45 protein-coding genes, 7 tRNA genes, 2 rRNA genes and 1 pseudogene (1 of these 55 cut by a window edge) are annotated in these 55205 nt (G+C 45.3%); 45 read left to right on the top strand and 10 right to left on the bottom strand.

Annotated elements, in window-relative coordinates:
- The 9 genes from J2T20_RS05285 to J2T20_RS05245 all read left to right on the top strand — a co-directional run.
- Positions 1-685, top strand: a 23S ribosomal RNA gene (locus tag J2T20_RS05285); the annotation flags it as partial.
- 122 nt (positions 686-807) lie between these two features.
- Positions 808-924 (top strand): 5S ribosomal RNA (gene rrf / locus J2T20_RS05280).
- Positions 925-1508: 584 nt separating this feature from the next.
- Positions 1509-1583 (top strand) — tRNA-Glu (locus tag J2T20_RS05275).
- A gap of 62 nt (positions 1584-1645) precedes the next feature.
- Positions 1646-1721: transfer RNA gene (locus J2T20_RS05270), tRNA-Val, on the top strand.
- A 21-nt stretch (positions 1722-1742) separates the two neighbouring features.
- Positions 1743-1819: transfer RNA gene (locus tag J2T20_RS05265), tRNA-Met, on the top strand.
- Between the two features lie 4 nt (positions 1820-1823).
- A tRNA-Asp gene (locus J2T20_RS05260) sits at positions 1824-1901 on the top strand.
- Positions 1902-2038: 137 nt separating this feature from the next.
- Positions 2039-2113, top strand: a tRNA-Gly gene (locus J2T20_RS05255).
- Between the two features lie 8 nt (positions 2114-2121).
- A tRNA-Arg gene (locus J2T20_RS05250) sits at positions 2122-2198 on the top strand.
- A gap of 28 nt (positions 2199-2226) precedes the next feature.
- A tRNA-Leu gene (locus J2T20_RS05245) sits at positions 2227-2305 on the top strand.
- Between the two features lie 174 nt (positions 2306-2479).
- Here J2T20_RS05245 and J2T20_RS05240 read toward each other — a convergent pair.
- From J2T20_RS05240 to fabV, 5 genes are all read right to left on the bottom strand, one after another.
- On the bottom strand, positions 2480-3187 hold the full coding sequence (locus tag J2T20_RS05240) for a Crp/Fnr family transcriptional regulator (RefSeq protein WP_307586246.1): 708 nt from the start codon (positions 3185-3187) through the stop codon (positions 2480-2482).
- A gap of 43 nt (positions 3188-3230) precedes the next feature.
- Positions 3231-3401: a rubredoxin gene (rd, locus tag J2T20_RS05235; RefSeq protein WP_307586245.1), complete on the bottom strand. Its 171-nt coding sequence runs from the start codon at positions 3399-3401 to the stop codon at positions 3231-3233.
- A 32-nt stretch (positions 3402-3433) separates the two neighbouring features.
- Positions 3434-4654, bottom strand: coding sequence for an NAD(P)/FAD-dependent oxidoreductase (locus J2T20_RS05230; protein ID WP_307586244.1), 1221 nt, complete (start codon positions 4652-4654; stop codon positions 3434-3436).
- 30 nt (positions 4655-4684) lie between these two features.
- Positions 4685-5920, bottom strand: coding sequence for an FprA family A-type flavoprotein (locus J2T20_RS05225; protein WP_307586242.1), 1236 nt, complete (start codon positions 5918-5920; stop codon positions 4685-4687).
- A 191-nt stretch (positions 5921-6111) separates the two neighbouring features.
- Positions 6112-7302, bottom strand: coding sequence for an enoyl-ACP reductase FabV (gene fabV / locus J2T20_RS05220; protein ID WP_307586240.1), 1191 nt, complete (start codon positions 7300-7302; stop codon positions 6112-6114).
- A 264-nt stretch (positions 7303-7566) separates the two neighbouring features.
- Between fabV and J2T20_RS05215 the strand changes: the two genes are divergently transcribed.
- From J2T20_RS05215 to yajC, 8 genes are all read left to right on the top strand, one after another.
- On the top strand, positions 7567-8334 hold the full coding sequence (locus J2T20_RS05215) for a BofC C-terminal domain-containing protein (protein ID WP_307586238.1): 768 nt from the start codon (positions 7567-7569) through the stop codon (positions 8332-8334).
- Between the two features lie 181 nt (positions 8335-8515).
- Positions 8516-9019 (top strand): crossover junction endodeoxyribonuclease RuvC, encoded by a 504-nt coding sequence (ruvC, locus tag J2T20_RS05210; RefSeq protein ID WP_307586236.1) that lies wholly within the window; start codon positions 8516-8518, stop codon positions 9017-9019.
- Positions 9016-9633 carry a Holliday junction branch migration protein RuvA gene (ruvA, locus tag J2T20_RS05205; protein WP_307586234.1) on the top strand — a complete coding sequence of 206 codons (618 nt, stop codon included), beginning with the start codon at positions 9016-9018 and terminating at the stop codon, positions 9631-9633. The genes ruvC and ruvA overlap by 4 nt, the downstream gene beginning before the upstream one ends.
- Positions 9634-9669: 36 nt before the next feature.
- Positions 9670-10677: a Holliday junction branch migration DNA helicase RuvB gene (ruvB, locus tag J2T20_RS05200; RefSeq protein WP_307586232.1), complete on the top strand. Its 1008-nt coding sequence runs from the start codon at positions 9670-9672 to the stop codon at positions 10675-10677.
- Positions 10678-10709: 32 nt separating this feature from the next.
- Positions 10710-12812: a SpoIID/LytB domain-containing protein gene (locus tag J2T20_RS05195; RefSeq protein WP_307586230.1), complete on the top strand. Its 2103-nt coding sequence runs from the start codon at positions 10710-10712 to the stop codon at positions 12810-12812.
- A gap of 9 nt (positions 12813-12821) precedes the next feature.
- Positions 12822-13850, top strand: a complete 1029-nt coding sequence (gene queA, locus J2T20_RS05190; protein ID WP_307586228.1) for a tRNA preQ1(34) S-adenosylmethionine ribosyltransferase-isomerase QueA — start codon at positions 12822-12824, stop codon at positions 13848-13850.
- A 21-nt stretch (positions 13851-13871) separates the two neighbouring features.
- On the top strand, positions 13872-15008 hold the full coding sequence (tgt, locus tag J2T20_RS05185; protein WP_307586226.1) for a tRNA guanosine(34) transglycosylase Tgt: 1137 nt from the start codon (positions 13872-13874) through the stop codon (positions 15006-15008).
- Positions 15009-15051: 43 nt separating this feature from the next.
- A complete protein-coding gene (gene yajC / locus J2T20_RS05180) occupies positions 15052-15363 on the top strand; it encodes a preprotein translocase subunit YajC (protein ID WP_307586224.1) in 312 nt (103 codons plus the stop codon).
- 292 nt (positions 15364-15655) lie between these two features.
- Here yajC and J2T20_RS05175 read toward each other — a convergent pair whose 3' ends face one another.
- Together J2T20_RS05175 and J2T20_RS05170 are read right to left on the bottom strand one after the other, a co-directional pair.
- Positions 15656-16489: a phosphatase PAP2 family protein gene (locus tag J2T20_RS05175; RefSeq protein ID WP_307586222.1), complete on the bottom strand. Its 834-nt coding sequence runs from the start codon at positions 16487-16489 to the stop codon at positions 15656-15658.
- An 87-nt stretch (positions 16490-16576) separates the two neighbouring features.
- Positions 16577-16969 carry a TIGR04086 family membrane protein gene (locus J2T20_RS05170; protein ID WP_307586220.1) on the bottom strand — a complete coding sequence of 131 codons (393 nt, stop codon included), beginning with the start codon at positions 16967-16969 and terminating at the stop codon, positions 16577-16579.
- 207 nt (positions 16970-17176) lie between these two features.
- Here J2T20_RS05170 and J2T20_RS05165 point away from each other — a divergent pair, with 207 nt between their 5' ends.
- Entirely contained in the window at positions 17177-17929 is a 753-nt protein-coding gene (locus tag J2T20_RS05165) for a DUF421 domain-containing protein (protein WP_307586219.1), read from the top strand.
- Between the two features lies 1 nt (position 17930).
- On the opposite strand, the gene spoVB is transcribed toward J2T20_RS05165, so the two are convergent.
- Positions 17931-19511, bottom strand: a complete 1581-nt coding sequence (spoVB, locus tag J2T20_RS05160; protein WP_307586285.1) for a stage V sporulation protein B — start codon at positions 19509-19511, stop codon at positions 17931-17933.
- 210 nt (positions 19512-19721) lie between these two features.
- Between spoVB and J2T20_RS05155 the strand changes: the two genes are divergently transcribed.
- From J2T20_RS05155 to J2T20_RS05130, 6 genes are all read left to right on the top strand, one after another.
- On the top strand, positions 19722-19976 hold the full coding sequence (locus tag J2T20_RS05155; protein WP_307586217.1) for a post-transcriptional regulator: 255 nt from the start codon (positions 19722-19724) through the stop codon (positions 19974-19976).
- A gap of 238 nt (positions 19977-20214) precedes the next feature.
- A complete protein-coding gene (gene secD, locus J2T20_RS05150; RefSeq protein ID WP_307586215.1) occupies positions 20215-21465 on the top strand; it encodes a protein translocase subunit SecD in 1251 nt (416 codons plus the stop codon).
- Positions 21455-22357: a protein translocase subunit SecF gene (gene secF, locus J2T20_RS05145; RefSeq protein WP_307586214.1), complete on the top strand. Its 903-nt coding sequence runs from the start codon at positions 21455-21457 to the stop codon at positions 22355-22357. The genes secD and secF overlap by 11 nt, the downstream gene beginning before the upstream one ends.
- Positions 22358-22526: 169 nt before the next feature.
- On the top strand, positions 22527-23492 hold the full coding sequence (locus tag J2T20_RS05140) for a cation diffusion facilitator family transporter (protein WP_307586212.1): 966 nt from the start codon (positions 22527-22529) through the stop codon (positions 23490-23492).
- 30 nt (positions 23493-23522) lie between these two features.
- Entirely contained in the window at positions 23523-25925 is a 2403-nt protein-coding gene (recJ, locus tag J2T20_RS05135; RefSeq protein WP_307586210.1) for a single-stranded-DNA-specific exonuclease RecJ, read from the top strand.
- Between the two features lie 30 nt (positions 25926-25955).
- Positions 25956-26474 (top strand): adenine phosphoribosyltransferase, encoded by a 519-nt coding sequence (locus J2T20_RS05130; RefSeq protein ID WP_307586208.1) that lies wholly within the window; start codon positions 25956-25958, stop codon positions 26472-26474.
- Positions 26475-26569: 95 nt separating this feature from the next.
- Here J2T20_RS05130 and uraA read toward each other — a convergent pair whose 3' ends face one another.
- Entirely contained in the window at positions 26570-27874 is a 1305-nt protein-coding gene (gene uraA / locus J2T20_RS05125; protein ID WP_307586206.1) for a uracil permease, read from the bottom strand.
- Between the two features lie 304 nt (positions 27875-28178).
- On the opposite strand from uraA, the gene J2T20_RS05120 reads away from it, so the two are divergent.
- From J2T20_RS05120 to J2T20_RS05040, 17 genes are all read left to right on the top strand, one after another.
- A complete protein-coding gene (locus J2T20_RS05120; protein WP_307586283.1) occupies positions 28179-30359 on the top strand; it encodes a RelA/SpoT family protein in 2181 nt (726 codons plus the stop codon).
- Between the two features lie 22 nt (positions 30360-30381).
- Positions 30382-30825 (top strand): D-aminoacyl-tRNA deacylase, encoded by a 444-nt coding sequence (dtd, locus tag J2T20_RS05115; RefSeq protein WP_307586204.1) that lies wholly within the window; start codon positions 30382-30384, stop codon positions 30823-30825.
- Positions 30826-30985: 160 nt separating this feature from the next.
- Positions 30986-31144, top strand: coding sequence for a hypothetical protein (locus tag J2T20_RS05110; protein ID WP_307586202.1), 159 nt, complete (start codon positions 30986-30988; stop codon positions 31142-31144).
- 122 nt (positions 31145-31266) lie between these two features.
- Entirely contained in the window at positions 31267-31713 is a 447-nt protein-coding gene (locus J2T20_RS05105) for a hypothetical protein (protein ID WP_307586200.1), read from the top strand.
- 694 nt (positions 31714-32407) lie between these two features.
- The gene (gene hisS / locus J2T20_RS05100) at positions 32408-33661 is read left to right on the top strand and encodes a histidine--tRNA ligase (protein WP_307586198.1); all 1254 of its coding nucleotides are present in this window, start codon (positions 32408-32410) and stop codon (positions 33659-33661) included.
- A 60-nt stretch (positions 33662-33721) separates the two neighbouring features.
- On the top strand, positions 33722-35500 hold the full coding sequence (aspS, locus tag J2T20_RS05095) for an aspartate--tRNA ligase (RefSeq protein WP_307586197.1): 1779 nt from the start codon (positions 33722-33724) through the stop codon (positions 35498-35500).
- Positions 35501-35561: 61 nt separating this feature from the next.
- Positions 35562-36317 carry a tRNA threonylcarbamoyladenosine dehydratase gene (locus J2T20_RS05090; protein WP_307586195.1) on the top strand — a complete coding sequence of 252 codons (756 nt, stop codon included), beginning with the start codon at positions 35562-35564 and terminating at the stop codon, positions 36315-36317.
- Positions 36318-36485: 168 nt separating this feature from the next.
- On the top strand, positions 36486-37784 hold the full coding sequence (locus tag J2T20_RS05085) for an NCS2 family permease (protein ID WP_307586193.1): 1299 nt from the start codon (positions 36486-36488) through the stop codon (positions 37782-37784).
- A 218-nt stretch (positions 37785-38002) separates the two neighbouring features.
- Positions 38003-40195 carry a HelD family protein gene (locus J2T20_RS05080; RefSeq protein WP_307586192.1) on the top strand — a complete coding sequence of 731 codons (2193 nt, stop codon included), beginning with the start codon at positions 38003-38005 and terminating at the stop codon, positions 40193-40195.
- A gap of 939 nt (positions 40196-41134) precedes the next feature.
- On the top strand, positions 41135-41416 hold the full coding sequence (locus J2T20_RS05075; protein ID WP_307586190.1) for a CD3324 family protein: 282 nt from the start codon (positions 41135-41137) through the stop codon (positions 41414-41416).
- 112 nt (positions 41417-41528) lie between these two features.
- Positions 41529-42833, top strand: coding sequence for a replication-associated recombination protein A (locus J2T20_RS05070; RefSeq protein ID WP_307586188.1), 1305 nt, complete (start codon positions 41529-41531; stop codon positions 42831-42833).
- Between the two features lie 332 nt (positions 42834-43165).
- Positions 43166-44182 (top strand): ABC transporter ATP-binding protein, encoded by a 1017-nt coding sequence (locus J2T20_RS05065; RefSeq protein ID WP_307586187.1) that lies wholly within the window; start codon positions 43166-43168, stop codon positions 44180-44182.
- A complete protein-coding gene (locus tag J2T20_RS05060; protein WP_307586185.1) occupies positions 44169-45104 on the top strand; it encodes an ABC transporter ATP-binding protein in 936 nt (311 codons plus the stop codon). Before J2T20_RS05065 ends, J2T20_RS05060 begins: the two co-directional genes overlap by 14 nt.
- A 4-nt stretch (positions 45105-45108) precedes the next feature.
- Complete coding sequence (gene opp4B / locus J2T20_RS05055; protein WP_307586183.1) at positions 45109-46071, top strand: oligopeptide ABC transporter permease; 963 nt, start codon at positions 45109-45111, stop codon at positions 46069-46071.
- Positions 46072-46131: 60 nt separating this feature from the next.
- Positions 46132-47010, top strand: a complete 879-nt coding sequence (locus J2T20_RS05050) for an ABC transporter permease (RefSeq protein ID WP_307586281.1) — start codon at positions 46132-46134, stop codon at positions 47008-47010.
- 16 nt (positions 47011-47026) lie between these two features.
- A complete protein-coding gene (locus tag J2T20_RS05045) occupies positions 47027-48871 on the top strand; it encodes an oligopeptide ABC transporter substrate-binding protein (protein WP_307586181.1) in 1845 nt (614 codons plus the stop codon).
- Between the two features lie 233 nt (positions 48872-49104).
- The gene (locus J2T20_RS05040) at positions 49105-49542 is read left to right on the top strand and encodes a hypothetical protein (protein WP_307586179.1); all 438 of its coding nucleotides are present in this window, start codon (positions 49105-49107) and stop codon (positions 49540-49542) included.
- 63 nt (positions 49543-49605) lie between these two features.
- Here the strand turns inward: J2T20_RS05040 and mnmA are convergent, their stop codons facing one another.
- Positions 49606-50724 (bottom strand): tRNA 2-thiouridine(34) synthase MnmA, encoded by a 1119-nt coding sequence (gene mnmA, locus J2T20_RS05035; RefSeq protein ID WP_307586177.1) that lies wholly within the window; start codon positions 50722-50724, stop codon positions 49606-49608.
- Between the two features lie 317 nt (positions 50725-51041).
- On the opposite strand from mnmA, the gene cymR reads away from it, so the two are divergent.
- The 4 genes and pseudogenes from cymR to J2T20_RS05015 form a co-directional block, all read left to right on the top strand.
- Positions 51042-51461, top strand: coding sequence for a cysteine metabolism transcriptional regulator CymR (gene cymR, locus J2T20_RS05030; protein ID WP_307586175.1), 420 nt, complete (start codon positions 51042-51044; stop codon positions 51459-51461).
- 185 nt (positions 51462-51646) lie between these two features.
- Positions 51647-53103 (top strand): annotated as a pseudogene (locus tag J2T20_RS05025) (IS1182 family transposase).
- Positions 53104-53863: 760 nt separating this feature from the next.
- Positions 53864-54061 carry a hypothetical protein gene (locus tag J2T20_RS05020; RefSeq protein ID WP_307586173.1) on the top strand — a complete coding sequence of 66 codons (198 nt, stop codon included), beginning with the start codon at positions 53864-53866 and terminating at the stop codon, positions 54059-54061.
- A gap of 144 nt (positions 54062-54205) precedes the next feature.
- On the top strand, positions 54206-55205 hold the 5' portion of the coding sequence (locus tag J2T20_RS05015) for a cysteine desulfurase family protein (RefSeq protein WP_307586171.1). It continues 152 nt past the right edge of the window; only the first 1000 of its 1152 coding nucleotides appear in the window; the start codon lies at positions 54206-54208; its stop codon lies off the right edge, out of view.

Below are 55205 nucleotides of genomic sequence, written 5' to 3'. Positions count from 1 at the left end.
CCCTTACCGGGTACGGGGACCGTGTCAGGCGGGCAGTTTGACTGGGGCGGTCGCCTCCTAAAGAGTAACGGAGGCGTTCCAAGGTTCCCTCAGAATGGTTGGAAATCATTCGAAGAGTGCAAAGGCATAAGGGAGCTTGACTGCGAGACCTACAAGTCGAGCAGGGACGAAAGTCGGACTTAGTGATCCGGTGGTACCGCATGGAAGGGCCATCGCTCAACGGATAAAAGCTACCCTGGGGATAACAGGCTTATCTCCCCCAAGAGTCCACATCGACGGGGAGGTTTGGCACCTCGATGTCGGCTCATCGCATCCTGGGGCTGAAGTAGGTCCCAAGGGTTGGGCTGTTCGCCCATTAAAGCGGTACGCGAGCTGGGTTCAGAACGTCGTGAGACAGTTCGGTCCCTATCTGTCGTGGGCGCAGGAAATTTGAGAGGAGCTGTCCTTAGTACGAGAGGACCGGGATGGACGTACCGCTGGTGCATCAGTTGTTCCGCCAGGAGCATGGCTGAGTAGCTACGTACGGACGGGATAAGCGCTGAAAGCATCTAAGCGTGAAGCCCCCCTCAAGATGAGATTTCCCAATTAGTAAGACCCCTTGAAGACGACGAGGTAGATAGGTTGGAGGTGGAAGTGCAGCAATGCATGGAGCTGACCAATACTAATCGGTCGAGGGCTTATCCAAATATCTAACACGCAGATTCGTTTCGGATTCAGTTTTCAGGGAGTCAAATTCCTGATTCACGTTTTAATGGTTGGTTATTTTCCTGAAGAAATTCAGGGAGTGATACGACCGGAAAAAACCCGTTTGGTGGCGATAGCGGAGGGGTTCCACGCGTACCCATCCCGAACACGACCGTTAAGACCTCCAGCGCCGATGGTACTTGGACCGAAGGGTCCTGGGAGAGTAGGACGTTGCCAAGCACATGAGACCACTGTTGAAATCAACGGTGGTTTTTTGTTATGCAAAATCTAATAATAAAATTTGAGTCTCTGTGTGAATATCTACATGAAGCTAGCAATTAAGCTCGAACCTATCAGCTGCTAAAGTACATATATAGTAAAGTAGAGCGGATCAAGACCGTTATGCGGACTATAGATCCCTTATTATCGGTAAATTGCCTCATAAGTAAATTATACGGACATAGATTCCCTTATTTGCAAATATTGGGATATTTATAGCCGAATTCTTGTAAATAGGGTCTTCTGAGTCCGCTTAAGTACGATATTCAGGTATTCGGAGTAAATAGCGTCTGCTGGGTCCGATAAGCCTACCTATTCATCCTGAGCAGATCTCCACGCATGTTCTTTCCTCAGAAGGGAGTTGCATTCATCCTGAGAAGATCTCCACGCATGATCTTTCATATAGAAAGGAGTGGAACTCCCCATGAGTTGCCAGGGCTAATATCAAAAAATGCTACACTAGTAATTTTTAAATAAAACTATTGCTTTCTAGTGGAGTAATTGATATAATATTATTTGTTGTTCTTATTGGAAATTCATAACAAGGCCCGTTGGTCAAGGGGTTAAGACACCTCCCTTTCACGGAGGTAACATGGGTTCGAATCCCATACGGGTCACCATTTAATTTTTAGATTGCTTTAATAAATGAGATGTGTTATGATATATAAGTTGTTCCACTTATGGAGGCTTAGCTCAGCTGGGAGAGCATCTGCCTTACAAGCAGAGGGTCGGGGGTTCGAACCCCTCAGCCTCCACCATCAATTATATATTGCTTATGACGCGGGGTGGAGCAGCCCGGTAGCTCGTCGGGCTCATAACCCGAAGGCCGCAGGTTCAAATCCTGCCCCCGCAACCAATTTGGAACCGTGGTGTAGTTGGCCTAACATGCCTGCCTGTCACGCAGGAGATCGCGGGTTCGAATCCCGTCGGTTCCGCCATCTATTTATCTTCAGGGATGAGAACTCAAATCTGGGTTCGTTGAAGCATAGGCTTCGATAGGAATACTTCGCAATCTCGTAACGGAGTGAAGAGTATCCCGTCGGTTCCGCCATTTTCAATTCAATACATACCGTGTGCGGACGTGGCTCAGCGGTAGAGCATCGCCTTGCCAAGGCGAGGGTCGCGGGTTCGATTCCCGTCGTCCGCTCCATTATATGTGCGCCCTTAGCTCAGCTGGATAGAGCGTTTGACTACGAATCAAAAGGTCGGGAGTTCGAATCTCTCAGGGCGCGCCATTTTACTTCATTAGATGGTTATGACTTTGCCGGCGTGGCGGAATGGCAGACGCGCTCGACTCAAAATCGAGAGGGAAACCGTGGAGGTTCGAGTCCTCTCGCCGGTATAACAAAAAGGATTATAAGATGCTTATCTAAGCCATCTTATAATCCTTTTTTATTTACTAAGACTAAAGATCAGAAGTTTATGCAGAAGGGACCGCCTCATCTGTTAAGTACGTTGAATGAGACGGTCCCTTTATAGTATATGTTCATAATTAATTTGTTATTGAGGTTAAGTCTTATTCGACATACGCAGTCAGCTTAGTCATATCGCAGATGGTGAGTTCACGAGTGCCGTTGATCTCGATGATGCCTAGTTGCTCGAATTTACTGAATTTGCGACTGATGGTTTCCCGTGTTACACCCACGTAATTTGCCATTTCCTCACGTGAAAGGGGAAGCCTCACATGAATCTGCTCATTGCCCGGCTTGCCGTACTTATACCCAAGTTCCAAAATCATATAAGCAATTCGAATTTCTGGATCCTTTGTAGCAAGGCTTTGAGCCAAATTTTCAGTGTGAGCTAATCTTTTGGTAATGGTCTTTAGCAGTTTGAGTGAGATATCCGGATTTTCCTCGATAAGCTGTTCCATATCTGCTTTGGTAAGCAGACATATATCTGTGTTCTTCAATGCATATGCACTGAAATTACTCACTTCATCACTGTTAAAGATGTTAAGCTCGCCGAAGAAATCACCCGTCGAGAGAATATGCAGAATTTGTTCCTTTCCCTGCGGCGTAACTTTTAAGAGTTTAACTTGCCCTTGTTTAATGATATACAACGTATCTGAAGGTTGTTCCTCTAAGATTAAAGCTTGTCCCTTAGTGTACTTTTTGTGTTTGATCATGGCGCTGACCTTTGCAAGGTCCTCATCAGATAACGAAGTAAAGATTGGAACTTTGCGAGTGCACGGCTCCTTAGAATATTGGCAGGAATGTTCTGTCATAAAATCACCTCTCTCACGGTTGAATCAGGGTACCGCGATTTAGTTATTTCTTATCTTCAATAGGTGCAAAGTGACTGGTATCTTCTCCGCAGACCGGACAAATCCAGTCCTCTGGCAGATCCTCAAAGGCTGTACCTGGACATACATCTTCATCTGGATCTCCAATGGCCGGGTCGTAGATATAACCGCAGGGCTGACATATATATTTTTTCATAATCTGATCTCCTTGTCAGTGGATTTATAGTGTTATTTCTGTGATCGTTTCATGACCTCGCCAATAATTTCCTCAATAGTGCTGTGAGCAAGATCTATACCTTCTAGTGTGATTCTCTGCTCAATCGCTGTCTTATAAGAGAGGGAAGCAGCAGCACCTTCGAATGAAATGACTCCTACAATGGAATCATCTTTTATAAAAATACGAGTGTAAAGCTCTCCATCTAAATGGGTCAAGCTATTATCACATTGCTCCGCATTAACCATACCAATGGAAAATAGGGGTGTTTGAAAGGCGTTGAACAAAGTAACGGGTACAGATCTCTGGTAAGCAACCGGGGTACCGGTCATATTGGCACCAGCTATTTTCCCTTGTTCGATTGCTCCTCCCCACAGGCCTTCTACTTTGCCCAGATACTCGGCCGCGTCACCTGCAGCATACACATGGGCTGTACTTGTCTCCATGTTCTCATTCACAAGGATACCTGACTGTACATGAATGCTCGCCTTACGGGCAAGGTCTGTATTCGGTATGATTCCGATCGAGTATACGACATGCTCACAAGGCAGTATAGTGCTGTCTTCAAGCTCAACTCCCTGCACGCTGTCTGTTCCCGTAATACATTTAACTCCCTGGCCAAGTCTTACGTCAGCTCCTAGATCGATGATTCTCTGTGTCAGAAGTGTTGAGGCTTGTTCGTCCAGTTGTCTGTTCATGAGACGCGGAGCAGCTTCCACGATTGTTACGTGATACCCTGCTTCTATAAAGGACCATGCGGTCTCCACACCCTGAACACCTCCGCCAATAATACAGATGCGGTTTCCGCTTTGCAGTTCAGACTTAAGGCTGTCTGCATCCGTCATATCGCGAATGTTATGGACATTACGTAAGGATGCTCCATCCATGTTCAACTTCCGGTTTGCGGCCCCTGTACACAGAAGGAGTTTATAATAGGGAACGTGCTGCCCATCCCCGGTAGTTGCAACTCTTTTATCTGGATCAATATCAGTGATGGATGTACCGCTTTGAATTTTGATCCGATTTTCCAGATACCACTTTTCTTTCTTAATTAATACTTTATCACTGTGCAGGTCCGTGAATAATCCCTTGGAGAGTTTAATCCGGTTGTAAGGCAGGTTGGATTCTTCTCCATAAATGGAGATGGATGCGTCCCCGTCATGATCTCTGATTGCTTTGGCTGCATGTACAGCGGCAACCCCGCTGCCAACAATAACGTAATGTTTCTCTTGCATCTGATTTCCTCCGTTGGCTCTATGTTTAGTTTAGATTGCGCTAAGAAGCAGGTCCGAGACGAACTCGGCGGCGTTTTTGATTTTGGAGATTTTTTCTTTCTCTTTAGGAGAGAAACGGATACGGATCGGGAATTCAACATGGGTCATTCCGGTTGTTTTGATGACGTGTGAAGTGCTTTGTACGGCCATGTTCGTTCCGTTTAAATAATCCTGCACTACCTCAATAGCTTCTCCACTCCAACCATAGGATCCGAATGCTGCGGCTAACTTACCTTCCAAATTCAAATCCTTCAGTTTAAGCAAAATATTTTCCAAATTCCCGGTCATATCCGCATACTTGGTTGAACTTCCGATAAAGACAGCGTCAGCCGCTGCAATACTCTTAAGAATATCGGCTTCATCGGATTTGTCTGCGTCCCACAGTTCGACCTCAATATTATTTTCTAGGAAAGAATCCTGCAGGATATGGGCCATTTTTTTAGTGCTGTTCTTGATGGTTGTATAGACGATAGAGACTTTCTTGCCTACTGTCGTCTCGGAGCTAAGTTCTGCATATAAGTTAATGAATTTAGGAATGTCTTGTCGGATCACAAATCCGTGTGAAGGGGCAATCATGTTAATCTCCAAATCCTTGATCGCTTCCATCAGTGTCCGTACATACCTTCTGTGCGGGTGGATAATGGCCTGATAATAGCCCTTGAAATCCTCGGTAATATCAAACCCAGCCTCATCGGCGAAAAGCTTCTCCACGGCAATATGGGTGCTGAAAATATCGCAGGGAAATAATATTTTATCCTCAATACAGTAGGTGATCATCGTCTCTTCCGTATGAAGGTAGGGAGTCTCTTTGAACAGGAGGGTTTTCCCGCCGATATCCAGCTGGTCTCCGTCTTTAACCACGAGATAGTTGCGGTGCTGCAGCTTGTACATTTGCTGAATTTCAGGTACGGCAATCTCAGTGCAGACGATGGTAGCGTTAGTAGCTTTGCCAGCGAGTGCCGCCAATCCGCCTGAGTGGTCAGGTTCTGTATGATTGATTACAATGTACTGAATATCGAGGGGATCTATTAACTCAGACAGTTGTTCTGCGAATTCTCTTCCGAATTCCATATCTACTGTGTCTATGACAGTCGGTTTGCCGGTTTTGAGCAAATAGGAGTTGTAAGTCGTACCTTTGGTTAAGAGCAGGCGGTGAAAGGGAACCTCGCGTTCATCGATTTTACCCACCCAATAAATATCTTTTGCTAGTTTAAATCCTGGTTTCATTCCAATTACCTCCTGTGCTTTATGTGTATTTATGTGTATCAGCAATTTGATTCTATCTCGTTCCCTTTCTAAAAAAGAGGATTGAAATCAAATTTTGAAATAATAATTCAAAATGAAGATAATAAAAACAAAAAAACTCCCCAGAGTTTGGGGAGCCTTGATAAATTTCTATATTTTCGTTAAGACTTCTATTAGTACAAGTTCGGAATGTCGACGTTTTGATCTACATCTGCCTCGTAATCTACACCTTCGGTTCGAAAACCAAACAGATTGTAAAAGTCCTGCTGGTAACCTGTAAGATCTGCTAGATCATTAACATTGTCTGTCTCAAGGTCAAGCCAACGCTTCATTACCTCTGCCTGAACATCTTCACGCATTTCCCAGTCATCAATTCGGATGAGGCCTTTCTCATCAACTTCAACGGTACCTTCCCCATATAAACGTTCGGAGAATAAGCGATACATTTGTTCAATGCAGTTCTCATGCAGTTCTTTTTCCTTCATTACTTTGTAAAGCGCGGAAATATATAACGGAACGACAGGAATAGCCGAACTCGATTGAGTTACCAATGCTTTATTGACCGATACAAATGCACGTCCGCCTTGTGATTGAAGAAGATCATTCAATTGTGCAGCCGTATTTTCAAGATCGTTTTTGGCTTTTCCAATGGTTCCTTCGCGATAAATAGGTTGTGTAACCTCAGGTCCAACGTAAGAGTAAGCGACAGTTGTAGCTCCATTGGCAATGACACCCGCCTCAGACAGCTGCTCTATCCACATTCTCCAATCTTCGCCTCCCATGACTGCGGTGGTTTGACGGATTTCTTCATCAGTTGCAGGTTCAATACTTGTAAAAGATACTTCTCCACTATGAAAGTTCAAGGTTTTATTCGTATAAGTAGGTCCAATCGGCTTTATAACAGAGGAAAAAGTTTCACCTGTAACAGGGTGTGTCCGACGTGGTGAAGCAAGGCTGTACACGACTAAATCAACTTGGCCGAATTCTGCCTTAATGAGTTCTATGGTTTTGGCTTTAATGCTGTCCGAGAAGGCATCTCCGACAATGCTGAAGGATTTAAGCCCGCTTTGTTTAGCTTTTTCTTCAAAAGCCGCGGTATTGTACCAGCCTGCAGTTGCGGTACGCGCGCCTTCTGCTGCTCTGTCAAAGAAAACTCCGAGGGTGTTCGCACCTGCACCAAAGGCGGCAGCAATACGGGAAGCAAGTCCGTACCCGGTTGATGCACCAATCACAAGTACATTTGTGGGGCCGTCAAACTTTTTTTGAGCTTTTATGTAATCAATTTGTTTCTCGATTTGCTTCGCGCATCCCTCTGGATGAGCTGTTGTACATATAAAGCCGCGTGTTTTTGGATGAATAATCATCAATGAATATCCCCTTTTTCTTATATTTAGGCGGTAGAAGAAATTATTAATAGGATTGCTAGTAGTGATGCCGAATATTTCCGTACCTACATCAAGCTAAATTATACACGAAACATGAATTGAAGTGAATGAGCAGGATCGTAAGAAACTCGGAAAGCTCAAAATTTCAATGAATTTTATTGTAATCTGAATTAATCTTCAAAAAACGCATAAATGCTCCCTTCATAGGTCACAATAGGAAAAAAGCAGAATGAAGGGATTAACGTGAACGCTTTTCGCTTAAAAAAACAACTTTGGCGGCGATGGAGACGTTGGAAGAAGGCGCTTTGGGTTGGAACGGCTTGTGCAGCTTTGACAATATTGGCATGGGGCGGAATGCGAGTCCCTGAGGAAATAAGTGGTCTCCTGACCCATTCAACACTAACCCTAACCAATACCGTTAACAGCTTGCGTAGTTCAATACAGGATCAAGTAAATTCCAGTGATGAGCCAGCGGCAGCGGTTTGGAATGCACAAGAGGACGGCAAGGAGGATAACTCCGTAACTTTGCAGAATGAACAACTGCTGAAAATCATCGCCCAAAGCGGGATTAGCAGAACGGTTCACCTGAAAATAGACTACGTAAGCGGTGAGGAAATTCAGACGTTACCCGGAGTGAAAGATCCTGTTCAGCTTAAGGTTTTAATTACAGAGCACCAAGCATGGAAGGGTTGGCTTAACACTGAAGGTGACTTATGGCTTGAAAAAAAAGTGGATGATCTATCACCGTCCTGCAAAAAAGATTCCTACATTGGTATCGATGAACACGGTAATCTAACCTTATTCAAGGGGCATCCGGTGAAGGAGGAGGTTCTAAAGACCTTTTTTCAGATGGATATGGGCTCCATGAAGTCCTCATTACCGGAGAATATTTGGAAGCAGCTTCAGGACGGGATCCGGGTTCAGGATATAGAAGAGTACAACAGTGTATTGTCTACTTTTAGTGACTATGCAAGGGATAGTGCAGAACAGGTTATGCAAAGTAAGGATTAGAACATAATATAGAAATTAATAAAAGGTTTCTGATGTAAGCATCGGGAGCCTTTTTTTTGGTGTTTTTAAAGGCCGATACATTATTATTTGCAATTGCAAATTTTTTTCTCCCGGGAGGGCTATTTTTGCTATAATGGTTAGAAGGAATACATATGTTCGCTTTAATAGAGGAGAGATAGAATTGCGCATTCTTGGAATTGACCCGGGGCTGGCGATTGTGGGGTTCGGCTTTGTGGACAAGGAGGCCAATAAACTGAAGCCTGTTCAATACGGATGTATTCAGACAGAGGCTCACACACCGGAGGAAGAACGTCTGCTTCATGTCTATGAAGGCATGGTTCAGCTGATTGATAAATATAAACCGGATACGGTAGCGATTGAAAAGCTGTTCTTCAGTCGAAATGTTACGACCGCTTTACCCGTTGCACAAGCTCGTGGTGTGATTATTCTGGCTGCTGTACAACGCGGGCTTCCGGTAGCGGAATATACGCCTATGCAGGTTAAGCAGGCCGTTGTAGGCTATGGCAAAGCAGAGAAACATCAGGTGCAGGAAATGATCAAAATGCTGCTGAAATTATCAGTAGTTCCGAAACCGGATGATGTAGCCGATGCTTTGGCTGTAGCGGTATGTCATGCCCACTCCTATAGTCTTAATTCCAAATTAAATGAGGTATTGCGAAAATGATAGATTTCTTAAGAGGTCCCGTTGTTCATTTAGAGTCGGAATATGTGGTATTGGATGTTCAGGGCGTAGGCTACCGGGTATTTTGCCCGAATCCGTATGCATTTGCCAAGGTTGATGGACCTGTAACGATATTTATCCACTACCAGACACGCGAAGATGCCACACTTCTATTCGGGTTTCCTACCCGGGAGGAACAAAGATTGTTCCGCAAGCTGATAGAGGTGTCGGGAATCGGACCACGCGTGGCTTTGGGTATATTGACGGGGGGAACCCCAGATCAATTAATATCCGCTATTTATCAAGAGAATATAACTTTCCTGATCAAGCTGCCGGGGATCGGCAAGAAAACGGCACAGCGGATGATTCTGGATTTGAAGGACAAGCTGGAAGGTCTGGGGAACATCCCTATTCAGACAGGTCTGTTTGCTGTGAATCAGGAGACAGAAGACGGTGTACTGCCTTGGCAAGAAGCCAGAGACGGATTGAAGGCGCTCGGTTATACAGAAAGTGAACTGGATCGTGTATGGCTCGCATTGAAGCAAGAGGGAGCAGAGTCGGAAACGGTTGACGTGCTGATGAAAAGAGCGCTTAAGCTTCTGTATGTAGCTAGATAGGACTGCAGACATGCTGAAGAATGGGAGCGATGAAAGATGGATGACCGAATCATATCCGCAAATTTAATGATGGATGAGCAGGCGGTTGAGTTTAGTTTGCGTCCTCGTTATCTGGGTGAGTATATCGGACAGAACCAGGTCAAAGAAAACCTGAAAATATATATAGAAGCTGCAAAAATGAGAAGTGAGGCTTTGGATCATGTACTTCTCTATGGACCTCCGGGCCTTGGGAAAACGACTTTGGCCAATATTATCGCCAATGAGCTGGGAGTTAGCCTGCGCACAACGTCCGGTCCGGCTATAGAACGCCCAGGTGACTTGGCTGCTCTTCTGACCAATCTGCAACAGGGCGATGTCTTATTCATTGATGAGATTCATCGGCTGCACCGGACTGTTGAAGAGGTGTTGTATCCGGCAATGGAGGACTTTGCACTTGATATCATGATCGGCAAGGGACCAAGCGCCCGCTCCATGCGGCTGGATTTACCGCCCTTTACCTTAATTGGTGCAACAACCCGTGCCGGAATGCTGTCAGCACCGCTGCGCGACCGATTCGGGGTTGTAAGCCGTCTAGAGTTGTATTCGATGGATGAATTAAGTTATATCGTCTCGCGGAATGCTGATCTTCTGGGCATTGAGATTCTTGGTGATGCCGCAGACGAGGTTGCTTTACGTTCAAGGGGAACTCCGCGGATAGCGAATCGTTTGCTGAAGAGGGTACGGGATTTTGCACAGGTACGAGGCGATGGAATCATTACACCGGAGATTGCCGGTGAGGCCTTAAAGATGCTTCAAGTTGATCCTCTTGGACTAGACAGCATTGACCACAAGATGCTGCTCTCTATGATTACAGGCTTTCGTGGAGGCCCTGTAGGGCTTGATACAATAGCCGCTACTATAGGCGAGGAGAGCCAGACGATTGAAGATGTGTATGAGCCTTATTTATTGCAGATTGGGTTCATGCAAAGGACGCCGCGCGGAAGAATTGTTACACCAGCAGCCTATCAACACTTGGGTTTATCGCTCCCTCCGGAGCAGCCCTGAGAATCAACTACATTTATGGAGGAGGATGCAGGATGAATCATTCAAAGCGGGGATGGAGAGCATTGCTAGCTCCAGCCAGCAAAGGATTATTAGCAGCAACGCTGGTAATGGGAAGCTTGCTGCTCCCTGTTGGTTATAGTCATGCTGATTCTAACCTTACGATACGCGTTGCACTGTTTGCTGATATTGGAAGCAAATATAAATCTACCGTGCCGGTAATTTCCTTACAATCCAATCAGGAGTGGAGCTTGATCTCCAAAGAGGGCTCTCAGTTGGTCTCCATCCCGGTTAAAAGTGTAGCTCGGTTCAGTTATGACAGCTTCCGGGTAAAGGTGCTTGAAACTCCCCTCTGGAAGGAGGCGGCCGATGCAGCCAAAAAACTGCAGTCAACCTCCGATAAACCGTTGTTATTCGCTGCATCCAAGAATGGTGGAAACCTGTACCAGTTATACACAGGGATGTATGCCAGCGAAAACGCTGCTAAGGATGCGGCAACACGGGTAGGGAAGTCTGGAATCACTATTCCTGCAGGTCAAATCCCTACGGTAAAAGGAAGTAAGCATCTTAGTGCAGGTATTTATACAACCCAGCAAGAGGCAGATTCTGTAGTGGGCAGTATTGCAGCGGTAGGCTTTGATGCATGGAGTGTTATTGTACCCGCTGTAGAAGGTGTGAAATATGAGGTTTGGATCGGCGAAGCTGCAAATGACAGTGAACTGTCAGCTCTCCAGGCTCTTGTATCTCAATCCTTGCCACAGCTTACTCTGACACCCAGTACAGCTACTTCAGGCGGGTTAATTCTACGTACGGACGCCGGTCAGGATTGGACAAATGAGGGACAAGCTCCCCATTATATGATAACTGGTTACGGAACTAAGTTTATCGCAGTTGGAAATGACGCCGGGATTCAGCTTACGGAAAGATCGAAACGGACGTATCGAGGGAATTTTGAACTTAGCGGATTGAATGGATCATTGGCAGTAATCAATGAAGTCCCTTTAGAAAAGTATTTGTATGCAGTCGTTGGCGGTGAAGTATCTTCCGGTTGGGCATTTGAGGCACTTAAGACTCAGGCTGTTGCTGCACGCAGCTATGCACGTTTTCAAGGGAACCGTTTTGACGTAGCGAATGTGGTCGATACAACCTTAAGCCAGGTATATAACGGCATAGGGGCCGAGGCTCCTGTAATTACTAGAGCGGTTGATGCCACTGCTGGTGAAGTGTTAATGAGCGGGGGCAAGATTGTAGAGGCGGTATTCTCCTCCAATAGCGGAGGATTTACGGCTGACCCTTCAGAAGTGTGGGGGAATGGCGGTACTATGTTCGGAAGTGTGGCAAGTCCAACAGATATCTCGGCGATTGCCACCTCGAAGAATTGGTATAATGTAATGCTGCCTAACGGTACCGTTGGATATGCGCGTGAAGATAATGTTAAATTGACAGGGACGAATACATCAGCAGGACTTGAAATACTCACTGCTTTAACCCAAGGTGTGAACATACGCCCTCTGCCTATTATCCAGAGTGAGGTAAGTCCTGTCGGTAAATTAAACCCGGGAGAGAACGCAGTTGTACTAGATAAGGTGATAGAATCTGGCAGCTATAGCTGGATTAAGGGGCCTTATACTTCAGCGGAGCTGCTGAAGAGTCTGCAAGGAGTAACGAGCAGTACGCTGCCATCTTCTTTAATCAGCTTGCAGGTAACCCAACGAGGACCTTCAGGAAGAGCTGTTCAAGTCAAAGCTAATGGCGAAATTCTGAAGATGAAATACCCGGATTTATTCCGTTCAGGCCTTAACGGATTGCCGAGTACATTGTTTGATATTGTACCCTCCGCCAGTTATACTGTATTAGGCGCTGACGGTGCTACTGGAACAGTTACTAGTTCTCAGAGTGCAGGTGTGCTATCTGCATCAGGCAAAGTAACGGTTAACGGTAGCGGCACCGTAATTATGGGTGGCGATTCTACAGCCAGAGTTATTAACAGCAATCCCGGATTCCTGTTTATCGGCCGCGGTTATGGTCATGGGCTGGGTATGTCCCAATGGGGCGTTAAGGGTATGGCTGACAGCGGGTATGATTACAAACAAATATTGCAACACTATTATCGTAACGTTACTATAGTTAAGGAATGAAGACTAATAATGAATGTAGACGCCTATGATTTTCATTTGCCGGAGGAACTGATCGCTCAGACTCCGCTTCCCGATCGGAGTTCTTCCAGGCTGCTGACGGTGAACCGGCAGAATGGTGATATGTCTCACCGGCATTTCACGGATATTGTTGATGAATTACAAGCAGGAGATACTCTCGTACTGAATGATACGAGAGTCATTCCTGCGCGGCTATTCGGAATTAAAGAGGATACAGGAGCGAAGGCTGAAGTTTTGCTCTTGAAGGATCTTGGCGGTGATCGCTGGGAGGCTCTTGTGAAACCGGGCAAGAAACTGAAGACGGGTGCGGTGATCGTCTTTGGTGAAGAGCTTCGAGCAGTAGTTGAAGAAGAAGAGGATATGGGTGGCCGGACTTTACGCTTTATATATAAGGGTATTTTCCAGGAAATTTTGGACAGGCTGGGAACTATGCCGCTCCCCCCGTATATTAAGGAAACTTTGGATGATCGTGAACGCTATCAGACAGTGTATGCCCGGCATGAAGGCTCGGCAGCAGCGCCTACAGCAGGGCTTCATTTTACCAAAGAACTTCTTGAACAGCTCACTGCAAAAGGTGTAAATATCACCTATATCACACTTCATGTTGGATTGGGTACATTTCGTCCGATGTCGGTGGAACGGGTGGAAGAGCATGTGATGCATGCTGAATATTTCAGCTTTTCCCAGGAAACAGCCGATATATTAAATGCTGCTATGAATCGAGGCAGTCGGATTATCGCCGTTGGCACCACTTCTTGCCGCACCTTAGAGACGGTCGGTAATTTATGCGAAGGCGGCCCTCTGAAGGAATGCAGCGGCTGGACGGATATTTTTATTTATCCGGGATATTCATTTAAAGTTGTTAATGCTCTGATCACAAACTTTCACTTGCCTAAATCCACTCTGGTAATGCTGGTCAGTGCTTTAGCTGGCCGCGATCATATTCTTGACGCCTATAAAGAAGCAATAGCGGAGAAATACCGCTTCTTCAGCTTTGGCGATGCAATGTTCATTTATTAAGTAAGAGGATGGTATAAACTTATGGCAGCAATTACTTATGAGCACATCAAAACGTGCAAACAATCCGGTGCAAGACTCGGTAGAGTCCACACTCCTCATGGTGTCATAGACACACCTACCTTTATGCCTGTAGGCACACTTGCTACAGTGAAAACAATGAGTCCTGAAGAACTGAAGGAAATGGATGCACATATTATTTTGAGCAACACATACCATCTGTTTCTGCGTCCGGGACATGATATTATCCGTGATGCCGGCGGGCTTCATAAATTTATGAATTGGGATCGTCCTATTTTGACAGACAGCGGCGGGTTTCAAGTATTCTCGTTAAGTGATATGCGCAAAATTACAGAAGAAGGTGTGCACTTCCGTTCCCATCTTAATGGGGATAAGAAGTTCCTCTCTCCAGAAGTTGCGATGGAAATTCAGAATGCGCTTGGTTCTGACATTATGATGGCCTTTGACGAGTGCCCTCCTTTCCCTGCGGAATATGATTACATCAAAAAGTCCTTAGAGCGGACCTCGCGCTGGGCGGAACGTTGCCTGAAGAGTCATACCCGTCCTGAAGACCAGGGACTGTTCGCAATTGTACAGGGAGGCATGCATGAGGATTTACGCCGCCAGAGCGCGGCTGATTTGACTTCCATGGATTTCCCGGGGTATGCTATTGGAGGGCTCAGCGTCGGAGAGTCCAAGCAGCTAATGTATGAAGTGCTGGATTATACGGTTCCACTGTTGCCTCAGAATAAACCACGCTATTTAATGGGTGTGGGTTCACCTGATGCGCTGCTTGAAGGTTCGATTCGGGGAGTAGATATGTTTGATTGTGTACTGCCTACCCGTATTGCCCGAAACGGAACGACTATGACCAGTCAGGGAAGACTCGTTGTACGCAACGCTCAGTACGCCCGTGATTTCGGGCCGCTAGATCCGGAGTGTAACTGTTATACTTGCCGGAATTATTCCCGCGCTTATTTGCGCCATCTAATCAAAGCCGACGAAACGTTCGGACTACGATTGACAACATACCATAACTTGCACTTCCTCTTGGAGCTTATGCGCAAAGTGCGTGAAGCTATCATGGAAGATCGGCTGCTTGATTTTCGCGATGAGTTTTTTGCAAAATACGGCTTATACGATAATCTTAAAGGCTTCTAAGTATTGAATCGTTTTTTATTGCTATTGAGAGGGGGGGAGAAATATGTTTCAATATGCAGCAGCAGCCCAGTCCGGGAGCAACATTCTAACGCTCGTAGGTCCATTTGTACTTATGTTTGTGGTTTTCTACTTCTTGCTGATTCGTCCGCAACAGAAGAAGACTAAAGCCCGTAATGGTATGCTTAAAGCCTTGAAAAAAGGTGATAAGGTGGTCACAATTGGCGGCCTTCACGGGAACATCATGGAAATTTCGGATGATATCGTGGTTCTTCGAGTAAATGATGTAACCAAACTGACTTTTGACCGCGGCTCAATCAGTCACTCTATCAACACAGATACAGTAGACAAAGAGTAGTGAACCCTTAAGTTACTAAAAAAGAAAAAGCGGCGTCTAAATCTCTTAATTTAGAGAGTAGACGCCGCTTTTTTCATAAACAGAAAAGCATAGATCATGACCAGATTAAAAAATCGAAATCAGGATTCTTCTATAAATTGAACTTGAAAAACTGACAAAAAGTTACGGCCCAAACCCAAAGTAGATAAATCTTAAGCGTGTAACTTAAAAAGAATAAAGAACCTAATATTCGGTCCTCTTGAAACGCTGAGGTGAATTCCGAACTTTAGGTTCTTTCTTTGTATTTCTTACTTCAGTTCGAGGCTCTGCTTCTAACGACAAGAACGTTTTCCGTGCTTCTTAGGGTCAGTCTGGAGAGCTGAATCCCCAGGGTGGAAGCTAGAACAGCAAGCATTGTGCCTCCGAACATATCGGTTAACCAATGAATACCGAGATAGAAAATACCAAAGACTATGACTAGCGCTGAGATACTTGTAATAACCATCCACCGCCGATTGCCTGACCTAAAGGCCAAAAGGGCCATCGTGACAGATATTGACGTATGTAGACTTGGAAAACAGTTATTAAGTCCGGATAATGGTCTGTATTCCTCCTCAAATTTAGGAAAGATATCCAACATCACAAATCTAACGCCTGCCGGTGCATAGGACCAAACCTCATTTACTGGGAAATAGAGATAAAACGGGATCGCCAGTGCGTAGTTTATAATGATGGCATAACAGGTTGCATACAGCATCAACCGATTTTTGTCCAACAAATATACACCAATGGAAGCAGCCAATACCGATTGGAGCATGAAGATATAGAAAAAGACAATGATTGGCGTAAGCCAGGGGGTATAGAAGAGCTGCTGAAAACCTTCAACAAAATGTCCTTCCAAACCGAAAATAAATCCTGTAAAGTCAGAAGAGAGATGCATTTTATTCTCAATCTGAAGTTCATATTTATTCAGGGCGAGCACACCGGCCATTCCAACGATCAATAATAGGAATTTATAAGACCGCAGCATTTCCTTCCCAATTTCAACTAAGGCTAAAAAAGGGTTGCGTCGCGTGGAGATCCAAATTAACATCACTACAAATAAAGCCGTATAAAGAGCAACATGATTCATGGATTGGTAAAGCAAAGCAATCGAAGCCTCCTTGATTCTGATAAAATAAGATGAAAATAGTTTATCATATTTTAGAGGAAACAGTTTCGATTTTTAAAAATTTTATGATTTCTTCATGTTTACACCAAACATTCCTCCGAGTGCACCCACGGAAGCCGCTACCAGTATCCAAAGCAAATCCGAACCGGTCAGCGCACTATCGAGTGCAAGAAATCCGACCATGAGAATAATAATGCCATAGAACCCACCTGTCAGACCTCCCTGATACCACCCCTTGCGTCCTGCTCTTTGGCCTGCTGTTAAACCTCCGAGTAGTACGGCCATGCCATGAACAATGTAGGTATACATCGAAAGATCCCTCTCCTGAAGCCCACTGCCCCATAATAGCAGGGAAAGCACAAAAGCCCCTAACAGCATCCAAAGAAATGATCTGCATATGCCAGATAAGACAGGATTGGTAATTCTCCAAGAGAACAAGCGCCGCATTAGATACATGGTACAACCTCCTTTTTATAAACAACAGTTACTATTTCATTCTATGGGATGGCTTGCCCCATTAGTACAAGACAGGATCATGTAGTTTTACCAGTAATTAATAAGGCCTCTTCCGAATGTTCCCTGTACAGGTCGGTCAGAATAGAACTACATTGTTACACCCGTTATAAAGTGGCAGAGCTTGTAATACAGAGGGAGGAAGAGAATATGTTCAAGCATATTACCACCCACATTTTCCTGACCATGCTGATGTATTTCTTCATTTTCCTGAGTATGCGTATTATGGGTAAACGCGAAATTGGGAAGCTGTCGGTGTTTGATTTGACCATCTCGATCATGATTGCTGAAATTGCCGTGTTTGTTATTGAGGATATTCAACGGCCGATTTATGATGGTGTTGTCCCCATGGCAACTTTGGTGTTTATTCAGGTATTAATTGCCCGGCTTAGTCTTAAGAGCAGAAGTCTTAGGCTCTTTGTCGATGGTAAACCGAGCGTAATCATCTCGGATGGCAAGCTGCACCGTAAAGAGATGCGTAAGCAAAGATATAATATGGATGACCTGCTGCTTCAACTGCGCGGACACAACATTAACAGCCCGGCGGACGTAGAGTTTGCAATATTGGAGACGAGTGGTCAATTGACCGTTATTGAAAAGTATAGAAGTGAATCCTCTGATTCGAAAGATAAAAGCGATAGCGGAGATAATAATGGATCGGAAAATAACGCCGGTGAGGGCGTGATTAAACCCCTTCACAAACAGATCAGGTACGAAGGGCTGCCGGTACCGTTAATTATGGACGGCAAAGTCCAATTGGCTAACCTTGAGATCCTTGGTAAAGACCGGTTCTGGCTTCGAAGCCAAATTCGCGAAAAAGGTGTCAGGGATTTCCGCGATGTGTTCCTATGCTCTATAGATCATAAAGGTAGGGTATACGTAGACTCCATTCATTCTGATTAACTTAGCGCTTACGATTAAAAGGGGGCAGTCGGTTCAGATCACGCAAAGAGATAAGTCCACTTATATAAGCGATCCCCAGATAAATAATAACCCCGATTGAAGCGGCGAATAAAAATTGAATCCAATGGGTATTGGAAATTGGTATGGATGTGTACACATAACGTTGTCCTGCGCCCATAATAATCATGGCTACCCCGGTTTTAACTATATCGGATACCTTCAGGCTGAAAGAAATCAAGGAAATCACACTGTAACCGTGCAGTAAAGTAACGAGAATACTATTCACAATGATTGCAATGATCGCACCGTAAATCCCATACTCCGGCCTTGATGCCAGCACAAGTATGAGAATGATTTTGATTATTGCGCCCACCAGCGTGTTTAACAATGCCCGTCCCGGACGATTAAGAGCCTGCAGTGCAGCCTGCAGCGGGGCCTGAACATACAGAAACAATGCGAACGGTGCCATCATACGGAGCATGGGGGCGGTATCGGCGTTGCCGTATAACAGACTACATAGAGGGTCCGCTAAAATGTACATCAGAACGGCGAAAGGAGCTCCCGTTACAAGGGCAAGCCGAAGTGCCTGATGCATTCTTTTATGGATAGTCGACTGGTCATGCTGTGCAGCAGCTTCCGACAGAGACGGCACAAGTGAGACTGCGAGAGATGAACTCAATACTCCCGGAAGAAGAAGCAGGGGGATCACCATCCCTTGCAGTGCCCCGTATTGTGCTGTAGCAGCAGCAGTTGCTATGCCAGCAAGCGCAAGGCTACGGGCGGTAATGATGGACTCCAGTAAATAGGAGAAGGATCCAACCAGTCTTCCGGCTGTTACGGGGACTGAAATGCCGAGCATTCGGTACAACACAGAACCCTTATACTCTAGAATGGTTTTCTGTGTTAACTCCTCAGATGAAGAGTGGGCAGGTTCCTTTTTTTTATCTCTCTTTATGATAGAAAAATATTGCCATAACAGCACAAGCATCCCGGCTATCTCACCCACAGTTACACCAAGCATTGCTCCGGCAGCCGCAAACGCTATTCCCTTTGGGAGCAGTATCCATGAGAACCAGAGCATGAAAAAGATGCGGATGACCGTCTCCAGCACTGAAGACAGGGCAGAGGGGATCATGTTCTGTCTGCCTTGGAAATAACCTCGGTAAACGCTTGAGACAGCCACAATACCAATCATCGGAGTCATGCCGATAAATGTATAATAAACACGGCTGTCCGTTAAAATGACAGTGGAAACCCACGAAGCCCCGAGCAAGGCGAGGGTTGTAAAGACTACCCCAAGCCCAAGGCTTAAGGCAAGACCAGTTCTTAAGATCTGACGCGAACGATCCGGACGCTGCTCTCCCTCTGCTTCTGCCACCATTTTTGCAATTGCTAGCGGTATTCCTCCGGTAATCAACGTAATCAGTACGATAAAGAAGGGATACCCGAGCTGATAGAGGCCAACACCCTCGGCTCCAATAATACGGGGGAGAGCTATCCGAGGAATAAAGCCCAGCAATCGGTTCAATATCCCTGCAGCTAGCAGGATTAATGTTCCCTGAATAAAGCTCTGCTTGTTCAAAAAGTTCTGTTTCCTCAAAGGGCACTCCTTCTTCCAAAATGGAATGGACGAAATTCAACTTGTCTTTAATATGGATATGCAAGTCCTGTCCCATATAATGCCTTTCCTTTGTATCACAACATTTTGGTATCATAAGAAGGAATGAAGGATAGATTGGTCGAACTACTAACAGTGCTCATACGTATACGAGGTATTTGGAGGTGTCATCACGTGGAATCGGAGCAATGGAATCATGACGAAATTAGCGAGGAAATCGAAGCCATGTGCCGCAGCAAAGCGGAGGAATTCCGGCTCCTCGGCTACGAGTATGTAACAGGTAAGGATATCTGGAACTGTATTAGCCGCCATTATGTCAAAGAGGGAACGCCCCCTTTACACAAATTGGTGAATGATATTTATTCATTGAAGGTCAATAGTTATATGAATTACTTAACAATTGCTGCTTATCGGGGATTAAACTTATAAAAGGAATGTATTTCTTTTGCAAACGTCTTCGTAGTGGCGTAAAGTAAGGATTACAAAACCTCACATATCCTATAAAAACGGATGGCTTGCTTAATAGCGCAGAGCTGGCCGTTTCTTTTTGTGAGTATAGCCGTGTTATATATAAATATAGTCTTGTCAATGCTTACATGAATTGACGGTCTTTTCGCACGTGGCTATAATAGGAATATTGAGTTATGAAAGGGGAACTAGCAAGAGCATGAAAAGACTTGTGAGCTTCATTGTTACCGTGGCTGTTTTATTAGGAGTCATGGTATTTACTACTCCCGGATTGTTGGACAGAGTCCGGTTGGGCCTTGATTTAAAAGGCGGATTCGAGATTCTGTATCACGCAGAACCGATGGAACAGGGACAGGATTTAAGCCCAGCTTCATTGCAAAAAACAGCTGAGAGTCTGGAAAAACGGGCAAATGCGATCGGCACAACTGAGCCTGAGGTAACTACCGAAGGAACGGACCGCATTCGTATGAAAATTCCAGGTGTGAATAACGAAGCTGAGGTACGTAAGAAGATGAAAGAACCCGCAGTTCTGACTTTCCGTAGTGCTGCACCTGAAGACAAAGATGGCTACTATAGCAAAATTGAGCTTCTCGGTAGTGACTTTGTAGAGAATGCTGCAGAAGTGGGACAAGATAATCTGAATCAACCGGTTATCAGTATCAAAGTAAAAGATAAGGCGAAGTTCGCGGAGCTAACCAAAAGATTGCTTGGTCAGAATCTTGCGATCTATCTGGATGAAACTAAGTTATCTGATCCAGTAGTACGAGCTGAGCTTACCGATGGCAGCGCATCTATCTCTGGTAATTATACGGTTGAAGAAGCTCGCGCACTGGCGGATACCATCAATCTCGGTGCACTTCCACTGAAGCTTACAGAGATGTATTCACAAAGTGTAGGAGCTACACTTGGTATGAAATCGCTAGAACAAACTGTTAAAGCGGGTCTTGTAGGTTCCCTGGTTATTCTGATATTTATGATAGGTATGTATCGCTTGCCTGGGGTTCTTGCAAGCTTTGCTCTTATACTGCATACATGGCTACTGATATTAGTATTCGTCATAGCCGATTTCACATTGACACTTCCCGGTATTGCCGCGTTTATCCTCGGTATTGGGATGGCTGTCGATGCCAATATCATTACGAATGAACGGATTAGAGAAGAAATGCGCAGCGGAAAAAGCATTCTTTCTTCTGTGAAAGCAGGTAGTAAATCTTCTTTCCGTACGGTTATGGATGCCAATGTTACAACAATTATCGTTGCTGCTGTTATGTTCGCCTTTGGTACTGGCGCGGTAAAGGGTTTTGCATTGGTTTTGATTGTGGAAATTGTGCTCAGTATCGCCACGAACCTTTATTTCTCCCGTTGGTTGCTGAATCTGCTTGTTAGAGCAGGAACACTGAGCAAGCCGAAGCAATTCGGGGTAAAGGAGAGTGAAATACGTGCGCTTTAATAAAGAGACTGACTTTGTACATCTGAGTAAATATTTCTTTATTATTTCTATTGTAATTACAATTGTGGGTGCCATTTGTATGGCATTCTTCGGACTAAATTACAGCGTTGATTTCAAAGCAGGTTCTAACGTTGATATTTCGTTCTCCAAGAATGTTAGTACGGATCAAATCCGTCCGGTGATCGATAAGCTCGGCATTGGCAAAGACCCGGAAATTACTCATGGTGAGCTGCGGACCAACATTCGCTATGATGAGATTCTGGACAGCACTCAGGATGCCCAACTGAAAGAAGCAATTCTGAAATTGGACGACAAGGCTTCATTCGAGGTCAACACCGTTGATACTCAAATGGCTAAAGAATTGGCCCGTAATGCTATCTATGCCGTATTGATTTCCTGTATCGGGATTATCATTTACGTCAGTATCCGTTTTGAATGGCGTTTTGCTGTAGCGGCTATTGTTGCATTAATGCATGATGCTTTTGTGGTCGTTTCCATCTTCTCTATCTTCCGTTTGGAGGTAGATTTAACATTTATTGTTGCGGTGCTTACCATTATCGGTTATTCCATTAATGACACCATTGTTATCTTCGACCGGATTCGCGAGAACTTACGATTCGGTAAACAAAGAACTTATGAGGATCTGAAACTACTCGTCAACAAGAGTGTATCCCAGACTCTCATGCGTTCACTCTATACGGCATTTACAGTGTTTATTGCTGCATTCTTCCTGCTAATCCTTGGTGGAGAATCCATCAAAATGTTCTCACTGGCTATGGTTATTGGTTTGCTCTTTGGGGCTTACTCCTCGATCTTTATCGCAAGCCCACTCTGGCTGCTTCTTAAGAAGCGTCAGAAAGTCAGCGTTAAAGCTAAATCGGCCAAAGTATAAAACAACATCATTCCCCAGAAAGCCGCGTCAAAGGCGACGCGGCTTTCTGATCCTATCAGCAAGCTATAAACTTCTGAATTTAGGATGTTTTTTATAATAATCTTGGAAATGAATGGTCAATTATATCGGTTCATCATGAGATTACTTGTAGTGGTAAGGAGGGGCCCAAATGAATAACAAACGTTCTCCGCAAAGTGAGACGGTTGCCTGGACAGGTGTCGTCAGTGATGTCGCTTTAGCTATAGCTAAGGGTGGTATTGGCTACGTTTCGGGCAGCAAGGCATTAATGGGCGATGCTTTATATTCTGGAGCAGATGCCACCGCAAGGCTGACAGAGGTACTGCCATGGCGTTTCGGACACGATCAGAAAGAGAGAACTGGTGAACGATCAGTTCATAAATGGGACAATAAAGAACCCATTATAGCCATCATATTTTCCGTATTGATTCTTATGGGTGGATTACAAATTGCTTTCTCAGCGATCCGTGATTTAACGAAAGGGCATTTAATATCTCCTTCGCCCGCTGCATTAGTAGCAGTTCTGATATCGATTATCTTGAAGGAAGCGGTGTTTCAGTATCAATATCGCCACTTCAAAAAGCTGGGTGATGCCAGCCATGAAGCTTATGCTGATAGTCACCGGTATAGTCTATACACTTCGTTAACCGTAGTAATAGGTATAGGATCATCTGTAGCAGGTGGTTCATTTGATTGGCATCCTTTATTGTATATGGATCCGATTGCAGGTCTTTTGACCGCTTGCCTGGTGCTTAGAAAAGGATATATCCTTATAGCAAGCTCGATATATGGTAAGGAGATTGAAGAACTGCCTCATGCCGATGCTTCCAACTTTATTGAAACCGTTCAACGAGTACACGGAGTAATTCGGGTAGAACACTTAAAGGCACTGGAGAAAGGCCGTTATGTAAATCTTCAGGTAAAGATCAGTGTAAATCCGCGAATTACTGTCTTGGAAGCACATGACATATCAGAATGCGCTAAAAAGCTGCTGCTGCACCGGTTTGTTTATATTGGTGATGTTCATATGGATGTAGTACCGTATGATCCGGGCTACCCGTACAAAAGTAATCATGAACTGTTAGATAACGACGACGTACCTACATTGTTGCAATAGTATTGTTAGGTGAGAGAAAGGTGAGTTCTATTGCTTTATCCAAAAAACAAGTGGCACTCTCCGGCAGCTGATCCCGATGTTATAAAGGATTTGGCCCGGAGCCTTTCTATTTCTCCGCTGTTATCTTCCTTGCTTATTGCCCGGGGAATGACGGCGGCTCAAGAAGCTGTATCCTTCATGGATGGTGGTGCTGAAGAGTATCATGATCCTTTCCTGCTAAGAGGGATGACCGAAGCGGTTCCCCGGATTAGAAGAGCCTTGGAGGATGGGGAGCATATCCTGGTCTACGGTGATTATGATGCTGACGGTGTTTCAAGTACAGCTCTGATGATTTTTTTATTGCGTCATTTGGGTGCGTCTTTTGACATATACATTCCGCATCGCTCCAATGAAGGATACGGTCTTCATAATCATGCGTTGGATTGGGCATTACAACAGGGAGTTTCGTTGGTCATAACAGTAGATACGGGGATTAGTGCCTGTTCACAAATAGCGTATGCTAATGAGCTTGGAATGGATGTCATTGTTACCGATCACCATGAGCCGCCTGAGATACTTCCTCCGGCTTACACGTTGATTAACCCCAAGCTGCCGGATTGTAATTATCCCTTCAAGGGTTTGGCCGGTGTAGGCGTTGCTTATAAGCTCGCTCAGGCTTTACTTGGAGAGGATCTTCCTATGGATTGGTGTGAAATCGCAGCCATTGGCACAATTGCGGATCTGATGCCACTGTTGGGTGAGAACAGGGCATTGGTTCGCAATGGGTTGAACAGCATGAGACAATCCAAATTCCCAGGCATTCGTGCACTACTGGATGTTAGCGGTGTAAATATGGCAACAGTTAATGCCGTCAATATAGCTTTTGGAATGGCTCCGCGTATTAATGCCAGCGGACGATTGGACCATGCGGGCAGAGCTGTAACACTGCTCACAACCGATCGAATGGAGGAAGCTGAGCAATTAGCCGGGGAACTGGATCTGATAAATAAAGAACGCCAGCTGGTTGTCGACAGAATTGTTGTTGAAGCTAGTGCTCAGTTGGAGCAAAAGATCGGCAATGGAGACGTTCCTCCAGTAATTATCCTTGCTGGTGAGGGCTGGAATGTGGGGGTAGTGGGTATTGTCGCCTCCAAGTTATTAGATCGTTACTTCCGTCCTGTTATTATATTGGATATACATCCCGAGACAGGCATGTGCAAGGGCTCCGCACGTTCCATACCGGGATTGGACATTTATTCGGCGCTTTCCTCCTGCAGCGAATACATGGATCACTTTGGGGGTCATCCGGCAGCTGCTGGCATGAGTCTTCACCGCGACTCCTTAGAAGCTTTTATAGCGAGTATGGAGAGTTATGCTGACCGAGTGCTTACCCCCGAGCATTTTATACCTGTTATCCATGCAGATGCCGAAGTTTCTCTGTCAGATTTAACATTGCAGGGTGCAGCGGAGATGGATAGACTGGCACCTTTCGGAATGTCTAATCCGATGCCGAGGTTTATTGTCCGCGGGGCAACTGTTAAAGAGACGCGAACTATGGGTCAGGGCGGTAAGCATCTGAAGCTTGTCCTTCAACAAGGACATGACAGTATAGAAGCCGTTGCGTTCGGTAAAGGGGATCTTGCAGGTCTCCTCCCGGCAGGTACTGCGATCGATGTGTTAGCAGAATTGTCAGTTAATGAGTGGAATGGCTCACGCAAACCGCAGCTCATGCTGCAGGACCTTGCAGTACAGCATGTACAGTTGTTTGATTTACGCGGTGCTGCAGACGCCGTGAAGCACGCGCAGCAAATTAGAGATGTACTGCTTCCATACAGTGGCAGAGGTCCCTATCGGGCAGCGGCAGTTCTACGTAAAGAGCAGATATCGGAGCAAAGCCAATTGAAAGGCATATCCCTTTGGGTATATGATAAGGAAGCTGGAATCTCGGGTGCCGCTAAGGATACAGAAGAACAAATGAGCGGACGAACATCACTGCTCTGCCTGATGGAAATGCCGGAAACTCCGGAGCAACTGGATGCCGTGCTGGCCGCAGTGTCAGAAGCCGATAATATTGCATTGCTTCACCCTGTAAGGGAAGGTCGGGAGCGCTTGCTGATTCCTACCAGGGAACATTTCAAATCACTATATAAGCTAATTGCACCGATTACTGCTCAGCCAGTCCCCGAACATGAGGTATTGCTGCGTCTAAGCCGTCAGTCTAAGTTAAGTATTCGGATGCTGACGATGATGCTGGATGTTTTTGAGGAATTGGGGTTTATCGAACGGGAGCAAGGATTTATATCTTTTGTAATAGAGCCTGAAGCCAAAAGCTTAACGAATTCACAGCATTTTGTAAGGTTGGGCCAGATTGCAGAGATGGAGCAATATTTTATGGAGAGCAGTACGTCACAGCTTCAGGACTGGATGCTCTCCCGCCGTCTTGGAGTATCGTAGAATTCACAAAAAGACCAGGAGATGATTGTTTTGGATTTAAAAGACAGTATTCGAGTAATCCCTGATTTCCCGCAACCGGGGATCAGCTTCAAAGACATTACTACATTGCTTAAAGACGGGGAAATGTACCGCCGGGCAATCAATGAACTTAAAGACCTTGTTGCTCATATGAAGATTGACGTTATCGCGGGTCCTGAAGCGCGCGGCTTTGTTATCGGTGCCCCTCTGGCCTATGCTTTGGGAGTAGGTTTCGTACCTATTCGTAAAAGCGGCAAACTCCCTTATGAGACCATTGAGGTTGGGTATGACCTTGAATACGGAAATGACCGTCTTGCGGTTCACACGGATGCAATCAAGCCTGGACAAAATGTACTTATCGCGGATGATCTTTTGGCAACAGGCGGAACCATTTCTACCTCCGTTAGCCTTGTGGAACAGCTGGGTGGTAAAGTGGTTGGAGCCGCATTCCTGATTGAACTGGTGCAGTTGGCTGGACGCAACAAGCTTCCTGAAATAGAGATTGTGTCTCTTCTTACTTACGAAGACTAAGTTCATTCACAGTTACTTATATAAAAAACTGGCCGCTCCCATAAGAGAGCAGCCAGTTTTTTTGTGTTTGTAATTTTCCCGTCGTAGGGTATAAATTAATGTGCTGATTTTTCGTTGTTATCTTCGTTGGATAAACCAAGTACTTCAATAAGCTTGAACAAGAGGGAGAGAAGCATACCTACGATTGTAGCCAGCGCCATACCTTTTAGCTGAACACCACCAACAGTAAGGGTTGTCCCGCTTATGCCCACAACGAGTACCAATGTAGCTAGAATCATATTCGTTGCTTTTGAGAAATCAACCTTTTGTTCCACGAAAATTCGCAGACCGGATGCAGCGATTACGCCGAACAGCAGCAGGGATACTCCACCCATAACCGGCATAGGAATATTAGCAATTACTGAAGCGAAGGTGCCCGAGAAGGACAGCAGGATCGCGATTACAGCTGCACCGCCAATAACGAAAACCGAATATACTTTGGTTAAAGCCATAACACCAATATTTTCCCCGTAGGTGGTATTAGGTGTGGAACCCACAAATCCGGAAAGAATGGTAGAAATACCATTACCCATTAGTGAGCGATCCAGCCCGGGATCTTTAGCCAAATCTTTTCCTACGATATTGCTCGTTACAAGTAAATGTCCGATATGTTCAACGATAACAACAAGGGACACAGGGATAATCGTCAGAATAGCGTTCCAACTAAATGAAGGGGTAGTAATCGTCGGGGTGGCAAAAAAGTGTGCACTTGAAATGGCAGCCGTATCCACCTTTTGCATGATATAAGCTAAGCCATAACCAGTGACGATACCAATGAGAATGTGGATGATCTTTGGAAATCCACGGAATAGAACCGCACCAATAACCGTAACGCCTAGGGTAACCATGGAGATTGTGATCATACTTACGTCCGGCGTCCAGTCCGTTGCACCCTCGGGAGCAATCAATCCTGCCATACGTGCTGCAACCGGAACTAGTTCAAGTCCGATAGTGGCAACGATAGCACCCATAACTGCCGGAGGAAAAACAACGTCAATCCAGCCAGTGCCTGCATAACGTATAATTAACGCTACCAGTACAAAGATGACACCTGTAATAATAAAAGCACCCAATGCGAGTGAATATCCCTTTTGCGGGTCATCGGCATGCTTGGAAAGAACAGATAGTACAGGAGAAATGAAAGCGAAGCTGGAACCGAGATAGGCAGGTATTTTGCCTCGGCAGATCCAAATGTAAAGAAGTGTGCCGATACCGTTCATCAGCAAAATCATTCCTGGGTCCACTCCGAACAGGTTGGGAACCAATACGGTACTTCCGAACATGGCGAACAAATGCTGTAGACTCAGTAAAAAACCCGGAGCCCAAGGGAGTCTTTCGTTAACTTGAATTTCGCGTTGCAATGGAGTTCACTCCTCTTTCTTCTCAGTTATGATGTTATCTTCGGCAAACCGCCTTTACTAGATTAAATAGATCTCGGCATTTTTACAACAACATTTTCACAGTTGCCATTAATTTGTCCAATGTTTGTCTTATGTCTTACAATAATGCCATGGAATGGGAAGTGTTGACGTATTCCGCCGTAAGCGTCATAATTATAGAAAACTTTCAACTGAAGCGTTAAGGCATATACCAATGATGGAACCTGCAGATTTCGATACCCTTGTGGGTTCATTTTATTATAGAAAGGAAACGGAAACCACGAGAATGGGCATAGAGCGATTAATTGACAAGGCCGGCACCTATTTAAAAGAAAAAGATCTTCTCCGCATCCGGGAAGCTTATGAATTTGCTGATCAGGCTCACATTGGACAGGTGCGCAAATCGGGGGAGCCATACATTCTGCATCCGTTGGCGGTAGCAGATATTGTCGTCAATATGCAGATGGATGTAATATCCATTATTGCAGCTCTTTTGCACGATGTTGTGGAAGATACGACGGTGTCACTAGAGCAGATTCGCACGGGTTTTGGCGATACCTGCGCGATGCTTGTGGATGGCTTAACCAAGCTGGAGCGAATTCGTTTCCGCTCAAAGGAAGAGCAGCAGAATGAGAATTACCGCAAAATGTTTATTGCTATGGCACAGGATATTCGTGTTATCGTAATCAAACTGGCGGATCGTCTGCATAATATGCGCACGCTTAAATATCAATCCGAAGATAGTCAGCGCCGGATTTCATACGAAACATTGGAAATTTTCTGTCCTATCGCTGACCGTCTAGGGATCTCAGCGATTAAGTGGGAGATGGAGGATATTGCCCTTCGCTATTTAAATCCTCAGCAGTATTATCGTATCGCTAACTTGGTACATAAGAAGCGGGCAGAACGTGAGCAATTCATTGATAGTGTAATTGGACGGATCCGTTCCAAGCTTGACGAAATGGGCATAGAGGGTGACCTCTCCGGCCGTCCCAAGCATATCTACAGTGTTTATAACAAAATGAATACTAAGAACAAGCAGTTCAATGAGATCTATGATCTCCTGGCCATTCGTATTATCGTCGACAATATTAAGGATTGTTATGCCACACTCGGCATTATTCATACACTTTGGAAGCCAATGCCCGGCCGTTTCAAGGATTATATTGCTATGCCTAAAGCGAATATGTACCAATCGCTTCATACAACGGTAGTGGGACCCGGTGGGGAACCAACCGAGGTGCAAATTCGGACATGGGAAATGCACCGTACAGCTGAATTCGGGATCGCGGCTCACTGGGCATACAAGGAAGGAACTAACAACACCGGCAATCCAGAGAACCGGATGCCTTTCTTCCGGGAAATACTTGAGCTGCAGCATGAGGCCAAAGATGCTTCTGAATTCGTGGAATCTCTAAAAATGGACTTTTTCTCTGACCTTGTCTTCGTATTTACGCCTAAAGGTGAGGTTATTGAGCTGCCTGTTGGCTCAGTCCCGCTGGATTTTGCCTTCCGGATTCATACGGAGGTGGGTAACCGAACGATCGGTTCCAAAGTTAACGGGCGGATCGTACCCCTTGACCATAAGCTGAAGACTGGGGATATCGTAGAGATTCTAACCTCGAAGCATTCTTACGGACCGAGTCGTGACTGGCTTAAGATTGCTCAATCTTCACATGCAAGAAGCAAAATTAAACAATGGTTCAAGAAAGAAAAACGCGAGGAAAATGTGGAAAAAGGCCGTGAATCCATTGAACGTGAGCTGAAGCGCCTGAATGTAGACGTCTCGGAATGGAGTTCGGACGACAAATTGATGGAAGCGGCGAAGAAATTCTCCTTTAATGATATTGAGGATATGCTATCAGCTGTTGGTTTCGGTGGTATTACGGCGGCGCAGATTGCCTCTCGGTTAACGGAAAAACTTCGCAAAGAGCAAGAGGAAGCGGCTAATCATCTGGAGCTAACTTCAGAAATGAAAGAGATCAAATCCTCCGGAGAGAAAAGAGCTCAGCCGACTAACGGCGTTCGTGTGAAGGGGATCGATAACCTGCTGGTTCGTTTTGCGCGATGTTGTAATCCCGTTCCCGGCGACGATATTATTGGTTACGTAACACGGGGCCGCGGTGTATCTGTCCATCGTGAAGATTGTCCTAATATACCAGGTGATGGTGACGGTGAGGAAGCTGCACGGGTCATCGAAGTGGACTGGGAAGGTAATGTGGAAGCGAATTACAGTGTTGATATTGAGGTTACCGGTCATGATCGAAATGGCTTGCTTAATGAGGTGCTGCAGGCGGTATCCGAAAGTAAGACTAATATTTCCGCGGTTACAGGCCGCTCGGATAAGAATAAAATGGCGATGATTCATATGACGATTCTTATCCGGAATACGGATCATCTGCAATCAGTAGTAGATCGCCTCAAACGAGTAAAGGATGTCTACACTGTTCACCGTATCATGCAATAGGTTAAGGGGTTGAAAGACTGTAATGAGAGTAGTCGTGCAGCGCTGCAAGAAAGCGCAGGTAACTGTCGATGATGCCATAACCGGCGTGATCGCTGAAGGGCTTATGCTGCTTGTCGGCGTAACTCATGGAGACACAGAGAAAGACGCCAAGTATTTAGCGGAGAAGATCGCTGGACTGCGTATTTTCGAAGATGATGCCGGTAAGATGAACTTAAGTGTTATAGATGTCGGGGGAGCTATTCTTTCGGTCTCGCAGTTTACTTTATACGGTGATTGCCGCAAGGGTAGAAGACCGAATTTTATGGCTGCCGCCGCACCTGACGAAGCGAATCTATTGTATGAATATTTTAACCGGGAGCTTGCTGCGAGTGGGCTTCAAGTAGAGACTGGGATTTTTGGCGCTATGATGGATGTGTCACTGGTTAATTGGGGTCCGGTAACGTTGATTTTAGATAGCCGAGGATAAAACAAATGGGTTGGTGCAGGTTATTTCTGATAAGGAATAACAGGTGTCATCCTTTTTTTGTATGCCAAACAGCTCCACCTTGTGGAGCTGTTTGGCATGGATAGAGTCCCATTAGGCTGGATAAACTAAATATAATTGACGACAGTATAAGGGGCAGTAAATGATGAGACAATCCCATAAGGCTTGGGTATGGAGAAGTATTCCTGCGCTTGCAACAGGAAGTCCAACAGAAGCATACGCAACAGCTAAAGGAGCCGAAGTTCAGGAGGAGATTCTTGTTATGAAAGGCCGAAGCCGCAATCTTCTCCCGCGAAGCTAATGGGAGCCGGGAAAGCGGTTTTGTCTTTTGAACATACTCAAACTTTACCATTTTTTCGTTAGAAAGCCGTTCAAACGGGGTAATGGTTAGACGAGAAGAGAACATATAAGGAGGGTACAACAATGACCAGAAGAATTCAGGCGTATTTCCGGACAGAGGATGAAGCAGAGGGTGCTAAGACATCGTTGATCTCTTACAATGTGGAGGGGCTGGAGGTCTCGCGATTAACCGATTCTCTGGATTCTGGGGGACGTAGTAACCGAAATATCCTAGTACCGCTCGTGGCCTATACTAACACATCAATGTCGGGCGGTCTGGCCGGGGTTGGCGGAACCACAGGTTCTGTGGCTGGGAATGCTGCCATCTTACCGGGAATTGTTGCAATCGATCCTACAGATGACAACGGGAAGCACCTAAGAGGTGGTGAAGTCCGCAACAATACGGTAGTTGCCGACGCAGATCTAAGAGATCTTAACTATGTGATGGAGCTCAAGGTTCCTCGAGAAAATTATCTCGAAGTCATAGAAACTTTGCGTAATAAACATGCTTTTGTTGAAGTCTTTGAGTAAACCATTTGAAATGCTTGCGTGTCAACGATGCTCTGGCTTATCTTTTATTCAGGTAGGTAAGAGCATTTATTTTATATAGAAAATAAAACGCTTTCTTTTCTGTAATATAACCGTAATATTACATTCATGATTCCTTAACATACTGTGTTTATAATAATGGCATGACCCCCTTTTTAATAATATATGATGATGGACCTGCAGCACTTGGCTGCAGGTCATTTTTTTTGTTTTTCTGCCTTTTATGACTTTTTCAATATCCTGTCTTGACTTTAGGACAGTGGTTCAGTAAAATCTAACATAATACGGTTTTAAACAATAATGTTTTGATGACGGGAACAAGTAATTCGGCCCCACAACTTCAGAGAGGAACCCCCCGCAGAAACGGAGTCATCCCCATGTAGGATGGAATAACTGTTTTGCGTCAGGCTGTAAGGGTTCTGTTGATGAGCGAATGAATGACCTCCCCGAGAACGTACGGTGAAAGCAGGCAGTTGCCTCCAGTAACCGATGCGCGTAGGCGGGCGTTAACCGCTTGAGCGGATTCAGTGTTTACCCTGATCCGGAATGTGGGTGGTACCACGGGTGTATTATTGGTTATGATAATCCCTCGTCCCTGTTTGTTATAAACAGGACGGGGGATTTTTTGATTTTTTTAAGTGTTATTTTTCAAGTGTTAATTAAGGAGGGATAGACTGTGGCTAAAGAAAGATTTGAGAAACCGACCGGTACGCAGGATGTACTTCCGGGTGCCGTAGAGAAATGGCAGTTTGTGGAGGGTAAGGCAAGAGACCTATGCCACCGCTTCAACTATAGGGAAATTCGCACACCTGTATTCGAGCACACGGCGTTGTTCGAAAGAGGTGTAGGTGAAACCACGGATATTGTCGAAGGTGAAATGTACACCTTTAAGGATAAAGGGGACCGGGATCTAGCCCTTCGCCCTGAAGGGACAGCTGGCGTTGTAAGAGCATACGTCCAGAATAAGCTGTTTGGAGAGCCTGATGTCAGTAAGCTTTATTACATAGGCCCTATGTTCCGCTATGAGCGTCCGCAGGCAGGCAGGTACCGTCAATTCCATCAGTTTGGCATTGAGGCTTTTGGAGCCGTTGATCCAGCTATTGATGCTGAAGTGGTCTCACTCGGTTACCAGTTCTGCAAAGACCTTGGACTGAGTGGAGTACGTGTAGAGATTAACTCTGTAGGAAATGCACCAAGTCGTGCAGCCTACCGGGAAAAGTTGCTGGGCTTCCTGAGACCTATGAAGGATAGTCTATGCGGGGATTGCCAGCGTCGTATGGAACGTAATCCGCTGCGTGTACTGGATTGCAAGATTGATCAAGATAAATTCATCGATGCCCCGTCCATATTGGACAGCCTAGATGAAGAATGCACTACGCACTTCGCTAAGGTCAGAGAACATTTGACTGCAATGGGTGTTGAGTATGTTATTAATACACGGCTTGTTCGTGGACTGGATTATTACACGCATACAGCGTTTGAATATAAAGCAGCAGGCATTGGATCCATTGATACCGTTGGTGGCGGTGGACGTTATAACGGTCTTGTAGAAGAGATTGGCGGACCTGATCAGCCGGGCATTGGCCTTGGAATCGGTCTGGAGCGTATTCTGCTCATACTGGAGAATCAGAAGGTCGAGATGGAGACTGTAAAACCTCTGGATGTGTATTTTGTAGCACTGGGCCAAGAGGCTGATCTCGAGATTTCGAAGCAGCTGTTCATCCTGCGCAGCCTTGGTTTCTCTGCAGAACGTGACTATCTGGGTCGAAAAATGAAAGCTCAGATGAAGTCTGCCGATCGCATGTCGGCGCGATATACGGCGATTCTTGGCGAAGACGAATTGAAGAATGGTGTTATTGCCCTGAAATCCATGGCGACCGGTGAGCAGCGTACGGTGAAGCTTGAGGATCTAGGTGGAGCAATCGTATAACCAAGAAGGATTGTAAGAGCACTAACGAGATATTTTAACCTTGAAAGGGTATGATAAATTATGCAACGCAGTCATCATTGTGGTCAATTAACACTAGAAAATATTGGGCAAACTGTAACCTTGAACGGTTGGGTTCAAACCCGCCGCGATCTCGGCGGCGTACTATTTATTGATTTGCGCGACCGGAGCGGTATTGTGCAAATCGTATTTAATCCTGATTATTCCGGAGAAGCCCTGCAAGTGGCTGATAAAGTACGCAGTGAATATGTGCTGGCTGTTACCGGTAATGTTGTAAAACGTGATGCTGAAACTGTAAACCGCAATTTGCCTACAGGTGAAATTGAGATTCAAATCACAGATATTGAAGTTCTTAACGCAGCTAAAACTCCACCGTTCTTCATAGAAGAGGGTGTTGAAGTGGATGAGTCCCTGCGCCTTAAATATCGTTACCTGGATCTGCGTCGTCCGGAAATGCAAAAAACGCTTCTGCTTCGCTCGAAAGCTTCTAAAATCTTCCGTGACTTCTTGGACAGTGAGGGCTTCATCGATGTTGAAACTCCAATCCTTACTAAGAGCTCGCCTGAAGGCGCGCGTGACTATCTTGTACCAAGTCGGGTGCATGAAGGCGAATTCTTTGCACTGCCGCAATCACCGCAAATCTACAAGCAGCTCCTTATGGTGGGCGGAGTAGAACGGTACTACCAGATTGCCCGCTGCTTCCGTGATGAGGATCTGCGTGCTGACCGTCAGCCGGAATTTACTCAAGTCGATATTGAGACCTCGTTCATGGGTCAGGATGATCTGCTTGGCATGATGGAGAAGCTGATGCAGCGTCTGTTCAAAGAAACAGTGGGTGCTGACATTACTCTTCCATTCCAACGCTTGACTTATGCTGAAGCTATAGGTAAGTACGGCTCCGATAAGCCTGACCTGCGGTTTGGTCTTGAGCTGGTAGAAATGAATGATATCGTAGCAAGCTGCGGTGTGAAAGTATTTGCTTCCGTGATCGAAAAAGGCGGCGAAGTAAAATGCCTTAACGCAAAAGGCTGCGGTACATGGACCCGTAAAGAAATTGACGAACTTGGACCTTATGCTGCACGTTACGGTGCAAAAGGTTTGGCTTGGATTCAAGTGAAGGACGGCGAATTCAAAGGACCGATTGTGAAATTCTTCTCTGAGGAAGAAATCGCCGCTGTGAAGGAACGTACAGGTGCTGAAGAAGGCGACCTCTTGCTCTTCTCTGCGGATACTAAGAAGGTTGTAGCCGACGTTCTAGGCGCACTACGTGTTAAAATTGGCCGTCAGCTTGGTCTTATCGACGACAGTGTGTTCAAATTCGCTTGGGTGACAGACTTCCCGTTGCTGGGCTACGATGAAGATCAAAAACGATATGTAGCAGAACACCATCCGTTCACTCGTCCTCGTGAAGAGGATCTGCATCTGTTCGAAACAGATCCGGGTGCCATCCGTGCTCAAGCTTACGATATCGTCCTGAACGGCTACGAGGTCGGTGGCGGCTCCATGCGGATATACAAACGTGAGGTTCAAGAAAAAATGTTCGAAGCTCTGGGCTTCTCCAAAGAAGTAGCTTATGAGAAATTCGGTTACTTGCTGGATGCTTTTGAATATGGTACCCCTCCACACGGCGGTATCGCCTTCGGCTTAGACCGTCTAGTAATGTTGTTGTCAGGACGTACGAATCTACGGGAAACGATCGCATTCCCGAAAACAGCGAGTGCAACCGACCTGTTGATGAATGCTCCGTCGCCTGTAGATAGCTTGCAATTGGAGCAACTGCATATCAAGCTAGCCCCAAAACCGGAAAAAGAAAAGAAATAAACAATTTTAGCTGCCGAAGCAAATTATGCTTCGGCAATGCTTTTTAAGGAGGTTGTACCTCATGTTACATCAGTTCTCACGAACGGAACTTGCTTTCGGACCGGAAGGTCTGGAGATTATGAAGAACAGCACAGTCGCGGTACTCGGTATTGGCGGTGTCGGAGGTATAGCGGTTGAAGCCTTAGCCCGTACGGGTATCGGCCGTATTATCCTGATTGATAAGGACACGGTTGACATTACGAATATTAATCGCCAGATTCATGCTCTCACTACGACGGTAGGACAGAAGAAGGCTGATTTAATGGTTGACCGCGTCAAGCTGATTAATCCCGAATGTGAAGCCATTGCACTGAATATGTTCTATACCGAAGAGACCTATGAGGAATTGTTTAAATACAAGCCGGATTATGTAATTGATGCATCGGATACGATTATCTATAAGGTTCATTTGATCAAGGAATGTCTGGCTCGGGGGATTCCAATGATTTCGAGTATGGGTGCTGCTAATAAAATGGACCCGACCCGCTTTCAAGTTGCGGATATTTCCAAGACTACCTATGATCCTATTGCCAGAATCATTCGTCAGAAGCTACGTAAGGAAGGCATCAAAAAAGGAGTGAAGGTTGTATTCTCAACCGAGGCTCCTATGAAACCGCGTCAGGATGTTACGGATAAAATCGTTCCTGAGAATGCACCGGATAGACGCAAAGCAAAACAGCCTCCTGCCAGCAATTCATTCGTGCCTCCGGTAGCTGGCCTAATTATGGTCAGTGTAGCGGTGCGTGATTTGCTGGAGTCCGGTGGTATCAGCTTGTGATCTAGGCCTTGGTATAGGCATAAAAAATTAATAAATAGACCTATGGGCGTGCAGCCGGAATCCGGTTTGTCACGCCTTTTTTTCATGGTCATTGGGATACTGCAAGATGTAGGCGTTTTAATGGCATAATAGTCTAGCCGAACATAATATTAGTGGAGGTATGAAGTAATGAAGACAAGTTTTTGGCGTAATAGTCTTGGTCTAGAGCCTGAAGATGACTGGAAACGGGAATGGGCAGCGGGAATTCTGAGCTATTTTGCTTCTGTATATATTGTAATGGTTAATGCCGCTATACTGCATGATGCAGGAATGCCGCTGCGCGCGGGGATGGTTGCTACCCTCCTAACCGCTATTACCGGTTGTCTGCTGATGGCTTTTGGAGGTAAAACACCGATTATCGTAGTTCCAGGAATGGGTATTAACGCTTTTTTCACATATACTCTTGTACATTCCATGAAACTGGACTGGAGAGAGGCGCTGGCAGTAGTTGTTGTAACAGGCATCTTGTTTGCGGTTGTGGCATTCACTTCACTATATCGCATTCTAAGCGACGCCATTCCACCTAACCTTCAGCATGCGATTACGGTCGGCATCGGTTTGTTTCTAACATTTATCGGGCTGCAAAAGAGCGGTATTGTGATTGCACACCGGACAACCTTTGTGGCTATCGGTCATTTCAGTGATCCTGAGGTAATTACTTCCTGTGTTACCCTCCTTCTGGCACTGGTTCTTTTTGTGCGTGGGACCCGCGGCGGTCTGCTGATCAGTATGGCGGTTGGAACGGGTTTAGCCTATTTGCTTGGAGCCGGTCATGTACCGGAAAAGCTGGAGTCTGGACATGTGTTCACCGGATACGGAGATGTATTCATAGGTATGGGCTGGACCAACGTTGTCAGTCTGGTATTCTGGATAGCCGTATTTCTGTTATTGCTGATTGTTGTATTTGAAAATATAGGACTGATCGCTTCACAGACTTTGCTGGCAAATCGTCCAGAACGCTTCAAAAGCAGCCTGCGAGCTCTGTCACTTGCGAATATCGCAGCCGGTTTGTTCGGTAGCAGTCCCGTTGTAGCGGCCGCAGAATCGAATGCAGGTATTGCTGCGGGTGGACGCTCCGGCTTGACCTCGCTGGTCACAGGTCTTTTGTTCGCGGCAACCTTTCTATTTATTCCTCTGCTGACTTATGTGCCGGATAGTGCGATCGCACCCATCCTGATTGTTATCGGCGGACTGATGGTACAAAGCGTCCGGGAGATGGATTTCAACGATATGACCGAGGTATTCCCTTCATTTCTGGTCATGGTAATGATTCCTTTCACCTACAGCATTGTCGATGGGATGGCATTTGGTTTTATCACCTATCCGATCGTAAAGTTGGCAATGAAACGCGGTAAAGAGGTTCCTGCAGCATTATACGTTATAGCCGGGCTGTTTTTGGCGAATTTTATCCTACACGCTCTGCTATAGAGTTATATTCGCATTTGTCTTCTTCCTATGCTACAATGAGAATCCTTTTTGTTCCAAGGAAGAAGGGGATATGGCTATGCTTTCGAAGCGAGTTTTGTACGGAGAGACTCACAGAAGCTTAAGCTAACAAAACTTATGGCTATGCTTTCGAAGCGAGTTTTGTACGAAGAGAACTCACAGAAGCTTAAGCTAACAAAACTTTTAGGAGGTAACTGAAATTGGAGGACAACTTTCAAAGTGCCTATCAAGAGGAAGAAGACAGGCTGAATGGAGCGCTAACGGAAATTGACAGTGTCCTTGAGAAACTCCGTGGTACCCCGGTTTATACCGGGCATGATTATACGGAACAGGCACTCGAAGCATCCCGGGATCAAAGGCGCAAAGACCTGGCGAAGCTTAGGCAGGAGCCCTATTTTGGACGGCTTGATTTTCAAGGCAGTGATGAGGATGAACGCAAGGCACTTTATATTGGCAAAATTGGTGTAGATCGCGAACAGGTAAGTGACCGTCCGCTGGTGATTGACTGGCGTGCACCGGTAGCAAGCCTGTTCTATTCGTTTACCGGAGGGACGGAACCTGCCTCCTATGATGCCCCTGACGGGCTAATAGAAGGGCTTGTATACCTGAAACGTAACGTGGTCATCCGCAAACAGATTCTGGAGCGGGTGGCGGATACTTTTAACCGGGAAAGTGATGCCCCAGCGGTGTCGGATGAATTCCTAGTCTATCGTCTGGGAGAAAACAAAGACAACCGTCTGCGAGATATTGTCTCCACCATTCAAGAAGAACAAGATAAGATTATTCGAGCTGCCAAGAACACTGCGTTAATTATTCAAGGTGTTGCCGGGAGCGGAAAAACAACCGTAGCTTTGCACCGCCTAGCTTATTTACTTTATCAGTATAAAGAGCAGGTATTGGCAGAGAGAATGATTATTTTTGCTCCAAATCGGATGTTTCTTGATTACATTTCGGATGTGCTGCCGGAGCTCGGGGTAGGGAATATTATGCAAAGCACCTTCCCTGACTGGGCGTCAAATGTACTTGGTCTTACGCTGGCACAGCAGGATACCACAGAAACACTGAACCGTTGGTTTGAGGCGTCAGGGGCCTTGCCTGAAATCACAGATGAAACACCGGGTAGATTCAAGGGCTCCACGCTGCTAATGGAAATCATTGAATCGAGTGTGAAGCTGCTTGAAAATAGTGCTGTTCCTGCAGGAGACTTCTCTCCATGGGAAGGTGCAGTTCTGCGGCGGGCAACCATATTACATTGGCATAACGAGGAGTACAGCCCTTATCCCCCTGCCAAACGCAAAGAGCGTGTTATGGCCAGAATTCACCGCTGGATTGAAATGGAACTGAAAAAATGCTCTTCGGCATCTATCCTTAAGGACCGCAAGAAAATGGGAGCGCAGCGTGAAAAAGCGTATAGTGGTAAATGGCCTAAATACGACCCGTTGACCATCTACAAGCAAATTTTCCGGGCGGTTAAAACACCGGAGGATTGGCCTGCCGAACCGCCGGCAATTATTCCGGCAAGCGTCTTGAAAGAGACGCGCGGTGATCTGAAAAAGGGGAATCTGCGCGAAGAGGACCTGCCGCCGTTATTATATATTCATTATCTGTTATTCGGAAATGATGATGTAATCAAATTTGATCATATCGTGATCGATGAAGCCCAGGATTTCTCTCCCTTTCAAATTGCGGTGCTGGATCTGTTCGTGCGAGGTCATTCCTTCACCATACTCGGCGATTTATCGCAGGGTATACATGCCTACAAGGGTGTCCATGCCTGGGATGAGATGCAGTCCTTGTTTGCTCCCGAGCATACAGCCTATCATTCCCTTACACGAAGCTACCGCTCCACCATGGAGATTATTGACTTTGCCAATGGAATTTTATCCGCAGGTGTAGGCAGTTCCTTACTTGCAGTACCCGTATTCCGCAGCGGTAATCCAGTACGATTGATTCCTTATCGAGAGAGTTCGGCAGAGGAAGGGCGCATGGAGGATATAACCTCTGCGCTTAAGTTGCTTTCAACCAGGGAGTATCGAACGGTAGCAGTGCTTACACGCAGTCTTAAGGATGCAGAGGAACTGTATGCCAGACTTAGGGAGCATTTCAGCGATATTCATCTGATCGATGGCAGCATGACGGAATATAAGGGAGGACTGTCGGTTCTTCCCCTCTATTTGTCTAAAGGTCTGGAGTTTGATGCCGTGATTGTAGCCGATGCCGACTTGAAGCATTATGGTGATACCGCATGGGATGCGAAGCTGATGTATGTGGGCTGTACGCGTGCGCTGCACGAGCTGTGGCTTCTGCAAGGCGGAAAGCTGCCGTCATACTTGGAATCCGCCGCACTGGCGGTAGAGACTGCTGCAGGGTGGCCTGTGGACGAAGTCCGGTAAAAGAAGTGTGTTAAACCTCTTAGTAGCAAGTAGATCAGTAAGGTGCTCGTAAAGTAACCAGTAAAGTAATCAGTAGGTAATCTGTAGAGTAACCCGAAAAGAACTTAACAAGCCTATAAGTAACCTCTATGAGAATAGGGCAATTGGTGTAAACCGAATGCCCTGTTCTTTTTTTACAGCAAAATCACAAATTAGAACTCAAATGCCTAACTTAATACTCACTATTCCCAATTAAATCGTGCGAAAAAATGTCAAAAGCAGCTTTGGCTTAGTGTACTTTTCAAAATAAGTGCACATTCTGCAACTAAATTGGAGTGTTTTTGCCCTTATGGAGGTTTAGTTGTACAATGTGCAACTATATCTCGGATATTTCATAAAAAGACGGCCTCGGGCTGATTTTAAATGCATAAAGTGCAACTAAAAGTACATATTGGGGGATATGACCCTAAATAACTGTATAAAATGCAGCTATTTATCAAATTATTTATCTAATCCAACCATTACTGTACTAGATGTGAAGAAAGCTGATTCTCTGCCTTATATTCTGGCTTTTATTCTAGCTTGAATCGTCCGGAATGCATGGTGGAGAACAGTTATAACTGTTTTTGAACTTGTAACTCCCCCGTACCTATGGCTTAATAATAAGTGTCCGGCCGGGCGAGAACACTTCTGGAAGGAGGCTGATTGAGATGATTTCAGTATACGAGGTGGTATCCGTCTAAGACGGATACCCGCTTAAACGGAGGAGGCCGAAAGGCCTCCTTATTTCATAAGACGTATGAGTTTCTAATGTAGACATCTGACCAAAGGGTTTAATATAATAAAATTACGGTTTTTACCAAAATATGAAGCTGAGAAAGGAGGCAGGTGACGTGGATATTGCAAACAATGCAGTAGACGGACATAAAGGGACACACCTGTTGAAGGAGGAAACGCAACGTGAGTTACGTAAACGGAAAGGATGTGCTTCCCCCTGGCCTGCTCGAAGAGCTTCAGGGTTACATCCAGGGTGAATTATTATACATCCCGAGAAAAACGGAGCAAAGAGTAAAATGGGGCGAAAACAGCGGCTCTCGTAAGGAAATTGCTAATCGCAATGAGGAAATTTTCTGCTCATACCGGAGTGGAAGCTCTTTACCGGAGCTACAACAGAAATATCATTTGTCGGAGGAAAGCCTCCGTAAAATTATCTCAAAAATGCGGTTGGCATTAAATCGCTAGCTTGCCTTTGAGAAAGAGCATGGCACCGTCCGTTGACGAGGCCATGCTCTTTTTAAATTTTCCCTGTATAATATATATTTGATATTCGTAAATACAGCAAGGAAGTGAAAACATGGATTTATTCTCTTTAGGGGAAGATATGGGCGGCGGCCGGCTGCTTGCGGATCGGATGCGCCCGGTCAATCTTGATGAATATATTGGTCAGGAACTTATTATAGGCCGCGGCAAGCTGCTTCGAAGAGCCATTGAGGCCGATCAGGTATCTTCTGTTCTTCTATATGGCCCTCCGGGCTGCGGCAAAACAACACTTGCTCATATTATCTCCCATCATACCAAGGCTGAGTTTGTCCGTCTCAATGCGGTGGAAGCCTCTGTTAAGGATGTAAGGGAAGTTATTGAGCGGGCTCAAACGAACAAATCTCTATACGGCTCCAAGACCATCTTATTTCTGGACGAGGTGCACCGTTTTAACAGCTCCCGTCAGGATGCTTTACTGCCAGCGGTAGAGAAAGGCACCATTATATTTATTGGGGCTACTACGGAGAATCCGTTCCACTACGTTAACGGGGCTCTTTTGAGTCGTTCCACGCTGTTTCAGCTGGAGTCGCTTACGAGTGAACACAGCTTGATTGCGATGAGGAGAGCGCTGACGGATAAGGATAAAGGGCTGGGTTTTATGGACCTGCGAGTGGATGAGGAAGCGTTGACGCATATAGCAACCATGGCTAACGGCGATATCCGCCGTGCGCTGAACGCGCTGGAGCTGGCTGCCCTCACAACAGCACCGTTGAATGATGGAAGTGTGCATATTACCCTGGAGGTAGCTGAAGAGTCGATTCGGCGGCCGATTGTTAAAGCGGATGAATCCACGCAGTATGATGTGTTGTCTGCTTTTCATAAAAGTATTCGTGGATCTAGTGATGCTGCGTTATTCTGGTTCTTGTATGCAGTTGAAAAGCTTGGGATGGATCCGATGACCTTCATCCGCCGATTAATCGCAGCCAGTAGTGAGGATATCGGCCTTGCCAATCCACAGGCTATGGTTCAGGCTGTAAGTGCGCTTGAAGCTTACCGGAATAACGGCTGGCCGGAGGCGAGGTTGAATATTGTGCAGGCTATTCTTTTTGCGGTGGAAAGTCCGAAGTCTAACGCTGTGGTCACGGCGATTTCCAGAGCTATGGCTAGTATCGATGAAATTAAATCGGCAGAGGTTCCGCTGCATTTACGAGATACGCATTACAAAGGAGCCAGTCTGTTAGGACATGCAGGATATCAATATCCGCATGATTTTCCCGGTCATTATGTGAAGCAGGATTATTTACCTAAAGCTATTTCCAGAAGAGTATTTTACCAAGCTACAGAACAGGGAAATGAAATCAAGATTCGTCATAATCAGGGGCTTCGTCGGGAGCTATAAATATCAAGGTTTCATCCGTGCAGAGACGGGTAATAGAATATATTTACAATTATAAAAAGCGGCCTATGGGCCGCTTTTTTTTATCGTGTATGTTAACTATAGTAACATTAGAACAAATATTTTTAAGTAAAAAGATTGATAATTTACCATAAGTTAATTAAAATGAACTACTAAGCAAGTCTATCACCCTTTCAAAAACCATATAAGGAATAATAAGGCTACTCTATGTGTGAGATATTATGACATTATACTAATTAACTTTATCGAAATTTGCTGAATCTTCATAGATTCACGCGGATTTTGAAATTCTGCTTCGGAAAGGATGATGAATTTTGAGAGAAGAGCTTTTGGAGATCAAGAATTTAAGCACTTCGTTTAGAATTGCTGATCATTATTATGCTGCAGTTGACGATGTTACGCTGACAGTTCGAAAAAATGAGATTTTAGCCATAGTGGGGGAGTCCGGATCAGGGAAAAGCGCACTTGCCTTTTCGGTTATGGGTTTGCACACCAGAGCCAAGATTGACGGACATATCTATTACAAGGGTCAGGATATAGTGGGTATGCCTTCTGCCGCATTAAATAAGCTGCGCGGGAATGAAATGTCGATGATTTTTCAAGACCCCTTATCCGCATTAAATCCATTAATGATTGTCGGTGCCCAGATTGAAGAAGCACTCATCCTGCATGATTCCAAGCTCACCAAGAAACAAAGGAAAGAGAAAGTCCTCGATTTGTTATCAAAGGTGGGCATTCCCCGTCCTGACCATACATATCAGCAGTACCCCCATGAATTGTCCGGCGGAATGAGGCAGCGGGTGGTTATAGCCATTTCTATTGCCAACGAACCCAAGCTGTTAATCGCGGATGAGCCGACTACAGCGCTTGATGTGACGATCCAATTGCAAATTCTTGAGCTGATCAAACACCTGAAGGACGATATCGAAGCAGGAATTATTTTAATTACACATGATTTAGGCGTGGTTAGCGAGATGGCTGACCGTGTTGCGGTGATGTATGCCGGCCAAATTGTTGAAATCGCAGATATATACACGCTAACTTCCCGTGCGAAGCACCCTTATACCCGGTCTTTATTAAACTCTATACCTACAGTCAAGGAGGAAAAGTCCAGATTGCATGTCATTCAGGGAATGGTTCCTTCTCTGCAAAATCTCCCTCGTGCGGGGTGCCGTTTCGCGGCTCGTATCCCTTGGATTGCACCCTCGGAGCATGAGGATGATCCGAAGCTGCATGAAGTAGCTCCAGGTCATTTCGTACGCTGCAGTTGCTACAAGAATTTTCACTTTCCTGAACGAACTGAGGAGGTACACACCCATGGGACTTCTTGAAGTTAGAGATCTAAAGGTTCATTTTCCGATACGAGGGGGGCTATTCCACAGTGATGTTGGTGAGGTCAAAGCGGTAGACAAGGTCAGCTTTACAATTGAGCCGGGGCAGACCTATGGGCTGGTAGGAGAATCGGGTTCCGGCAAAACGACAACGGGCCGAGCCATTATTGGGCTGAATTCTATTACTGCTGGCAGTGTTATTTTTGAAGGGCAGGATCTGGCGCTTAAAGGGGTAAGGAAACAAAGGAATGTCCGAAAGGATATTCAAATGATTTTTCAGGACCCGTACTCTTCCTTGAATCCCAAGAAGCGTGTGTTGGATATTATTGCTGAACCGCTGCGAAATTTTGAAAGGTTATCGCCTGGAGAGGAAAAACGCAGAGTGCAGGAGCTGCTCTCGCAGGTTGGCTTAAGCCCAGAGAACATATATAAATATCCACATGAATTCTCAGGAGGACAGCGGCAGCGGATCGGGATTGCCAGAGCTATTGCTCTAAAGCCCAAGCTTATCATTGCAGATGAACCTGTCTCCGCGTTGGATGTCTCGGTGCAGGCTCAGGTGCTGAATTTTATGCAGGATATTCAAAAGGACTTGAAGCTTACTTATCTTTTTATCAGCCATGATCTCGGCATTATCCGGCATATGTGTGATCACATTGGAATCATGTATAAAGGGCGGCATGTAGAGCAGGGGACAGCTAAGGATATTTTTAATAATCCACAGCATATTTATACCAAACGTCTTCTAGCAGCCATACCTGACATCGACCCCCTGCAGCGTGAAAAGCAGACGCAATTTCGAAAGTCTGTACGTATCGAGTATGAGCAAGCCTACCGGGATTATTTTGATGAAGAGGGATTGGCCTACTCCTTAAAAGCCATTTCTGACACTCATCTGGTGGCATTGCCTGAGAAAGGTTGAGCCTATGTGGAAGATAATTGTACGCCGAATTATGATTATGATCCCGCAAATATTTGTATTAAGTCTTCTGGTTTTTCTTATGGCCAAGGCAATGCCGGGGGATGCCCTAACAGGATTGCTCGATCCAAGCATTGATCCTGCGGCACTGGATGCTATGAGAGAAAAGCTTGGGTTAAATAATCCATGGTACATACAGTATTGGGATTGGATTAGCAATGCGATTCAAGGGGACTTCGGTCAATCCTTTCGCTTTAAAATGCCGGTAGCGGAGCTGATCGGTCAACGGCTGATGAATACGGTCTGGCTGTCTGCGGTCACGCTCATTCTTATTTATCTGATTGCCATTCCTCTGGGCATTACTAGCGGTCGGTTTAACGATACATGGTTAGACCGTTTGATTACAGGCTATACCTACCTTGGATTCGCCGCCCCGTTATTTATTTTCGCCCTATTAATGTTATGGGTGTTCGGATTCCATTTTCAGTGGTTCCCAACGGGCGGTAGCGTAACTCCAGGTGAGGTACCTGGAACGCTGAGCTACACGATGAGTAAATTTTTCCATTTGCTGCTGCCTGCCATATCCATTGCTCTAATCTCAACCGTGAGCACCGTTCAATATTTACGGAATGAAATTATTGATACGAAGCAAAAAGACTATATTCTAACCGCGCGGGCCAAAGGTGCATCGGAGTCGAGGGTGTATAATCGCCATATTTTGCGGAACTCCTTACTGCCGATTGCTGCCTTTTTTGGCTATGAAATCACCGGGTTGATTGGAGGCACTATCTTTGTTGAAAGTATTTTCAGTTACCCGGGAATGGGGACGTTGTTCCTAAGCTCCATAACCATTCGTGATTTCAGCGTAGTAACGGCACTCGTGCTTTTGTATGGGATTGCATCCATTCTTGGCGCCTTGCTGTCGGATATTATCTTAAGCATCGTTGATCCTCGGATCCGAATTAAATAATTTGTAGAAGCGGAACACATGGAGGTGATTGCAGTGGCAAAGCTAAGCGCAGAAGCAACTATGAGGCAGGGTACGGATAGAAGTCCCTCGAGCTGGAGAATTATCTGGCGGGAAATCGTGAGGGATAAGCTGGCTTTGATCTCGTTGATTTTTCTAGTCTTGTTAATAACAGGTGTCTACGGAATTTCCTTATTTCTGGATCAAAAGCAGATCGTATCCGTTGATTTATTTGCACTCTATGAGAAACCCTCGGCCAAGTTCTGGCTAGGCACAGATTATGGGGGTCGGGATGTCTTCGGGCAACTCATTATTGGAACAAGGAACTCCCTCAGTATAGGGATTATAGTTACTGTATTTACTGGAATCATTGGCATTTTAGTAGGGTTGGTATCCGGATATTTCGGTGGAACCATAGATAATATTTTTATGAGAATCTTGGATTTCTTTATGATTCTGCCCATGCTGATGATTGTTATCGCCTTCGTAACCGCAGTTCCTAAATACAATACGTTATCCTTCTCACTGATCATGACAGCCTTTCTATGGATGGGGATTGCGAGATTAATTCGCTCGAAAACCTTGCAGGAAAAGGAGCTTGATTACGTTCAAGCTTCCAAAACAGTGGGCTCCTCCAACCTCAAAATTATGTTCACTCAAGTGCTGCCAAATTTAAGCTCCATTATCATCGTAACGATGACTTTGAATTTGGCGGCCAACATCGGATTGGAGTCAGGGTTGTCCTTTCTCGGCTTTGGTTTTCCGGAGACTACACCCAGCCTAGGGACTCTAGTCAGCTATGCAAGGAATCCACAAACCCTGGAATTCAGATGGTGGATATGGTTACCCGCATCTTTGCTGATCTTGGTATTGATGTTGAGTATAAATAACGTTGGTCAAGCGCTAAAGCGTGCGACGGACGCAAGACAAAGAAAAGGATAAGGGAGGAAATGATTACATGAGTAAACCAATCCGTACAAAGTCTCTACTCTTTGCCTTAATGTTAGTGCTATTGATGTTGGTTGCTGCCTGCAGCTCCAACAACAATAACAAGGGAGCAGCTGACCCGACGGCGGCGCCTTCCGCAACGGAGGGGGCGGCAGAAGCAACTGCGGCACCTGAAGCAGAAGATGGCATTTATTCCATTGATGATTTCAATGCTGACAAAACAAACCAAGGTGAAGCTCTTAAAGGTGGCACAATAACCTTCGGGCTTGTTTCCGACACTCCTTTTGAAGGAACGCTGAACTGGAATTTTTACTCCGGAGAGCCTGATGCCAGAGTGATAGAGTGGTTTGATGAAGGCTTGTTAACCTGGGACGCAAACTATGTCTACACCAACGATGGTGCGGCCACTTATGAAGTAGCGGAGGACGGACGAACGTTCACCTTCACCATTCGCGACAATGTCAACTGGCAGGATGGAAAGCCGGTAACGGCTGAAGACTGGCTGTTTGCGCATGAAGTCATCGGAAATCCAGCCTATGACGGTCCGCGCTATGGCTCGGATTTCACCAATATAGAGGGTATGGATGCTTACCATGCGGGCAAGGCGAAGACTATTTCAGGAATTAAAGTGTTAAGTGATAAAAAACTGCAAATTACCTATGTCAAATCTACGCCTTCCTTATTAACAGGAAGCATTTGGATCTATCCTTTAGCCAAACATATCTTTGGTGGTATGGATGTGGCTAAAATTTCAGCTTCACCCGAAGTACGCCAAAAGCCGGTTGGCTTCGGACCTTATAAAGTCGAGAGCATCGTTCCTGGAGAATCGGTGGTTTACGTTCGAAATGATGATTACTGGCGCGGCGCACCTGTTCTGGATAAGGTTATTCTGAAGGTTATCAACCCAACGACCGTTGTTCAGGAACTGAAATCCGGCGGCGTAGATCTAGTGGATTCGTTCCCGGTAGATCAATATCCGGATAATGCTAAGATGTCGAATGTTGAATTTATTGGTACAACCGATATGGCCTACACTTATATAGGCTTTAAGCTGGGTAAGTGGGATGCGACTAAGAAGGTAGTGGCCTCGGATCCAAAGGCTAAAATGGCCGATGTAAATCTGCGTAAAGCCATGTGGGCTGCGGTTGATAATGATGCTGTCGGCAAAAAGTTCTATAACGGACTTCGCTGGAACGCAACAACGCTGATACCTCCATCCCATCCCGAATACCACGATAATGATAACCCCGGTGTTCCTTATGACCCGGAAGCGGCTAAGAAAATTCTGGATGATGCCGGATATAAGCTTAATGGTGAGTTCCGAACCAATCCTGACGGCAGTGAGCTGAAGATTAATTTCATCTCCATGACAGGTGGAGATATCGCAGAGCCGTTGGCCCAATATTATGTTCAATCCTGGAAGGCAATTGGTCTTAATGTGACCCTGGAAATGGTGGAATTTAATACTTTCTATGATCGGGTGGGTTCCAATGGCGAAGATGATCCAACCGTCGATGTGTACCAAGGCGCATGGGGAGTAGGTAACGATGTCGACCCTGCTGGCCTTTACGGGCATGATGCCATTTATAACTTCCCGCGTTATGCGAGTGAAGAAAATGACCGTTTGATCGCCGAGGGTGTTTCTGAGAAAGCTTTCGATGTAGCCACTCGTAAAGATATCTATAAACAATGGCAGAAGTTCATGGTTGAGGAGATCCCTGTATTCCCTACCCTTTACCGTGCCAAGGTTGTACCGGTCAATAACCGGGTTCTGAATTATACGATCGCGCAAGGAAGCGATATTTACTTGAATCAACTGGCTGTTTCTGCGGATAAAGCAGCTGTGGCTGAATAAAAGTGTATTTTCTACAGATATAGGATAGTAACTTGCGACCTCTTGCTCCGAATATGGAGCGGAGGTCTTTTTACTGATTTGTACCTAAGGAATTAGGTTAACTTTGTGATGTTTATAACATTTAAGCAGCGCTGAATCGTGTAAATTTTACCATAAAGAGGAAGGGAATTGGGAGGGGGGAAATCATTGAATCGATTTGTAAAACAATCATTCTCCTACTAGTGTTGTTTTGTTTGGGCGGATGTGGCAATGGGACACAAAGTAAAATTTTTGAGAATGAGGATAGGCTTAAAGAATCGGGGGATAGTTATTCGTTCTCAAACAAAGTCGGGGAAATTACCAGTGAGCAGGGACATGTAGAATTCTCAGGTTTTTCAGGTGTCTACACGGCTTGGTATTTGAGTAGCACATCTGATACAACGACCCAAATCATGATTAGCGGGAAGATTAAACGTGGGGATTTTAAGCTGATTCAGATCACGGCGGACCATCAGTTGATTACCCTATGGGAGGGTGAAGGGAACAAGGATATGTCCATAATAGTCCCAGAAGGGGAGGGGTCTATAAAATGGGTCGGTCGAAATGCAGCCGGCCATATAACGATGAAGTTGGTGCCACAAGTAGGGTTAGAAGCACAACCTCATGGTGATCTTTTTGATGAAAAGGAATAATATTGCTATCATCACTTCAAAAAAACAGCAAGCCTCCAATCATCTGGAGGCTTGCTGTTTTATTTATTGCGGCAAAGGAACGACCTTCTCCGCACTTTCAATCGTTCCACCACCGAGACATTGTTCTCCTTGGTAGAATACGACCGCTTGTCCAGGTGTAATCGCCTTTTGCGGAACGTCGAAGGTTACATGAACATTCCCATTTGAGCCTGCCGTTAAGGTTACGCCTTGATCAGGCTGACGATAACGGAACTTAGCAGTGCAGCGCAGGGGAGCGGATTCCAGATCGACACCGTTAATCCAGTTCATACCGGACGCTTCCAGGCTTGTGGAGTACAAGCTGTGATGCTTATCTCCCTGAACTACATACAGGATATTCCGGCTTAAATCTTTATCTGCAACGAACCAAGGTTCGCCTGTCCCCGAACCGCCAATACCAAGACCCTGACGTTGTCCCAAAGTGTAATACATCAAACCTTCGTGGCGGCCTTTAGTTTCCCCTGTAGCGATATCAACCATATCACCGGATTGGGCAGGCAAATATTGGCTTAGAAATTCACGGAAGTTGCGTTCTCCGATAAAACAGACGCCTGTGCTATCTTTTTTCTTAGCGGTAAAAAGTCCTGCTTCTTCTGCAATTCTCCGTACTTCCGGCTTAGGAAGGTGGCCGATGGGGAACATGGCCTTGGAGAGCTGATATTGATTCAGTGCATTCAGGAAGTAGGTTTGATCCTTATTGTTGTCCACACCACGCAGAAGCTTGAAAACACCATCTTCTTCTATTACACGCGCATAATGCCCTGTAGCCACATAATCAGCACCAAGCTGAAGAGCGCGATTCAGGAATTCGCCAAATTTAATCTCACGGTTGCACATGACATCAGGATTCGGTGTTCGGCCGGCCTTATATTCATCGAGGAAATAGGAAAATACTTTATCGAAGTATTCCTTCTCGAAATTAACGGTATAGTAAGGAATATCAATCTGTTCACAAACACGTCGTACATCTTCCGCATCGGTTTCAGCTGTGCAAACGCCAAATTCGTCGGTGTCGTCCCAGTTCTTCATGAAGATACCAATAACGTCATAGCCCTGCTGCTTAAGCAAAAGCGCTGTGACAGAGGAATCGACTCCTCCGGACATGCCGACGACGACACGCGTATTTTCTATTGCTTTTGTCATCGTAATCACCATTTCTATAAGAAAATATAAAGCTTTTTAAATACAGAATGCTCGGTACAAAATGTATTATAACATACCCGTGTGCTGTAAACCGCCTGTCCAAAGGATAAAAGTGATGCTAAAATAGTCAAAATTTCAAATTTGTCCACCCGGGAAGCACATTCTTGCGAAAAAGTTACGTTTTGTTATCCAATTGTAAGTACAAATATGGTAACATAAACTAAGAGTGAACATCGGAATACGGAGATATTAAAACCTGTAATACTAACTGATTCTTACACCATAAATCCAGCAATTTAATTGAAAGAGGTGCCCCTTTGAAAATATCTACAAAAGGACGTTACGGGTTGACCATTATGATGGAGCTTGCCATTAAATACGGTGAAGGTCCTACATCCCTCAAGAGCATCGCCGAGAAGAACGGATTGTCCGAGCATTATCTGGAGCAGTTGATTGCCCCCTTGAGAAATGCCGGTCTTGTAAAGAGTATTCGCGGAGCTTATGGCGGCTATATTTTATCCCGTGAAGTCGGAACAATCACCGCGGGTGATATTATCCGTGTGTTGGAGGGACCTATTTCTCCCGTAGACTTTACAGAGGAAGATGATCCGGCCAAACGCGACCTATGGATTCGTATTCGTGACAGTATTGCGGATGTACTTGACTCCACCACCCTGTCGGATCTAATTAATTATAAAGAAGAAAGTCATGTGGATAACTACATGTTCTATATTTAGATAGTGTTGGGCCTAGGCTCATCGACTATTCATTTAAAGTTTATCTTCCCGAATACCCTGCCTTATGGGAGGGCACTGAAAAAGTCCTCTTAACAGCAAAAGGTATAGTCCCTCAAGATTTTTTTAAGGAGACTGTACCTTTTTTCTCTGTATAATTAGGTTATAAACCTAAGTAGGTGAGCCCAATGTTTCGAAAACAACAATCCATGCAGCTTAGTCCATATACAGAACTTTATAACTTAATCATTCCCAAGGATAATATGTTGCGGCAAATCAATGAGTTGGTCGACTTCTCATTTGTCTACGAAGAGCTGAAGGCGAGGCGCGCTACTGTCTAGATAACGGTCGAAATGCGATCGATCCAATTCGCATGTTCAAGTACCTGCTCTTGAAAGCGATCTTTGAACTATCCGACATAGATATTGTCGAGCGCTCTCGGTACGATATGTCGTTCAAGTATTTTCTTGATATGGCGCCGGAAGTTGCGGTAATTGACGCTAGCTCATTAACGAAGTTCCGAAAACTGCGGCTTAAAGACATGAATCTCCTCGACATGCTTATTGGCAAAACAGTCGAAATTTCGCTGGAAAAGGGCATTATCACAAGCAAAGCTATAATTGTGGATGCGACCCATACGAAAGCGCGCTACAACCAGAAATCCCCTCGTGAAATCTTGCTGGATCGTTCCCGGAAACTGAGAAAAGCGGTCTACATGGCGGATGAGTCCCTGAAAGCCAAGTTACCAGCAAAAAACACAAGCGATGTGCTCGAGAACGAAATCGCCTACTGTCAAAAACTCATCGCCATACTCGAAACAGAAGGCGGGATCTGCGCGCTTCCCAAGATAAAAGAACCATTAAACCTACTGAAAGAAACGGTAGAAGATGACCTGGAACAGCTGCGTATCTCGGAAGACCAGGATGCAAGGGTAGGTCACAAGAGTGTGGATTCCTCGTTCTTTGGATACAAAACCCACATTGCCATGACCGAGGAACGGATTATAACTGCGGCGATTATCACTACAGGCGAGAAGAATGACGGGAAGTAACTACAGACGTTGATTGAGAAAAGCAAGGTAGCCGGGATGGAAGTTAACACAGTGATCGGGGATACGGCTTACTCGGAGAAAGAGAACATTGCGTATACCCAAAATAACGAAATTGAACTTGTCGCCAAACTCAACCCCCTTATTACACAAGGTGCTCGTAAGAAAGAGGATGAGTTTCAGTTTAATAAAGACGCGGGTATGTATGTGTGCAAGGCGGGCCATATGGCGGTCCGGAAAGCGCGTCAAGGCAAGAAGGGCACTGGTAAAAACCAAACAAACACCTACCACTTCGATGTGGAGAAATGCAAGCGATGTCCTTTGCAAGAGAGATGTTATAAAGAGGGGTCAAAAAGCAAAACGTACTCGGTGAGCATAAAATCCGCTGAGCACACTGAGCAAATGGCGTTTGAAGAAACTGAGTACTTCAAAGAGCGAGCAAAGGAACGCTACAAGATTGAAGCCAAGAACAGTGAACTCAAACATAGACACGGGTATGATGTAGCCACATCCTCGGGTCTAATGGGCATGGAACTCCAAGTCGCAATGGCCATATTCGCGGTTAATCTAAAGCAAATATTGAAAATGATCGGTTAAGAAATATGGAACAAACAAGGTATAGCCATGCAAAAAAATACGACGCTTACCCAAATGACAGGGTAGGTATCGTATTTTTTTAAGCTTACGATTTAGAAATCCTCAAATCCGTAAGTTCTTCAGTGGCCTCCCTTATGGCGGGGTGTTTTTTTGTGTGGAGCTGAGGGAATGCTGCGTTAGATGGGGGATTTGTGGTTCCGGCTGGACAAATAGTAGTATTTTGTAAATCTATTCTTGGGTGCGAGGTGTTACAGAGAAGGAATGTTACGGTGATGCGGAAAGTTATAGAGATGATGGATGATACATCTATTTGGTGCTGCCTCTTCTTGAAGTTAGGAAATTAAAGGGAATTTTTCCTACTAATTCGAGAAATAAGCACCTATTGAGTTATTTAGAGGGAAAATTTCCCACTAAATTTAAGTTGTAGCCTCAAAAAACCTCGAAATGGGTGGATTTCTTGTATTTATAGGGAATAATTCCCTCTAAATGTTGATTATAAGATTTTATTTATGATTTAGAGGGAAACTCTCCCTCTAAACTTCATTCGCCGCGATATTAGACTCTAACCAGCAAGCTGGAACTGGACAAACTTGGACATATCGGTTACTGGAGCGTAATCCACCTGAAGTTTATCGTTACATGAGTACAGAAAACTTAAGATCTTCACTAACTGGTCTTATTACTCATTTTACCATTGCATAACGAACATCCGTTTGGGTATAATACAAACAAATGTTCTTACTTTGGGAGGTTACTGGTAATGAAGATGCATGTGGGTCAAATGGTCGAGATTGTTTATGTAGACAAAGTTGGGAAGATCACGCAGCGTAAAATCGAAATAAAAAGCATGCGGGATGGCATGCTTCGGGCAACCTGTCTGTCGAGTGGTTCTCCGCGTGTTTTCCGGATCGATAATATTCTCGCTTGGCAGCCAACTAAAGTGAAACATGCGGGATGAAACTCTGACTACATTCTAATTATTACAGTTCTTCTAAATAAATAACAGAGCACTAAAGTGTTGATACTGATTAAAGGGTATGATATAAAGGAGACCGAACGATTTTCTTATATTTTAAAGAAGTCTAGAAGCGGAGACCTAACCATGAAACCTATCTATTTGGACCATGCCGCCTCCACTCCGGTGCATCCCGAGGTGGCTGGTATTATGTTGAAAATAATGACAGAGCAATTCGGAAATGCATCCAGTGTGCATTCCTTTGGCCGTGCAGCTAAAAAGATTATAAACGGGGCGAGAGATGTTATCGCTTCCTCTTTGGGTTGTTCCCCGGAAGAGTGGGTATTCACCAGCGGGGGCACAGAAAGCGATAACTTGGCAATATTTGGTGCGGTAGCATCCTCTTCTGAGAAGGGAAAACATATCATTACCACGAAAATAGAACATCATGCTGTTTTACATACCTTTGAGATGCTAGAAAAGGAAGGCTTTAGTGTGTCTTACCTTCCGGTTGATTCTACTGGATTAGTTAGTGTTGATGATGTTAGGACTGCTCTGAGATCGGATACGGTACTAATTAGTGTAATGTTTGTCAATAATGAAGTCGGAACGGTGCAGCCCATTGCTGAGATTGGTGAGCTGGCGGCAAGTAAAGAAGTTTTGTTCCATGTAGATGCTGTACAGGCATTAGGCTTGCTGCCGATTTCCCTTCGTGATATTCCAGTAGATTATATGAGCTTCAGCGCACATAAAATCAATGGGCCTCAAGGCATCGGTGGTCTGTATGTAAGAAGAGGGGCACCCATTCATCCAAGGCAGCATGGAGGTCTTCAGGAGCGCGGACGCCGAGCGGGTACGGAGAATCTAGCCGGTGCCGCAGGTTTTGCCAAAGCGGTGGAACTGGCTGTACAAGAGTTGGAACAGAAACAGGCGGATTCGCTAGCATTGCGGAAAAAGCTGCTCGGGGAACTGGATATTCGTATCGGGAATGAAAGCTATACAATCAACGGAAACTCCAATCATTTCCTACCGAATATAATAAACTTAAGCTTCCCTGAAGTAAGAACGGATGTCATGCTCATGAATTTGGATATGGAGAAGATTTCCGCAGCCAGCGGATCAGCATGCACCTCCGGATCGTTGGAAA

Source organism: Paenibacillus wynnii, from assembly GCF_030812855.1.
Lineage (GTDB): Bacteria > Bacillota > Bacilli > Paenibacillales > Paenibacillaceae > Paenibacillus_AQ > Paenibacillus_AQ wynnii_A.
Note: the sequence above shows the minus strand (reverse complement) of the source record. Positions and strands in the feature narration are given on the sequence as shown.

Coding starts and splice junctions, on each gene's coding strand:
- opp4B (WP_307586183.1), top strand. CDS start 45,109: ATGTGGAAGATAATTGTACGCCGAATTATGATTATGATCCCGCAAATA.
- J2T20_RS05170 (WP_307586220.1), bottom strand. CDS start 16,969: ATGTATCTAATGCGGCGCTTGTTCTCTTGGAGAATTACCAATCCTGTC.
- J2T20_RS05050 (WP_307586281.1), top strand. CDS start 46,132: ATGAGGCAGGGTACGGATAGAAGTCCCTCGAGCTGGAGAATTATCTGG.
- yajC (WP_307586224.1), top strand. CDS start 15,052: ATGTTTCAATATGCAGCAGCAGCCCAGTCCGGGAGCAACATTCTAACG.
- tgt (WP_307586226.1), top strand. CDS start 13,872: ATGGCAGCAATTACTTATGAGCACATCAAAACGTGCAAACAATCCGGT.
- J2T20_RS05240 (WP_307586246.1), bottom strand. CDS start 3,187: ATGACAGAACATTCCTGCCAATATTCTAAGGAGCCGTGCACTCGCAAA.
- J2T20_RS05230 (WP_307586244.1), bottom strand. CDS start 4,654: ATGCAAGAGAAACATTACGTTATTGTTGGCAGCGGGGTTGCCGCTGTA.
- ruvA (WP_307586234.1), top strand. CDS start 9,016: ATGATAGATTTCTTAAGAGGTCCCGTTGTTCATTTAGAGTCGGAATAT.
- J2T20_RS05110 (WP_307586202.1), top strand. CDS start 30,986: ATGATGAGACAATCCCATAAGGCTTGGGTATGGAGAAGTATTCCTGCG.
- J2T20_RS05020 (WP_307586173.1), top strand. CDS start 53,864: ATGAAGATGCATGTGGGTCAAATGGTCGAGATTGTTTATGTAGACAAA.
- secD (WP_307586215.1), top strand. CDS start 20,215: ATGAAAAGACTTGTGAGCTTCATTGTTACCGTGGCTGTTTTATTAGGA.
- ruvB (WP_307586232.1), top strand. CDS start 9,670: ATGGATGACCGAATCATATCCGCAAATTTAATGATGGATGAGCAGGCG.
- J2T20_RS05165 (WP_307586219.1), top strand. CDS start 17,177: ATGTTCAAGCATATTACCACCCACATTTTCCTGACCATGCTGATGTAT.
- J2T20_RS05225 (WP_307586242.1), bottom strand. CDS start 5,920: ATGAAACCAGGATTTAAACTAGCAAAAGATATTTATTGGGTGGGTAAA.
- J2T20_RS05045 (WP_307586181.1), top strand. CDS start 47,027: ATGAGTAAACCAATCCGTACAAAGTCTCTACTCTTTGCCTTAATGTTA.
- J2T20_RS05195 (WP_307586230.1), top strand. CDS start 10,710: ATGAATCATTCAAAGCGGGGATGGAGAGCATTGCTAGCTCCAGCCAGC.
- J2T20_RS05070 (WP_307586188.1), top strand. CDS start 41,529: ATGGATTTATTCTCTTTAGGGGAAGATATGGGCGGCGGCCGGCTGCTT.
- rd (WP_307586245.1), bottom strand. CDS start 3,401: ATGAAAAAATATATATGTCAGCCCTGCGGTTATATCTACGACCCGGCC.
- queA (WP_307586228.1), top strand. CDS start 12,822: ATGAATGTAGACGCCTATGATTTTCATTTGCCGGAGGAACTGATCGCT.
- aspS (WP_307586197.1), top strand. CDS start 33,722: ATGCAACGCAGTCATCATTGTGGTCAATTAACACTAGAAAATATTGGG.
- mnmA (WP_307586177.1), bottom strand. CDS start 50,724: ATGACAAAAGCAATAGAAAATACGCGTGTCGTCGTCGGCATGTCCGGA.
- dtd (WP_307586204.1), top strand. CDS start 30,382: ATGAGAGTAGTCGTGCAGCGCTGCAAGAAAGCGCAGGTAACTGTCGAT.
- J2T20_RS05120 (WP_307586283.1), top strand. CDS start 28,179: ATGGGCATAGAGCGATTAATTGACAAGGCCGGCACCTATTTAAAAGAA.
- J2T20_RS05140 (WP_307586212.1), top strand. CDS start 22,527: ATGAATAACAAACGTTCTCCGCAAAGTGAGACGGTTGCCTGGACAGGT.
- J2T20_RS05085 (WP_307586193.1), top strand. CDS start 36,486: ATGAAGACAAGTTTTTGGCGTAATAGTCTTGGTCTAGAGCCTGAAGAT.
- J2T20_RS05060 (WP_307586185.1), top strand. CDS start 44,169: ATGGGACTTCTTGAAGTTAGAGATCTAAAGGTTCATTTTCCGATACGA.
- J2T20_RS05090 (WP_307586195.1), top strand. CDS start 35,562: ATGTTACATCAGTTCTCACGAACGGAACTTGCTTTCGGACCGGAAGGT.
- fabV (WP_307586240.1), bottom strand. CDS start 7,302: ATGATTATTCATCCAAAAACACGCGGCTTTATATGTACAACAGCTCAT.
- J2T20_RS05105 (WP_307586200.1), top strand. CDS start 31,267: ATGACCAGAAGAATTCAGGCGTATTTCCGGACAGAGGATGAAGCAGAG.